Here is a 57671-nt window from a genome sequence, read left to right on the forward strand (position 1 = left end):
GGGCCTGCGCCCGATCGTCTTCAACGATCAGCACGCGGTAGGGCGAGTCCGATGGCGACGGGGCCAGATCGTTGTTGCCGGCGTCGGCCAGTGCGATCGGGCCGGGCAGCGGCGGCGGCGCGCTGTTGGCCGGCGTGGACGCATCGGCCGCGACAGGGGATGGGGTCGCCGCCATCGGTGGGTCCACGGCTGGAGGTGCCGTCTCGGGGGCCCAGCGTTGCCAATGGTCGGCCGGAGGGGTTTCAGCGCGTCCCGGGCGGGCGCCCGCGGGGGATTCGTTTGCGGCCATCGGTGCTCCTGGTGTTCGCGTCCATTATGCGACAAGCCCGGCGCTCAGCCGGTACCGGTGTGCCCTGGCGGTGCTGCCGATGCACCGCGCGCCAGCCAGCGCACGCCCTTCCACAGGGCGCGCCAGACCAGCCACACCAGCAGCGCACCGGCCAGGCTGCAGGCCAGCACCACGATCAGCGCGATCCACGGGTGTGCCAGGGCGAGGGCCAGGCCACCGATCACGACGGTGTCTTCGGCCGCAGAGGCGACCCAGTTGCTGGCCGGTTCCGGCGAGGTGTTGAGCAGGGCGCGGGTACCGGCCTTCAGGCCATGGCTGGCCAGGGCGACGCCGGCACCGGCGGCGAGCGCACCGGTGCCCAGCTGGCCATCCGGCGACAGCGTGGCCGCCGCAAGGAATGCGCCGGCCGGTACGCGCGCGAGCGTCTGCACCAGGTCCCACACCGAATCCACGCCAGGGATCTTGTCGGCGAAGAATTCGGCCACCGCCAGCGCCGCCGAGGTGCCCAGCACCCACCAGGATTCGGTGGCCTGCAGGGCGGGGGGGAGGTCGACCCAGCCAAGCAGCCCGGCCAGGCCGACACCGAACACGGTGAGGTAGACGCGGATACCGGCCAGCCAGGCCAGCAGGATGCCGATCACGAACAGGTGGGCTTCGGTCATGGCGGTGCTCCGGCGACGGAACTGTGCAGGGGGCCACACTATCGACGATGGCGTGCCTGAACGCCACAGACCGTAGCCGGCCACGGCGCAGGAAACCCACCCGTCCTGTCATACACTAGCCCGTCGTTTGCCAAAGGGGCCGTACCGGTGTCGCCCTTGCGATACCCCGGAAACCACCCATGACCAACCGTCCTCCCATGCGCGTGCAGGTCCGCCTGCCCGGCGCGCCGCAACCGCCTGCCGACCGTCGCCGCCTGCTGGTGATCGGCGGCATCTGGCTGCTCAGCCTGGTGCTGGCGGTGCTTGGCGGCTGCTGGATGGCCACCCCGCGCGATGCCCAGGGCCAGCGCCTGCAGGCCGCCGAAAAGCGTGCCGAGGCGCTGCAGGCACAGCTGACCGAGCTGCGCCAGAAGCAGGCCACGCTGGAAGCCTCCGACCGCATCAGCCGTGCCGCCAATACCGAGGTGCAGTCCTCGCTGGCAGAGCGCGATGAGGAAATCGCCGGGCTGCGCGCCGATGTTGCCTTCTATGAGCGGCTGGTCGGCTCGACCAGCCAGCGCAAGGGCCTGAACACCCATTCGATCGAGTTCAGCCCGGAAGCGGCCGGCACCTGGCAGTACACCGCCGTGCTGACCCAGAACCTCAACCGCGGGGCCATCAGCCAGGGGCAGATGCGCTTCACCGTGGAAGGCGTGAAGAACGGCAAGCTGGCCACGATCAGCTGGGATGATCTGCACCAGCGCAGCAAGGTGCCGGGACAGGACTACTCGTTCCGGTACTTCCAGCAGCTCACCGGCAGCGTGATGCTGCCGGCTGACTTCACCCCGCAACGCGTGCGGGTGACATTGGGGAGTGGTACGGGGGGTACCACCCAGGTATTCGACTGGAAACAGGCCGGTGCGCCGGCCAGCAAAGGGGAGTAGGCAGATGTTCGGAAGCAGCAAATCCAACCGTGAAGGCCAGCTGGTGGTGGATGCCCTGATCGGCAACCAGGTGGTGATCCGCGGGGATGTGGAATTCAGTGGTGGCCTGTATGTGGAAGGCCGCATCCACGGCAAGGTGATCGCCGCCGAAGGCGCCAGTGGTGCGACCCTGACGGTTGCCGAGCACGGCGTGATCGAAGGTGAGATCCGGGCCCAGGTGGTGGTCATCAGCGGCCGCCTGGACGGCGATGTACACGCCACCGAGAAGGTCGAGTTGACCCCGAGCGCACGGGTCAATGGCAACGTCCATTACCAGGTGGTGGAGATGAACGCGGGCGCGCAGCTGAACGGCCGCCTGATCCATGCCAGCGCCCCGATGGCAGCCTTGCCGGCTCCGGAAGGCGAAGACGCCCATGATGGCAAGGGCGATACCGCCGCGCGTCGCAAGCTGGCCGAGGCGATGGCTTGAAAGCCGTCGTCGGCACCCCCATGCTGGCAGCATGAGCACGCTAGTCTCCCTGCCCGGCGCCACCCCGGTTGCCGCGCCCGATTACCAATCGCTGGAGCGCCCGCTGAACTTCACTGAGTCGGCGGCCGCCAAGGTCAAATCCCTGATCCAGGAAGAGGGCAACCCCGACCTGGCCCTGCGTGTGTACATCGAGGGAGGCGGCTGTTCGGGCTTCCAGTACGGGTTCGAGTTCGACGAGAACCGTGCCGAGGATGACCTGGCGGTACAGACCAGCGGGGTGACCCTGCTGGTCGACCCGCTGAGCCTGCAGTACCTGATGGGCGCGGAGGTGGATTACACCGAGAGCCTGACCGGTGCCCAGTTCGTGATCCGCAACCCCAACGCAAAGACCACCTGCGGCTGCGGCAGCAGTTTCAGCATGTAACCAGGGCGCGGGGCCTGTGTCCCGCGCGACAAGGTGTGTGGAGCAAGCTCCGCACCCACAGGCGGTTTCCGCAAAGCCTGCGGCTTGCCACCTGCATCGATTGGCGGCACGCTTGGCGGATGCCCAATACTCCTTCGCCGCTTTCCGGTTTCGCCTTCGTTGGCGAACCGTTGGAGCGCGCCGATGCCCTGCGCGAAGATGCTGATGTACTGGCGCGCCTGTGGCCGGGCGCGCGCATCCTCGTCCTCGATCACGATGGCAGCGCCTTCACCGGCGATGACGACCAGCCGCTGGCGCTGACCGGCGCCGACGTCGGCGGTGGCCCGGGCGCCGCAGTTTTCCTGGGGCTGCGCGATGATCAGGCATGGTTCTCGGTTGAAGCCAGCAATGTCACCGTGAGCGCGCCACGCCGACTCGATCTGCGCCAGGCTGCGTTGTTGTGGCCGATGGCCGATGCCACCGCTTTCAGCTATGCCCGTGGCATGTCCTACTGGCACTCGCGCACCCGTTTCTGCGGCGTATGCGGCGGCGCGGTGGCGTTTGCCCGTGGCGGCTTCGTCGGCCGTTGTGCGCAGTGTTCCACCGAACACTATCCGCGCGTCGATCCGGCGGTGATCGTCGCCGTGGAAAACCAGGGCCGGCTGCTGCTTGGCCGGCAGTCGAACTGGGCCCCGCGCCGTTACTCGGTGCTGGCAGGCTTCGTCGAACCCGGCGAGACCTTCGAGCAGACCGTGGTGCGCGAAGTCCATGAGGAGAGCAAGGTGCGGGTGACCGCCTGCCAGTACCTCGGTTCGCAGCCGTGGCCGTTCCCCGGCGCGCTGATGGTCGGCTTCCGTGCACAGGCGCATGACGACCTGCCGGCCGTGGATGGCGAGCTGGAAGACGCGCGCTGGTTCAGTGCCGACGAGGTCGGCGCCGCGTTGGCGCGCGATGTGGAGGACGACGGCCAGGGCATCCGCCTGTCGCCACCGATCTCGATTTCGCGGGGCCTGATCGAACACTGGTACCGCCAGCAGCGAGGCTGAGTCGGCGTTTCGGCCGGGCCGGTCGTGGCAGCTGTATTGCCGCCACCTGAACACGGCCCGGGTTACAGTCCGGTTCACCCGCGAGGGCACCGCTGCGACAGGTAAGGTAGCGGCGCCGAGCGTTCTGTTTCGTAGGGAGACCTGCCATGTTCACCACTCTGGCCGCCGTGCTGGTGGCGCTGGCCCTGGGCCACGTTGCCCCGGCCGCTGCCGCCTCGATGCGCCGTTTCGACGGCTTCCGGCGCTGGCTGGGCTGGCTGGACGCGCGTGGTGGCAAGGCCTGGCAGGGACCGGCTGGAGTGGCGCTGGCGCTGCTGCCGCCGTTGCTGCTGATGGGGCTGCTGGCGTTGCTGCTGCGCGGAGTGCTGTTCGGCCTGCCGTCGCTGCTGCTGGGTGTGGCCGTGCTGGCCTGGTGCTGGGGGCCGCGTGACCTGGATCGGGATATCGAAGCGATCATTGATGCGGACGACGCCGCGACGCGGCAGGCAGCCGTGCGCAACCTGCAGGCCGCCGGTGGCAGCCTGCGCGAAGACGTGCCGTCGCTGGTCGAGGCGACCGTGCTCAATGCGCTGCGTCGCTGGTTCGCGGTGCTGTTCTGGTTCCTGCTGCTGGGCCCGGCCGGTGCGCTGGGCTACCGCTTGCTGGCGTTGATGGCGGAAAGCCCGATGCGTGCACGCGTGCCGGTGGAGCCGCTGGCGCTGGCGCAGCGCCTGCTGGGCTGGATCGAGTGGCCGGTAGCGCAACTGATGGCGTTCTCGATGGCGCTGGTCGGCAACTTCGATACGGCGTGGAAGGCCTGGCGCCAGGCCCATGGCGAACGCCTGGCCGGCTCCATCGGGTTCCTGGGCGCGGTGGCGCGGGCCAGCGTCAACGCCGAGCTGCGCGAGGACGCGCACGATTACACCGAGGCGGGGCTGTTGCCGGTGTGGCAGCGGCTGCCGGACCTGCGTGATGCGATGAGCCTGGTGTGGCGGATGCTGCTGCTGTGGCTGGCGATTCTCGCCCTGCTGGTGATTGCAGGCTGGGTGACGTAGTTGTTGTGCAGGGCTTGCAGCCCTGCACCTGCAGAGGCCAACGCCAAAGCCAAAGCGGCTCTGGGTTGCTGAGGGTTGGGCGGGGCGGTGTGGGGCTGCAGGACACGCCGTAAACCCCCAAACCGGCCCAGCCGCTGGCGGCTGTGCGTTCGGGCGCTTGCGAAGCAGTGCTTCGCAAGCAAAGCGCCCTCACCCCTGGGGGCTCGATGGCGCCATCCATGGCGCCAACGGTCCTGCGGCCCCACACCGCCCCACCCCCGACAGTTTCGCGGTGACGGTGGGTCAACTGCGACTGCCGGTGGGTGTCGACCTTGGTCGACACGGTAGATCCACGCCATGCGTGGATGCAGAGCGAAGCGATCCGCTTCCGCTTTTGATCTTCTCTTTCTTTTCCGTGGTGGACGTGCACGGAAACTGTCCGTGGCCGGGCGGGTGGGCTGCGCAGGGGCGTGAGCCGCATGGATGCGGCGACCGAGCTTACATGGACGTACTTGCAGCGACCCCTGCGCAGTCCACCCGCCCGGCCAATCCCATGATCGACAAACGCCGCCCACCACGAGGGGCTGCGCCGTTGGCTGGAAACTAGACCGGTGCCAGCGCCGTGAACGGTGCCCACGGCAGGTTACGCAGCAGCGCATACCCAGGCAGTACCCAGAGCCAGAACGTGGGATTGGCCAGCACCCGCATCAGCGGGTCCAGCAGGCGCGGACGGATGCCGGCGACGTTCAGCAGCATCAGCAGCAGGAAGGGCAGGCTGATGACCAGCAGCGGGTTCATCGCCATCGCGCCGGGCAGGTCGAAATGGACCAGCGAATACAGGCAGCGTGTGCTGCCACAGCCCGGGCAGTACAGGCCGGTCAGCGCGTACAGCGGGCAGCTCGGCAAGGGATTGCCGGCGACATACGGATTGACGTTGCGCAGCACCAGCGCGGCACCGGCGGCCAGGCCGGTGGCGGCCAGCAGCGGTGCCCAGCGGGCCAGTCGGGATCGGGTGGGCAGTGCGGACATGCAGCAACGGATCCGGCGCAGGCGCCGGATCCGTCCACACGGATCAGTAGCCGCTGTTGCTCATCGCACCCATGCCGCCGAGAGCGACGATCAGGATGCCGTACAGCACGCCGACCACGACGGCGGCAATGGCCGACCAGATGGCCCACTTCTTGGCCTTGGCCGAGGATTCCTGGGCACCGGCGATGTCGCCAGCGGCCAGCTTGCCGTTGACCTGGGCAGCGTAGACGATCGACACGATGCCGGCCGGCAGGCAGCAGAACAGGGTGCTCAGGATGGCCCAGACCAGATTGTTCGGGACCTGCGGATTGGCGGTATTCATGGGTTCAAGCTCCTTGATGGGTGGTGGTGGTGAATCATTGGTCGGAAAGAGCGCCCAGTACGGCCAAGCCGCCGAACAGCCCGAACCACAACAGCAACAGGACCGGCAGGGCCACGGCCGAAGCCACCGCCCACCAGCCCGCCTTGCGCGACGCGCTGTAGGCCCCCGGCAGGTCGCCGGCCGCGCGGCGGCCATCGACCTGGGAGGCATAGACGATCGACACCACGCCCAACGGCAGGCAGCAGAACAGCGTCGTCAGGATCGCCCAGACCAGATGGTTGGGGATGTAGACCGGACGGCTGAGCGGTGGCGGTTGATTCAAAGCAAGACTCCATTCCTTGGTGGCCGGCCTTGGTGCATTGGCCGAACCTCCCCCCTGTGGGTGCGTAATCTACCTCAACCTGCGCTGCATGTATGCGGTTACAGTCAGATACTGGAGTGTATGGCCATTGACCGGAAGCTTTTGACGGGCCCCTGTAGGGAAACAGAGGCCGTGTCTGCAGGGGGAATGGGGGCTGTTGCCTGGAAGGGTTACCGGCGGCCGCGCGGCCGATCAGGCGTGATCGCCACGCAGGGCCCGCACCTGGGCCTCCAGCACCGGGGCGCGGGTGGTGCGGCCATCCACCGCCGGTGCGGCCACCACCTCCACGGTGGCGCGGAAGCGGCGCGGTACGCGCATGCGGCCGAGGCGGCTGTCGCGCCGGCTCCACATGCTCGACCACATGCCGCGCAGCGCCATCGGCACCACCGGCACCGGCCGCCGCTCGAGGATCTTCTCAACGCCGGACTTGAACGGCGCCATCTCCCCGTCGCGGGTCAGCGCACCCTCGGGGAAGATGCAGACCAGTTCGCCTTCGGCCAGCGCAGCGTCGATCTCGTCGAACGCGCGCTGCATCAGTGCCGGGTCTTCGCGCGCACCGGCGATCGGGATTGCCTTGGCGGTCCGGAAGATCCAGCGCATTACCGGGATGTTGAAGATCCTGTAGTACATGACGAAGCGCACCGGGCGCGGAATCGTCGCCGACAGGATCAGCGCGTCCATGTAGCTGACGTGGTTGCAGACCAGCAGCGCGGCGCCTTCGTCCGGCACGTTGGCCTCGATGCCGTGCGGGCGCAGCCGGTACAGGGTGCGCACCATCAGCCAGCTGAGGAAGCGCATCAGGAATTCAGGGACGATGGTGAAGATGTAGATCGCCACCAGCGCGTTGGCGATGGCCAGCGCCAGGAACTGCTGCGGAATGGTCCAGTGCAGCAGCTTGTGCGCGGCCAGCGACAGCAACGCCGCAGCGACGATGAAGCCCGAGTTCTGGATGTTCAGTGCGGCGAACACGCGCGACATCTGCGCCTTCGGCGTGCGGCTCTGGATCAGCGCGAACAGCGGCACCACGAAGATGCCGGTGAACAGGCCGATGCCGATCAGGTCGATGACGATGCGGATGCTGCCGGGCTGCTGCAGGAAAGGACCAATGGTCAGCCCGTGCACGGTCGCTTCGCCGCTGCGGGCGAAGTACAGGTCGAGCAGGAAGGCGGTCATGCCGAACGCACCCAGCGGCACCAGGCCGATTTCCACCGTGCGTGCCGACAGCTTCTCGCACAGCAGCGAGCCGACGCCGGTGCCGACCGAGAACAGGGCCAGCGCAAAGATGTACAGGGTCGGCTCGCCGCCCAGGTTGGTCACCGCGTAGGCCGGTAGCTGCGAGGTCAGCACGGTGCCAACGAACCAGAACCAGGACACGCCCAGGATCGAGTTGCGCACGGCCTTCTGCTGGCGCGCCATGCGCAGTACCGCCAGCGATTCCGGCAACGGGTTCCAGTTGATCTTCAGGGTCGGGTCGCCTGCATCGACCCTGGGAATCAGGCGCGCGGCGATGTTGCCGCAGATCGCCAGGGCGATGATCGCGCACGCAGCCACCACCGTACCGTGGCTGCCGGCCACGGTGAACACCAGGCCGCCAACGATCATGCCGGAGAGAATCGACATTGAAGTGCCCATCTCGACCAGGCCGTTGCCGCCGGTCAGTTCCTCGGGCCTGAGCACCGACGGCAGCACCGAATACTTCACCGGGCCGAACAGGGTGGACTGCATGCCGGTACAGAACAGCGCGACCAGCAGCACCGGTAGGCTCTGGGTGAGGAAGCCGGTGGCCGCCAGCGACATGATCACGATCTCCATGGTGGTGGTGATCACGATCAGCCGCGATTTTTCCAGTTTGTCGGCGATCTGCCCGGCCAGCGCCGAGAACAGGAAATACGGCAGGATGAAGATGGCCGGTGCCAGGGTGGCGTACAACCCCAGTTCTTCCTCCGGCACGGCCATGAACAGCAACATGCTGATGATCGCCTGCCGGTACACGTTGTCGTTGAACGCACCGAGCGCCTGTACGACGAAGAACGGCAGGAAACGGCGCTGGCGCAGCAGGGCGAACTGGTTGTGACCGGACATGGAGCCTCCTTGACCGGCGCAGCCTAGCATTCCTGCCCATCCGCTGTGGGTGCTGTGGGTGCGGACCGTTGGTCCGCACACCTGCCAGCACCCTCAGACGATATCGTCGACCACGCCGCCGTCCACGCGCAGCGCTGCCCCGGAAGTCGCCGAGGCCTGTGGCGAGGCCAGGTACACCACCATGTTGGCCACTTCCTCGACCGTAGCGGTGCGCTGGATCACCGAAGACGGCCGGTGCGCCATCACGAACTCGCGGCCGATCTGTTCCAGCGGCTTGCCGCTGCGCTGGCGTTCATCCTCGAACATCGCGGCGAAGCCATCGGACAGGGTCGGGCCAGGCAGCACTGCGTTGACGGTGACGCCACTGCCGGCCACGCGCTTGGCCAGGCCGCGTGACAGTGACAGCTGCGCGGTCTTGCTGACCCCGTAATGGATCATGTCGGCCGGAATGTTGCGCGCCGATTCGGACGAGATGAACAGCACGCGGCCCCAGCCGGCATCGACCATCGCTGGCAGCAGCGCACGCGACAGGCGTACGCCGGACATCACGTTGGTCTGCCAGTAGCGCTCCCAGGTGGCGTCATCGGTCTCGAAGAAGTCCTGCGGGCCGAAGATGCCGGCGTTGTTGACCAGGATGTCGATCTTCGGCAGCCCAGCCAGCAGCGTATCGACACCGGCCGCATCGGAGAGGTCGGCGGCGACACCGAATACGTCGGCTCCCGGGACAGCCGCGAGCAGATGCTGGCGGGCGCGCTCGACGCTGTTGGTGCTGCGGCCATTAAGGACGACGCGTGCGCCTGCGGTGGCCAGGCCCAGGGCGATGGCCAGGCCGATGCCGGCGGTGGAGGCGGTCACCAGCGCGGTGCGGCCGCTGAGTTCGATTTTCATGGTGATGATCCGGAGCGGGAGCTGCCCAGTATCCGCGTGGCGGCGTGATCGAACTGCATCGCCAGGTGCAACGCGCCGTTGCACGCGGCGCAGCAGATCCACGCCCTGCGTGGATGGGATGCCCGCAGCGATGACGGATCAGGTCAGGTTGGTCACCGCCTCATTGGCCGCGGCACGCACCTTCGGCAGCATGCGCAGTACCAGCGCCATCTGGGTACGGATCAACTGCAGTTTCGGCGGCATCGCCTCGTCGATCTGCTCCAGCTCGGCGGCCACCGCGCGGTCGGCGTCGTTGTCATCGTCCGCGACCGGTTGCCGCGCGGTCAGCGCCGTCGCCAGCTGCTGAAGTGCCTTGCGCACGCGATCGCCCGCGGCCAGCGCCAGTGGATCGCCAGCGTAGCTGTCCACCTGGTCCCGGTGCGCACCCAGCGCCGACAGATGCCCCAGCAGCGTGTTGGACAGCGCCAGGAAGCGGAAGCCGGCATCCAGGTTGCGGCGTACGTGGCCGGGTTCGCGCAGCATGTTCGACAACGCGGTGGACAGCGCGGCGTCGGCGTTGTGCATGTCGCGGCGGGCGATGCGGTAGGCCAGGTCGTCGCGCATGCCGCTGCGGTACTGGCCCAGCACCGAATCCAGGTAGCGAGCCGCAGTGTCCAGCACGCGTGCCAGGACGAGATGCAGCTGCCGGCCCTGCCAGTCAGGCAGGATCAGGAATGCTGCCGCCGCTGCGATCGCGCAGCCCAGCAGCGTATCGACCATGCGCGGCACGATCAGCACGAAGCCATCGCCGATCAGGTTGAAGCAGGTCAGTGCCATCACGGTGATCGCGGCTGATGCCACCAGGTAGCGGTCGGTGCGGGTGAAGAAGAACAGCAGCGCAGAGAGCAGGGCGATCAGCAACTGCACGTGCAGCTGCGGGAACAGCTGCAGCAGTGCCCAGGTCAGCACCAGTCCGGCGACGGTGCCGACGATGCGCTGTGCCAGGCGCTGGCGGGTGGCACCGAAGTTGGGCCGGCACACGAACACGATGGTCAGCAGTACCCATGAACCGTTCTGTGCATTGAACAGCCGGATCGCTGCAAAGCCGGCGATCAGCGCCAGTGCCATGCGCAGGCCATGGCGGAACAGCACCGAGCCGGGCGTGAACTGCTGGCGGACGCGCACGCCCATCTCGCGCAGGGTATGCGGGTTGCTGTCGCGCAGGCGGGTGTCGACGTTGTCCAGGCTGGCTTCGGAACGTTCGGCATCCAGCAGGCGGCGCTCGATGCTGCGCAGGTTGTGAACCAGCAGGTCCAGCGAGCCGAGCAGGCGCTGCCACTGCGGGCGCTGCTGGTCACGCAGGTAGGCCAGCGCGTCTGCCAGGTCGCGCCCGGCCTGCTGGTTGCTTTCACCGTATACGAACGGACGACGCAGCCGGATCGCCTCGCCCAGGCGGGCACAGGCCTGGCCCTGCAGGTCGAGCAGGCGCTGGCAGCGGTAAAGCACATCGCTGTGGAAGAAGGCGTCCACCAGCGCGCCATACGGGTAGTGCGAGGAACTGGCGCGCTCGTGGAAATCCTGCGCCATGTAGTACAGGCGCAGGTACAGGCCGGAGTTCACCCCGGGCCGGCCGGAGCGGCCGAAGCGGGCCAGGATCGCTGTCTTGGCCTCGTTCAGTGCACCCACCACACGGCGGTTCTGTTCGGCCAGGTCGAGCTGGCGACGTTGCAGGTCGGCTTCGCGTACCGGCTCGAACAACGCAGCCTTCAGCTGCAGGTAGCGGCCCAGCTCAAGGTACAGCCGCGCCACGCGTTCGCGCACCGGCCGGTTGGCGAACAACGCGGCCCACAGGATCGACAACAGTCCGTACCAGACCGCACCGGCCAGCAGATGGCTGACCGCCTCCAGTGCGCTGTGCAGGTCGCTGGCACCATGTTGTTCCAGGCCGATCATCGTGTAGATCGCCAGCGTCACCGTGGCCTGGGCAATGGATGCGTAGCGCTCGCCGAGCGCGCCAAGCAGGGTCAGGCCGAAGGTGGAAAGTGCCAGCGCGCCGATGAAGATCCACGGCCACGGGAACAGCCAGATCACCGAAGCCGCCGCAATGCAGAAGCACAACAGGGACAACACCACGGCCTTGGTCCGGCCCCACCAGTTGTCGTCGGTTTCTGCGATGGCGCTTGCGATGATGCCAAGGAACACGCCGGGCAGGGCGGTCAGCGCCTCGAACTGCCAGCACACGGCCACGGCCGCGGTCAGCGCGATGAACACGCGCAGGCCGTAGCTGGCCTTTTCGTGGGCCCACAGTCGGCTGAGGCGGGATTGGCGGGCGGACATGCAGGCTCGGTGGAAGGGTCTTCCACCATTATTGCGGGCTGCGCGTGAAATATGGAGTGCGGACCAACGGTCCGCACCCACGGTGCTGCCGGACCCTACATGTCGAACCGCACGCTCACAGCGAACGTGCGTGGCAGGCCTGTGCCGGCGTTGGACCAGTACTTCCGGTTGGCCAGGTTCTCGACGCTGGCGCGCACGGTCACCGGATGACCGGAGGCGAGCAGGCGGTAGCCGATGCCTGCATTGACCAGCGTGTAATCGGGCAGCTTCAGGGTGTTGTCGGCGTCGTACCAGACATCGCCGTAGTAGCGCACCGCGGCGTATGTTTCCAGGCCATCCACCCACGGCAGCTGGTAGGTGGCGTGCACGACCCCGCTCCAGCGCGCCGCACCGGCGGTACGGTTGCCCTCCTGTGCAGCGCTGGCCGGGGACAGCCTGTCGTAGGTCGGGTCCAGCCAGGTGACGCCTCCGCCAACCGTGAGGACATCGCTGATGTGCAGGTCGGCACTGGCCTCGATGCCTTCGTACAGCGTGATGCCGTCCTGCACCAGGCGCTTGCCGGCCGGTGTGAGTTCATCGATGTTGGCGCCACGTTCCAGCCGGAACGCCGCCACGTTCGCGTTCCAGCGTGCGGCCTCGGCCTTCGCGCCGATCTCGTACTGCTTGCTGAGGGTCGGGTCGAGCACATCACCGGCGTTGACGTAGTTGTTGCCTACGCGGCTGCCCGCTTCCAGCGATTCGATGTAGCTGGCGTAGAGGGTGACCGCCTCGCTGGGCTTGAACATCACGGCATAGGTCGGTGTGACCGGATAGGTGTGGTAGCGGCCCTTGGTCTCGTAATCGTTGTAGCGCCAGCCCGCCAGCACCGACCAGCCGCTGCCGAGATCGACGGTATCGCTTGCGAACACGGCCTGCTGCACGGTCTCGTCGCCACGGGTCATCATCCGTGAACCGACGGCGTCATGGCGGATGTCATGGCGCTGGTACAGGTTGGCGCGGCCGATCAGGCTCCATTCGTAGGGACGGTCCCAGCCCAGCCCGGTCTGGTGACTGATGCCTGCCACCACCTGATGCTGCAGCGGACCGGTGCGGAAGCTGCCCTGCAGCATCGCCTGGGCCAGTCTCCACTCGCTCTTGCCACCCAGTTCATAGACGTTGACGTCATAGTCGCCATTGGGCGAATCGATGTAGGCGAAGATCTTGTTGACGTCATTCCACGAGGTGGTGACGCCGTAACTCAGGCTGGTTTTCCAGTCGCTGTTGATCTGCCAGTCCAAGCGGGTCGACAACAGGCTGGAACGAGTGTCGTAGTAGGTGCCGGGGACACTGTTGCCGGTATTCCCGGCGATCGGTCGCGGCAACGAGGTCAGTCCGCGGAAGTAGTACTGCGGCGATTCCTTGCGCAGGTCGCGTGACTGGAACACGCCGTCGAAGGTCCAGATCAGTGCGTCGCTCAGGCGCGCGTCCAGCGACAGTGCGCCCACCTTGCGATCGACGTGGCCACCATTGAAGGTCTCACCCTTTTCCTCGAAAGCATTGAAGCGATAACCGAACATCTGCTCGTTGCCGAAGCGGCCGCCGACGTCCATCCCGCCACTGACGATGCCCTGCTCGCGCCAGCCCAGCTGGGCGGAGAAGGTGGGCGTGTCGGTCGGCTTCTTGGTGATGTAGTTGACGATGCCACCGGGGGCACCGAAACCATAAAGGAATCCACCCGGGCCTTTCAGCAGATCGACCTGTTCCATCACTTCCAGCGGCCACTCGGTACCCCACGAGGAAACCTGCAGGCCATTGACGCGATAGCTGTCGAAGTTCAGGTCGATGCCACGGTTGCGGATCGGCGAACTCCAGCCACTGGCATAGGCGCTGACCTGGGTGGTGACCGAAGGGTCGAGCAGGAACGCTTCGCCCAGCGAGACCACCTGGCGCTGCTCGATCTGCTCGCGGCCCACGGCGGTGATCGCGAACGGGGTATCACGCAGCACGCGATCACCAAGGGCGCCGGTATCGGCGTGGGTGCGTTCGGCGGTGACCTTCACCGCATCCAGATCGGTGGCACTGCGGTTCCGATTGGTGCGCTCGGGTACGGACTGGGCATGCGCGGCACAGGCCAGTGACAGGGAAACGGCAAGCAGCGCCGGGCGGCAGAGTGGGTGCAGGAGCATGGTTCAGTCATCCTCGGCGAACGGCCACGCGCCATCCGCCCGCATGGGGGGAAAGGTTGATGGCTGGGATCACGCAGGCTTGCCGGAGAGGGCAGCGGGGCGCCGCGAAGGGGCGCAGGACCATGGCTGGAGGGGAATTGTTCTCTTTTCGTTACAGCACGTCAAACCGGGAGGCGTGCGGACCAACGGTCCGCACCCACCCTCCGCGCCGGTGGTAATGCCGGCCGCTGGCCGGCAGATTCGCAGTATCGAGAACTAGATCCACGCCATGCGTGGATGGGCTCTACTACGCCCGCTGCGCGCGCTTGAGCAGCTTCGCTTCGCGCCTGCGCGCGCGACGGGCGCGCCAGCGCTCGGCCAGGCAGGAGAAGATCACGTACAGTGCCGGCGTACTGAGCAGGGTCAGGCTCTGCGAGAACAGCAGGCCGCCGATCATCGCGATGCCCAGCGGGCGGCGCAGCTCGGACCCTTCACCCAGGCCGATCGCCAGCGGCACTGCGGCCAGGATCGCGACCATCGTGGTCATCATGATCGGGCGGAAGCGCACGATGCTGGCCTCGCGTGCGGCATCGCGCGGCGCCAGCCCATGCTCGCGCTGCGCCACCAGTGCGAAGTCGATCATCATGATCGCGTTCTTCTTGACGATGCCGATCAGCAGCACCAGCGCGATCATCGAGATCACCGACAGCTCGGTGTTGGTGCCGAACAGGGCCAGCAGCGCACCGACACCCGCCGCCGGCAGCGTGGACAGGATGGTGACCGGGTGGATCAGGCTCTCGTAGAGCATGCCCAGTACCAGATACACGGTCAGGATTGCGGCGAACACCAGGATCAGCATGTCGCTGGGATCTGAGTTGAAGCCGAAGCCCGCATCGTCGGCCAGGCGGATGTCGCCGGGCATGCGCATGCCGGCCACGGTGGCGTCGATGATCGCCTTGGCCTCGCCCATGCTCACGTTGGGAGCCAGGTTGTAGCTGAGGTCCATCGTCGTGTACTGGTTCTCGTGGGTGATCTGCGATGGGGCCAGGCCAGGCATCTGCGTGGCCACCGCGGTGATCGGCACCATGTCGCCGTTGCGTGCACGCACGTACACCTCATCCAGCGCCGCCGGGGTGGCTGTCTGCGAGGGCAGGGCATTGACCACCACGCTGTACTGGTTGATGTCCGAATAGATGGTGGAGATCTGGCGCTGGCCGAACGCACCATACAGCGCGCCGTCGATGGCGCCCACTGTGATGCCCAGGCGCGCGGCCTTTGCGCGGTCGATCTGGATGTTCTGGCGCAGGCCGGCATTGTCCACGTCGGTCCCGACGTCGCGCAGCTTCGGGTTCTTCTTCAGTTCCGCCTGCAGCTTGGGCAGCCATTCCTGCAGTGCGGCCAGGTCGTTGCCCTGCAGCGAAATGCGGTACTGCGCGCCCTGGCTGGAACCGCCGCCATCGTTGCTGGGCAGGTCCTGGATCGCGCGCAGGCGCAGCTGCAGGTCGGGATAGCGATCGGCCTTGGCGCTGAGGCGCGCCAACGCATGCGCGGTGGTTTCGCGGCGGCCGTCACTGCGAGATTTCAGCTCGATGTTGAACTGTGCACTGGAGCCCTGGCGGCCGCTGCCCAGGCGTACACCCACCGTCTTCACCGCCGGGTCGGCCATCAGCATGTCGGTGATGCGGCGCTGGCGCGCGACCATGTCCTCGAACGACACGGTGGCACTGGAGTTGGCGCGGCCCCAGATCAGGCCGGTGTCCTGCGGCGGGAACGCGCCCTTCTTCACCGCGCCGAACAGGAAGATGGTGACGCCGATCAGGATCAGCGGCGTCAGCGACAGCAGCAGCGCGTGGCGCAGCGAGAAGTCGAGGAATACGGTGTAGATGCGCAGCATGCGCTCGTGGCCGGCGTCCAGCCAGCGGCCGAAACGCGACGGCGGCGCGCTGTGGTCGTGCGCGCTGAGGAAGCGGCTGCACAGCGCCGGGGTCAATGTCAGCGAGACGATCATCGAGACCACGATGGCCGCCACCAGGGTGACGGTGAACTCGCGGAAGAACGCGCCCATCATGCCGCTGGCGAACAGCAGCGGGATGAACACCGCCACCAGCGAGGCGGTGATCGAGACGATGGTGAAGCCGATCTCGCGCGCACCGGTCAACGCCGCCTGCATGCGCGGCATGCCCTCGTCGAGGTGGCGCATGATGTTCTCGATCACCACGATCGCATCGTCGACCACGAAGCCGATCGCGATCACCAGCGCCAGCAGGCTCAGGTTGTTCAGGGTGAAGCCCATCACGTACATGACCAGCGCGGCGCCGGCCAGCGACAGCGGCACGGTCACCGCCGCGATCAGGGTGGGTGCCAGCCGGCGCAGGAACAGCGCCATGGTCAGCACCACCATCGCCAGGCTGATCAGCAGGGTGATCTGCACTTCATGCAGCGACGAACGGATGGTCGGCGTACGGTCGAAGTACGGCGTCATCGTGGTGCCCGGCTGCAGGTAGTCGCGCAGGGTCGGGATCTGCGCCTTGACCCGGTCCACGGTCTCCACGATGTTGGCGCCGGCGCGGGTGAATACGTACATCACCACTGCCGGTTTGTGGTCGAACCACGCCGCCTGGTAGGCATCCTGCTGGCCGTCGTAGACGTTGGCGATGTCCTTCAGGCGGATCACCCGGCCGTCGCCCTGGGTCTTGACCACCAGGTCGGCGAAGTCGGCGGCGCGTGCCACCGAGTCGTTGGCGATGATCGCCGTGGTGGTGTTGCCATCGCTGAGGAAGCCGGTGGGCGAGGTCACGTTGGCCGCGCGCACCGCGTTGCGCAGGTCATCGGCGGTCAGGCCCAGCGCGTTCATCAGGCGCAGGTTGACGTCCACGCGTACCGCTGGCGTCGACGCGCCAGCGATGTCGACCGAGGCGACGCCGCTGATCTGGCGGATGCGCTGCGCCAGCAGCGAGTCGGCCACGTTGTAGAGCTCGTCGGCCGACTGCGTCTGCGAGGTCAACGCGATGGCGATCACCGGGTCGTCGTTCGGGTTCGCCTTCTGGTACATCGGCGAGCCCATGCCCGAAGGCAGGTCGGCCTGCGCCGAGTTGATCGCGGTCTGTACGTCCAACGCGGCCGAATCGATGTTGTGGCCGCTCTGGAAGATCATGAACACCAGCGAGCTGCCTTCCGAGCTCGACGATCGCATGCGATCGATGCCTGGCAGCTGGCCGAGATGGCGTTCCAGCGGCGCGGTGACCGTCGAGGCCATGGTCGCCGCGTCGGCGCCGGACTGGCTGGCATGCACGAAGATCACGGGGATCTCGATGTTCGGCAGCGCCGATACGCCCAAGCGCAGGTAGCAGATCAGGCCGACCATGAACAAGCCGATGGCCAGCAGCGCGGTGCCGATCGGGCGGCGGATGAAGGGGCCGGACAGGTTCATCGTGCGGCCGCCCACGGCAGCGGGGCGTGGATCATGCCTGCGGCTCCTGCAGCGAACCCTCGCGCAGCGCACGCTGTTCGCGGCGGCGCGCCAGCCACTCGGAGAAGCGCTCCATGTACAGGTAGATCACCGGCGTGGTGTACAGCGTCACCAGCTGCGACAGCAGCAGGCCACCGACGATGGCGATACCCAGCGGGCGGCGCAGCTCCGAACCGATGCCGGTGCCCAGCGCCAGCGGCAGTGCGCCGAGCATGGCCGCGGCGGTGGTCATCATGATCGGGCGGAAGCGCAGCAGGCAGGCGCGGCGGATCGCCTCGTGCGCGTTGGCACCGGCGCGGCGCGCCTCGATCGCGAAGTCGACCATCATGATGCCGTTCTTCTTGACGATGCCGATCAGCAGCACGATGCCGACGATGCCATCCACCGACAGGCTCAGCCCGCACAGCATCAGCGCCAGCAGCGCGCCGACACCGGCCGGTGGCAGCGTGGAGATGATCGTGATCGGGTGGATGTAGCTCTCGTAGAGCACGCCCAACACGATGTAGATCACCACCAGCGAGGCCAGCAGCAGCCACACCACGTCGGTCTGGCTGCCGGTGAACTCGGCGGCCTTGCCGATGAACTCGGCATGCAGGTGGGTGGGCATGTCCAGGCTGTCCTTGGTCTCCTGGATCGCTCGCACCGCTTCGGACAGCGAATAGCCCGGCGCCACGTTGAACGACACGGTCACCGCCGGCAGCTGCTGCTGGTGGCTGACCACCAGCGGCGCACTGCTGACCTTGCCTTCGGCCAGTGCCGACAGCGGGATGATGTTGCCGGCGCCTACCGTGATGCCGGTGTTCTGCGCGCCGATGCCGGTGGCGGTGGACGAGTTGGAGGAGGTGACCTGGCCGAAGCTGGTGGCATTGGTGCCGGTCAATGCGCCGGCGCCGTTGGAGGCGACGGCCAGCTGTTCCATCAGCGCAGTGCTGGTGCGGAACTCCGGTGCCACTTCCAGCACCACGCGATACTGGTTGAGCTCGGTGAAGATGGTCGAAATCTGGCGCTGGCCGAACGCATCGTAGAGCGTGTCGTCGATGGTCTGCATCGGCACGCCCAGCACGCTGGCCTTGTCGCGGTCGATGTTCAGCTCCAGGGCGCGGCCCTGGTTGGACAGGTTGTTGTCGACGTCGGCCAGTTCCGGGCGCTTGCGCAGCGCTTCGGTCAGGCGCGTGGCCTGGGTCGCCACCGTCGCCGAATCCACGTCCGACAGCGAGTACTGGTACTCGGTGGCGGCCACGCGGGTATCCAGGGTCACGTCCTGCACCGGTTTCAGGTACAGCGCCACGCCCGGAATGCCGGCCACCGCCTTCTGCAGGCGCGGCAGGATCTCCTCCAGCCCATCGCGCTGGCTGCGCTCCTTCAGCACGATCGACAGCTGGCCCTGGTTGAGGGTGGGGTTCATGCTGCCGGCGCCGATGAAGGCCGACACGCCGGTCACGTCTGGATCCTGGCGCAGCGCTTCGGCCACCTGCCTGGTGCGCTGCTCCATCTGCGGGAAGGCGATGTTCTGGTCGGCCTGCACCACGCCGGTGATCAGGCCGGTGTCCTGTTCGGGAAGCAGGCCCTTGGGGATCAGCACGTACAGCAGCACGGTCAGCACCAGCGCGCCACCGGCCACGGCCAGGGTCAGCCGCTGGTGGCCAAGCACCCAGTCCAGGCTGTGCTCGTAGAGGCCGACGGTGCGCGTCCACAGGTTCTGCTTGCCGGCCGCCGCCGCGCGCTCATGCGCGTCCTCGCCCTCGGGCAGGGCATCGGGCTTGAGCAGGTAGGCGCACATCATCGGGGTCAGCGTCAGCGAGATCAGCATCGACAGCACCACGGCGATGCTCAGCACCCACGCGAACTCGTGGAACAGGCGGCCGGTGACGCCGGGCATCAGCAGCAGCGGCAGGAACACCGCCACCAGCGAGACCGTCAGCGACAGCACGGTGAAGCCGATCTGGCGTGCGCCGATCTCGGCCGCTTCCTTGCCACTCTTGCCCTGCTCGATGTAGCGCACGATGTTCTCGATCATCACGATCGCATCGTCGACCACGAAGCCGGTGGCCACCACCAGCGCCATCAGCGAGAGGTTGTCCAGCGACATGCCGGCGAAGGCCATCACCGCGAAGGTGCCGGCCAGCGACAACGGCACCGCCACCGAGGGAATGATCGTGGCCCACAACCGGCGCAGGAACACGAAGATCACCGCCACCACCAGCCCGATGGTCAGGATCAGGGTGAACTGCACTTCATGCACCGAGGCGCGGATGGTCTCGGTGCGGTCGTTGAAGATCTCCAGGTGCACGTCGGCTGGCAGCACGCCCTGCAGCTGCGGCAGGATGGCGCGGATGCGCTCGACGGTCTGCACGATGTTGGCACCGGGCTGGCGGCGCACTTCCAGCAGTACCGCCGGCTTGCCGTCGGCCCAGGCGGCAAGCTGGTCGTTCTCCACGCCATCGATCACCTCGGCCACGTCCGACAGCCGCACCGGGCGACCATTCTTGTAGCTGATGATGGTGTCGCGGTACTCGGCGGCGCTGGCCAGCTGGTCGTTGGTGCCGATGCTGTAGGACTGCGTCTTGCCGTTCAACGAGCCCTTGGGCGCATTGACGTTGGCCTGGGTCAGCGCGCTGCGCAGCTGCTCCAGGGTCAGGCCCATGTTCGACAGCTGCGCCGGATTGACCTGGATGCGCACGGCCGGGCGCACATTGCCGGCGATCGAGACCAGGCCCACGCCCTGCACCTGCGACAGGCGCTGGGCCAGGATGGAATCGGCGTAATTGTTGACGTCGCGCAGCGGGCGCGTGTCAGAGGTCAGTTTCAGGGTGACGATGGCCGCGTCGGCCGGGTTCACCCGGTTGTAGACCGGCTGGTAGGGCAGCGACGAGGGCAGGGTGGCCTGGCGGATCGCCGCCTGCACGTCCTGCGCGGCGATGTCGATGTCGCGGTCCATCGAGAACTGCAGGATGATCGTCGACAACCCGGCCGACGAGTCGGAGGTCATCAGCTCCAGCCCGGAAATCTGCCCGAACTGGCGCTCCAGCGGGGTGGTAACCAGCGAGGCCATGGTGGTGGCGTTCGCACCGGGGTACTGGGTGGTAACCACAAGGCTGGGCGCATCGATTTCCGGCAGCGCCGACACCGGCAGCTTGCGGTAACCGAGGATGCCCAGCAGCAACAGGCCCGCCATCAACAGCGAGGTGGCGATCGGGCGGCGGATGAAGATCGTCGAAAAGCCCACGGACTGATCCTTGCTGGCACTTCAATGTCGGCGCCGGCAGGTCCGCCGGCGCGAGGGAGATCAGTGGCCTGCGCTCAGCGCGGGCCACCACCGCGACGGCCACCGCCGCCCGCGTTCTTCTGTTCGGCGGCCTTCAGTTCGGCCTCGGTCGGTGCGGCCGGGGTCTCGCCCGGCTTCAGTGCGGTGACCTTGCTGCCCGGCTTCAGGCGGAACTGGCCTTCGCTGACCACCCGCTCGCCGCCTTTGAGGCCTTCGGCGATCTGCACTTGGCTGTCGCCCACTTCCACGCCGCTGCGCACGGTCTGCATCTTTACCGTGTTGTCGCCCTGCACGATGTAGACGTACTCGCCATCCGGGCCACGCAGTACCGCCTGGGTGGGGATCACCACGCCGCCGGCAATCGTGCGCAGCTGCATGCGCACGTTGACGAACTGGCCCGGCCAGAGGCCGTTGTCGGTGTTGTCGAACAGGGCGCGCGCCTTGAACGTGCCGCTGTCGGCACTGATCAGGTTGTCGACCACATCGAGCTTGCCGTCGCCGGACAGCACGTGCGAATCGGCGCGGTCCAGCGCCGCCACCGGTACCGTGCCGGCGGCCTGCGCCTGGCGCACATCGCCGAGCTGGCGCTCGGGCAGATTGAACAGCACGTGGATCGGATGGATCTGGGTCAGCGTGACCAGAGCCGTACCGGCGCTGACCACGTTGCCGGCGTCGACCGCACGGATGCCGGCGATGCCTGAGATCGGCGCGGTGACCCGGGTGTACTGCAGCTGCACCTGCGCCGAGCGCATGCTGGCCTCGTTGGCGGCCACGGCGCTTTCGTACTGTGCCACTTGGTTTCGCTGTGTATCCAGATCGGTCTTGGCGACGTACTGGCGATACTCCGGCGCGTTCGAGCGCTGGTAGTTGGAGCGCGCGGTGGCCAGCAGGGCCTCGTTCTGGCGCTTGGCTGCAGCGGCCTGGTCGTAGCTGGCCTGGGCGGTGCGCGGGTCGATCACCGCCAGCACATCACCCTGCTTCACTTCCTGGCCTTCACGGAAATTCAGGCTCATCAGCTGACCGCCGACCTGCGGGCTGACGGTGACGGTGTTCATCGCGGTCACCGTACCCAGCGCGCTGGCATACACCGGCACGTCCTGGCGCGTGGCCTCCACCACGGTCACCGGCACTGGACCGGCATTCGGATCTTCGCCGCCCTGGCGCGCGCCCGCAGCAGGTTTTCCAGCCTTGTCCTTGCCCCCGCCAATGACGCGCAGGCCGACCACGGCCAGCACCAGGATCGCCACGACCAGCAGCACGATCTTCCAAACACGTGACATTACGAGGACTCCGAGAGGGCTGGACCGGACGGGACGCCGGGACAATGCGCAAAGCATACCTGTGCCACATCACGTTTCCTGCATGACGGATGGGACGGGCGCTAAGACCGGATGCGGCACCGGAGGTTCCCGTGGCGCCGGTGTTGCCCTACATTCAGCTGGAACCCTCTTGCTGTGGAGATTGCGATGCGCCGTTCGCTGCTGCTGTCCGCCCTGCTGCTGGCCCTGCCGGCGCTTGCCCATGCCCAGGACGGGCAACGCCCCGAAGTGACCGCCGCCGCGCAGCGGCTGCAGGCCCAGGTGGTCGAATGGCGTCGTGACTTCCACCAGCACCCGGAGCTGTCCAACCGCGAGGCGCGCACCTCGGCCGAGGTTGCCAAGCGCCTGCGTGCGATGGGCCTGAAGCCGAAAACCGGCATCGCCCACCACGGCGTGGTGGCGATCATCGAAGGCGGCAAGCCAGGCCCGAGGATCGCGTTGCGCGCGGACATGGACGCGTTGCCGGTGACCGAGCAGACCGGTCTGCCGTTCGCCTCCAAGGCCACCGACCAGTACCGCGGGCAGACCGTGGGCGTGATGCATGCCTGTGGCCACGACGCGCATACCGCCACCCTGCTCGGCGTGGCCGAAGCGCTGGTATCAATGAAGAAGGACCTGCCGGGCCAGGTGATGCTGATCTTCCAGCCGGCCGAGGAAGGCGCGCCGCCGCCGGAAGAGGGCGGTGCCGCACTCATGCTGAAGGAAGGGCTGTTCGCCGATTTCAAGCCCGAAGCGGTGTTCGGCCTGCATGTGTTCTCCAGCGTGCAGGCCGGCCAGATCGCTGTGCGCGGCGGCCCATTGATGGCCGCCTCGGATCGCTTCGGGATCAAGGTGATCGGTCGCCAGACGCATGGCTCGGCACCGTGGAACGGTGTTGACCCGATCGTCGCCACCGCCGATCTGGTCGGCACCGCGCAGACCATCGTCAGCCGCCGCGCCAACCTGTCCAAGCAACCGGCGGTGCTGACCTTCGGCGCGATCAACGGCGGCATCCGCTACAACATCATTCCCGATGAAGTGGAGATGGTCGGCACCATCCGCACCTTTGACGAAGGCATGCGCCAGCAGATCTTTGCCGACCTGCGCAACGTGGCCGAGCACACGGCCGCCGCGCACGGTGCGAAGGCGGTGACCGACATCTACGAGTCGGAGGGCAACCCGGCCACGGTGAACGACCCGGCGCTGACCGCGAAGATGCTGCCGAGCCTGCAGGCGGTGGTGGGCAAGGACAACGTGTACGAGCCTCCGCTGCAGATGGGCGCGGAGGATTTCTCGCTGTACGCGAAGGAAGTGCCGGGCATGTTCTTCTTCGTCGGGTCCACCAGCGTGGGCATCGACCCAGCGACGGCGCCGGCCAACCATTCGCCGAAGTTCCTGCTGGATGAGAAGGCACTGGATGTGGGACTGCGGGCGTTGCTGCAGGTGAGCCTGGATTACCTGCACGGTGCCGGCACCCCGGCGGGGTGAGGGGTGTTGGCAGGGCTTGCAGCCCTGCACCCGCTTGGATCAACGGCAACGTCAACGTCAAAAGCGGGCATTCCGTGGGATGGCGGGGTGGGTCCGGTTGAGGGGGACGCCGTAAACCCGTCCATGGGGGCTTGGCCGCGGCATCCATGCCGCGGACACCCCCTTAACCGGACCCACCCCCCCTTCGACAGTTTCCCGCGGCTGTTGGTGCCCGCTGCTGTTGGTGGGTGCCGACCGTTGGTCGGCACGGCGGACGTCATGAACGTCTGAAGGATCGGGTTTTGATTTTGATTTTTCTGATCTTTCCCGTGGTGGTGGCTGCGTGCAGGGAACTGTCAGGGGCCGGGTGGGTAGGCGGGGCGGGGGTGTCCGCGGCATGGAGGCCGCGGCCAAGCCCCCAGGGACGGGTTTACGGCGTCCCCCGACCCGCCTACCCACCCGGCCAAGCCGATAGACCGCCTTCCACGACCCACCAACAAAATCACCACGGAGGGGCTTCGCCGTTGGCCGGCCCGGCCGAACGCCCGCCCTCCGCGCGATACAATGACCTCCATGAACACCCCACAGGATTCCAGCCTCGGTCGCGAGGTCAGTTACCCGTCGCAGTACGATCCCGGCCTGCTGTTTCCCATCCCGCGCAGCGGCGCCCGCGCCGAGATCGGCCTCGATGACGCCGCGCTGCCGTTCGTCGGCCATGACCGCTGGCATGCCTTCGAGCTGAGCTGGCTCGATCCGCGCGGCAAGCCGCAGGCGGCCGTCGCCACCGTGCAGGTGCCGTGCACCTCGCCGCAGTTGATCGAATCGAAGTCGTTCAAGCTGTACCTCAACTCCCTCAACAGCACCCGCGTCGACAGCGCCGAGGCACTGCGCGAGCGCCTGGTGGCGGATCTGTCGGCCTGCGCCGGTGTGCCGGTCCAGGTCGAGTTCGGCCTGCCGGGCCTGCGCGAGACGCCGCTCGGTGAATCCATCGACGGGCTGGACGTGGAGATCGACTGCTACGGCCCGCCGCAGGCGGACTTCCTCGCCGCCGATGCGGGCGAGGTGGTGGAGGAGACCCTGGTCTCGGCGCTGCTGAAGTCCAACTGCCCGGTCACCGGCCAGCCGGACTGGGCCACGGTCAGCCTGCGTTACCGCGGGCCGAAGATCGATCGCGCGGGCCTGCTGCGCTACTTGGTCAGCTACCGTGAACATGCCGAGTTCCACGAGCAGTGCGTTGAGCGGATCTTCAGCGAGGTATCTGCGCGCTGCCAGCCACAATGGCTGGAAGTGGAGGCCCGCTACACCCGCCGTGGTGGCCTGGACATCAACCCCTGGCGCGCCAGCCCCGGCATCACCGCCCCGGCTGCGACCTACCGCGAGCTGCGGCAGTAACCGGTAGTGCCGGCCGCTGGCCGGCAACCGCAAGGAACCCGCGTCCAGGGCAAGGGCAAAGCCGGCCAGCGGCCGGCACTACCGGACGTCCGTTCCCCCGATTGTTCAGCCGCCCCGGGGGGCGGCTTCACATCTGCACCATCCCCATTTAACAACCGCCATGGCACCGTGCCAATCACGTAGTCATGCAGACGGGAGTTGTGGATGAGTACCGAGAAGAAAGCCGATTTCTCCGGCGTCAGTGGCAGTGTCGACAGTACCGCCGAGCAGGTGCCGAAGGCGGACTTCTCCGGCGTCAGCGCTTCGGTGGACAGCACCGCGGACGTTGTCAGCGGCGGCACCTATACCGTGCAGAAGGGTGACTCGCTGTCGAAGATCGCCAAGCAGCATCTGGGCGACGCCAATGCCTGGAAGAAGATCTTCGAAGCCAACCGCGATGTGCTTGATGACCCGGACAAGATCTTCCCGGGCCAGACCCTGAAACTGCCGCCGAAGTAAGCCGGCCAGAACGCCGTCCGACAATCCCTGGGAGGAACCCCGAATGATCAAGACCACCCCGCTCCAGACCGCCCTGATCGCCGCCCTGCTGGGCAGCGTCGCCCTGGTCGGTTGCAAGAAGAAAGAAGAGTCGACCGACAACAACGCCGCTCCGGCAGCGACTGCTCCGGCCGAGCCGGCGGCACCGGCCCCGATGACCGGCGCGCCGCCGCCGATGGCCGAAGCCGCCGCCGTCAGCGTCTCGTCGGTCACGGTCGGCAAGACCGCAGCCGCCGACAAGTCGGTTGCGACGGCGGCTTTGTTCGCGCCGAAGGATGACATCATCGTCTCGGTCAAGACCGACGGTGCCGCCAACAACGTCACCGTTGGCGCGAAGCTGACCTACCAGGACGGCCAGGTGGCCGGTGAACAGAATGCCACGCTGAACACCAGCGGTGCCGAAACCACCAACGTCACGTTCAAGAATGCAAAGGGCTGGCCGGCCGGCAAGTACCGCGCCGAAGTCACCGTCGATGGCAAGGCGGCCGGAACGCCGCAGGAGTTCGAGGTCAAGTAAGTCCAGCCGACTCTCTCCCGGCAGGGCTCACGATGGACGCAGCCGCGAGGCTGCGTCCTTTTTTGTTGTGCGATGGTCGGCTTCATCCACGCATGGCGTGGATCCACTGATGCTGTGGGCGGGCTTCATCCAGGCGTGGATGGATCACAGCGTTGCCGCCATGCAGTACCGTCGCGTATGGCGTGGCTTTGCCCCGCGCGGCTGAAAACGCGACAATGCAGGGGTTTCCCCGCCGCGCGCCCACCCTGACGGCGACGGGGAAAGCGTGGGGCTCCGCCCCGCGCGCGACACGGTTGCACGTGGCCCGGCGCTGGCGCCGGCCTTCCCCTGAGCATTGCTACAGAGTCCAAGTCCCCCATGTCCAAGATCCTCTACACGCTGACCGACGAAGCACCGTTCCTGGCCACCCAGTCGCTGCTGCCGATCGTTGACGCCTACACCGCCACGGCCGGCATCGTGGTGGAAACCCGTGACATCTCGCTGTCCGGCCGCATCCTGTCGCAGTTCCCGGAACTGCTGTCCGATGCACAGAAGGTCAGCGACGACCTTGCCGAACTGGGCCAGCTGGCAACCACCCCGGACGCCAACATCATCAAGCTGCCGAACATTTCCGCCTCGGTGCCGCAGCTGAAGGCGGCCATCAAGGAACTGCAGGACCAGGGCTACCCGCTGCCGGATTACCCGGAAACCCCGGCCGACGACCAGCAGCGCGACTACAAGGCGCGCTACGACAAGGTCAAGGGCAGCGCGGTGAACCCGGTGCTGCGCGAAGGCAACTCCGACCGCCGTGCACCGCTGTCGGTGAAGAACTACGCGCGCAAGCACCCGCACCGTATGGGCGCCTGGGCGCCGGATTCGAAGTCGCATGTCGCGCACATGGCCGCCGGTGATTTCTACGGCAGCGAGAAGTCGGCCACCCTGGTCAATGCCGGTTCGTTGAAGATCACCTTCCACGGCAACGACGGCAGCACCGCTGTGCTGAAGGAAAAGACCGCGGTCAAGGCCGGCGAGATCGTCGACGCCGCGGTGATGAGCCGCAAGGCGCTGGCCGCGTTCATCGGTGAGCAGATCGCCGATGCCAAGGCCCAGGGCGTGCTGTTCTCGCTGCACCTGAAGGCGACCATGATGAAGGTCTCCGACCCGATCATGTTCGGCGTGGCGGTCAATGAGTTCTACAAGGACGTGCTGGCCAAGCATGCCGACGTGCTCAAGCAGGCCGGTTTCGACGCCAACAACGGCATCGGTGACCTGGCTGCGCGCCTGCCGTCGCTGCCGGAAGCCACCCGTGCCGCGATCGAAGCCGACCTGGCTGCCGAGTACGCACAGCGCCCGGGCGTGGCCATGGTCAACTCGGACAAGGGCATCACCAACCTGCACGTGCCGAGCGACGTCATCGTCGACGCCTCGATGCCGGCGATGATCCGCGACTCCGGCAAGATGTGGAACGCCGAAGGCAAGCTGCAGGACACCAAGGCGGTCATTCCGGACCGCTGCTATGCCGGCGTGTACCAGGCCGTCATCGACGACTGCAAGGCGCACGGCGCCTTCGACCCGGCCACCATGGGCTCGGTGCCCAACGTCGGCCTGATGGCACAGAAGGCCGAAGAGTACGGCTCGCACGACAAGACCTTCCAGATCGCTGCCGATGGCGTGGTCAAGGTCACCGACGACGCCGGCAACCTGGTGTTCGAGCACACTGTGGAAGCCGGTGACATCTGGCGCATGTGCCAGACCAAGGACGCGCCGATCCAGGACTGGGTCAAGCTGGCCGTCGAGCGTGCCCGCCTGAGCAGCACCCCGGCCGTGTTCTGGCTGGATGCCGCCCGCGCCCACGACGCGCAGGTCATCGCCAAGGTCGAGCAGTATCTGAAGGACCACGACACCAACGGCCTGGACATCCGCATCCTGCCGCCGGTGGAAGCCACCGCGTTCTCGCTGGACCGCATCCGCAAGGGCGAGGACACCATTTCGGTGACCGGCAACGTGCTGCGCGACTACCTGACCGATCTGTTCCCGATCATGGAGCTGGGCACCAGCGCCAAGATGCTGTCGATCGTGCCGCTGATGGCCGGTGGTGGCCTGTTCGAGACCGGCGCCGGTGGTTCGGCCCCGAAGCACGTGCAGCAGTTCGTCGAAGAGGACTACCTGCGCTGGGATTCGCTGGGTGAGTTCCTGGCCCTGGCTGCGTCGCTGGAACACCTGGGCAACCGCTATCACAACGCCGCCGCCCGCGTGCTGGCCAAGGCGCTGGACGAAGCCAACGGCCAGTTCCTGGACAACGACAAGTCGCCGTCGCGCAAGCTCGGCGGCATCGACAACCGTGGCAGCCACTTCTACATCGCCCTGTACTGGGCGCAGGCCCTGGCCGCGCAGGACGAGGATGCCGCGCTGAAGGCACGCTTCGCCCCGCTGGCCAAGGCGCTGACCGACAACGAGCAGAAGATCGTCGACGAGCTGATCGCAGTGCAGGGCAAGGCCGTGGACATCGGCGGCTACTACCGTCCGGACCTGGCCAAGGCCAGCAAGGCGATGCGCCCGAGCGCGACCTTCAACGCCGCGCTGGAGCAGCTGCGCGGCTGATCCGTCGCCGTTCGGCCGTGACCCCGGAACCCGCGCTTCGGCGCGGGTTTCTTTTTGGGCTCTGGGGTCAGATCCCTTTTGCCACGCAAAAGGGATCTGACCCCAGGCGATGAAACCGTGACTTCCGTCGGCTGTCGGAATGCCGTCAACGGGGCATGAAACTTGCCCGCGATAGCCGTCGCAGAACCGATCGGACACCGCCTGCAACCGCTCCCGATCTGAGCAGTCGATCACGACGGCTGCCGCTGGCGATGCCCTAGCCTTGGCGACGCGAGACCACCGGGGAGGTGGTCGCTCGGGGAACACAGATGGCACGCGTGCTGGTAGTGGGAACCGACATCCAGGGCGAGCAGGCCCTGCTGCAACGGCTGCGCCTGGCGTCGGCACTGCCGGACGGCCAGGTCCGCCGCAGCCAGGACCTGGACGACTGCGACCTGCTGGTCATCCGCGATACCCCGGCACTGCGCAACGCGGCCCAGCGCATGCGCCAGCAACGACCGCGCCTGCAATGCTGGATCGAGGACAACGGCGGCCAACTGCGCGACGGCGACGGACAGCAGGATGTGCTCGACGACGGTGCCATCGGCCGCGCGCTGCGTCGCATGCAGTTGGCACCGGAGCCCCTGGCCATGCCCGCACCCGCACTGATACGTCTGGCCGATGGCGCACACGCCATCACCCGCCTGCTGCGCGAGCGGTTGCCGCTGCGCCATGGCCAGGCACTGTTGAGTGATGCGGGCGAACCTTTGCTGTTGATGGATCTGGAGCACGACCAGGCCGTGCTGTTGCAGGAACCCGCGAGCGCGCTGGTGGAGCGCCTGGCCGATGCTTTCGAACGCCTGCAGCTGGATGCACTGACGCCAATGCGCCTGCAGGCGCTGGCTGGTGAGCGACCACGCCAGCCGCTGCGGCCGCTGTTGTGGCAATGGGCGCAACGCAGCCGCCACTGGCAGGCACTGGACGAACGCCTGCGCGGCGCTTCGGTGAAGCTGCTGCGCTGGCCGGATTTCCGCGTACTGGGGCACGACCACGATGGATTCCGCCTGTGCTCGTTGCTGCTCAAGCGCGCCTGTACGGTTGAAGAATGCGCGATGCTGCTTGAGCTGCCGGCGGCGGCCGTTCGCGATTTCATCCACGCGGCCTACCTGTGTGGCTACGCGCAGCTGCAGGCCGCCCCCGCGGCGGCGATGATGGCGACCGGTGGCACCCGCACCGACAACGGATTGCTTGCCCGCCTGTGGCGGCATCTACGCGGGAGTGAGCGCAATGCGTGAGCACAAGGTGGTGGTACTGGGCGGCATGGGCAGCGGCAAGTCGACGCTGGTGCGCAGCATCGCGGCCGGCGCGGTGATCGACACCGACGTCGCCAACAGTGATCGCCTCGGCGCCGACAAGGCCTCCACCACCGTCGCGCTGGACTATGCGGACATCGGCCTGCCCAACGGAGAACGCCTGCGTCTGTACGGAACGCCCGGCCAGCAGCGTTTCGATTTCCTGTGGCCGATCCTGCTGCAGGGTGCACGGGGCGCGGTGCTGTTGCTGGACGCACGTCGCGCCGGCATTGCCAGCGAGCTGCAGGACTACCTGCAGGTGCTGCAGCCGTTCGCATCATCCCTGGCACTGGTCGTGGCCGTCACCCACCTGGACCAGGCACCACAGGCGGCGCTGGATGACTGGGCCACGCACGCCTGCCTCGACGACCAGCCGCTGCCGTTGCTGGCCGTGGATGCCCGTGACCGCGAACAGGGACTGCTGCTGATGGATGTACTGATGAGCGAAATGGAAGCACACGCACTGGTGGCCGCGCATGGGTGACGGGCAGATGGCGGTACTGCCCGATGCGGGCCAGCGTGAGCGCCTGCAGCCGCTGCTGCAGGACCTGCAGCAGCGGGTGGAGGGCGTGCGCACGGTGGTGCTGGCCAGCGTCGATGGCTTTGCCCTGGTCAGCGCCGGTGCCGAAGGACGCGGCGAACGGCTGGCGGCGATGACCAGCGCGATGCTGGCGTTGGCCGCAGCGGTGGGGCGCGAACTGGTGCTGGGCGATCTGCAGACGCTGATGCTGGAAGCGATGGGCGGGAAGGTGCTGATGCTGGCGATCCAGGCCGAGGGACGTGCACCGCTGCTGCTGATGGCGGCCTGCGACCAGCGCAGCGTGATCGGCCAGGTGCTGTGGCAGAGCAGGGAATGTGGCCAGGCGATCCTGGCCGAACTCGGCGGATCGTGAGCCCGGCCGCAGGGGAACGAGGGGCTCGAACCAACATCGACAAGGGGTGCGACGTGGCTGGATTGAATGAATCGTTGAACGCACTGATGGGCATCGACGGCGCGCAGGCAGTGGCGCTGGTCGACTACGAAAGCGGCATGCTGCTGGGCGAAGCCGGTGCCGGCATGGACATGGAGGTGGCCGCTGCCGGCAACACCGAAGTGATCCGGGCGAAGATGAAGACCGCCGCCTCGTTGAACCTCAATGACAGCATCGAGGATATCCTGATCTCGCTGGGCAAGGCGTACCACATCATGCGACCGGTTGCGAAGAAGAAGGGACTGTTCTTCTACATCGTGCTGGACCGGACCAAGTCCAACCTTGCACTGGCCCGACGCAAGGTGCAGGACGTGGAGGCCGAACTGGCGATCTGAGCCCTCTGCTCCTGTAGCGCCGGGCCATGCTCGGCTGCTTTCAGCCGAAGCAGCCGAGCGCGTTCGGCGCTGCTTTCACTGCGGTGGAAGCAGCAGCGTGGTCACGAACGAAAGCGCTTCGCTGTCGCGCTTGGCGAAGTACGTGTGCGCCTTCTGGGGCAGCCACACTTCGTTGAAATGGCGGCGGAAATCCTCGTAGAACTCGTTGGGATACAGCTTGGCCTGCACCGTCCGGCCGTCCGGGTAGGCGTGGTCATACGTGGGCAGTGCGTCGGTGTTGACGCCGCGATGATCCCTCAGCCATTTGCAGAACAGGCGGCCTTCGGAGATGTCCGGCACCAGCGCCTGCGGGAGCGTATAGCCTGCCTGCTCCAGCGGTGCGATCAGGTTCAATGTCAGCTCGTTGAGCATCGAAAAATGGGTATACGGCACCTTCGCACGGTTCTGCATGTAGCGATCGATGTGTACGGGGAGCAACGCATTGGCGCGACCCTGCTGCCATTCCACCACCCACTGCGAGACCTTCACTGCGAACTTGCGCGACAGCCACTGGCCGAGGTTGATGGCCAGATAGGGATGGATCCAGGTGCCCTGCAGGGTCGGATTCCCGCCGGAGACCACGTGGATCAGTTCATGCTCGGCCAGACCGGTCTGGACGGTAAGCTCCTGCAGGAACTCCTCCGTCGATTTCAGCGCCCGGTAATCGGACCAGCGCTTGTTGACGGACTGGCAGAGGGCGGTTGCGCTGATGTAGCCATCGCGGGCACGCTGCGGGATCACGTTGCCTTCCTCCACGCGTGGGATAAAGGTCATTTGCTGCATGCGTCACCTCGTGCCGTGGTTGGGCCTGAAAGGGTGGGCAGCAGAGGGGCACCGGGTCTGTAGGAATCGTTGCGTTTGTTGCGGCGCGTAGCGGCGCTGTTCCTGTAGAGCCAAGCCGACGCTTGGCTGTTCTTCGGGCAGATTGCGGTGAACCAAGCCGAGCATGGGCTCGGCCCTACACAAGCCACCCCACGCCAGCGTATGGTGAAGCCGGTCCTCCCGGATGAGTCCTGCATGTCCGAGCCTGATATCGATGCCGAGCTGGCGTCGCGCATCGCTGGCGCCATCCACGCTGGCTTCGAGCAGTACCACGCCCGCTTTGCGGCGATCACCGCTCGTGCGCGGCAGCGTTTCGAGCAGCGCGACTGGGCGGCTGCGCGCCAGGATGCAGTCGAGCGCATCGCGCTGTACGACCTGTGCATTGCCGAACAGATGGATGCACTGCGGCGCCTTGCCGGCGAAGCAATCGGGGAGCGCGCATTGTGGCTGCAGGTGCATGCACGCTACAGCGCATTGCTGCGGGGGCTGATCGATGCCGAACTGTACAAGACCTTCTACAACACGCTGTCGCGGCGCTTGTTCTCCACCCGTGGCGTGGACCCGGCGCTGGAGTTCATCGCCTTTGACGTCGAGCCGTCCGATGCGATCACCCATCCGGTCGCGCGGCATACCTACGCGGTTTCACCGACGCGGCCGGTGGAGGCCCTGCAGCGCGTGTTGGCCGATTATCGCTTCGACATTCCGTATGCGCACCAGTTGCGCTGCGCGGCGGCCATCGCCGTGCGCCTGCAGGATGATCTGGCCCACTGGGGCGATACGCCGGTGCGCAGCATCGAGCTGCTGGACACCGTGTTCTATCGCGAGCGCCGTGCCTACCTGGTGGGCCGCGTGTTCGGCGAGCACCGCTTCTCACCCTGCGTGATCGCGCTGGTCAACGATGAGCGTGGACTGCGTGCCGACGCGGTGCTGACCCGGCGCCGCGACGTCGCCCATCTGTTCGGCGTGTCGCGCAGTTATTTCCAGGCCGACCTTGCCACGGTGGGCGATGCGGTGGTGTTCCTGCGCAGCCTGCTGCCGGGCAAGCCCATCGATGAGATCTACACCGTGCTGGGCCGTGCCAAGCAAGGCAAGACCGAGCGCTACCGCACCTTCTTCCGCCACTTCAACGAGCATCCGCAGGAGCGGCTGGTGCCCGCCGAAGGCACGCCGGGCATGGTCATGGCGGTGTTCACCCTGCCCAGCTATCCGCTGGTGTTCAAGCTGATCCGCGACCGCTTCGCCTGGCCCAAGGCGATGTCGCGGCGGCAGGTGGAAGAGAAGTACGCGCTGGTGTTCAACCTCGACCGTGTCGGCCGCCTGCTCGATGCGCAGCCGTATCGCCACCTGCGCTTCCCGCGCGATCGCTTCGCACCGGCCTTGCTGGAGGAGTTGCTGCAGCAATGCGCGCAGACCGTGCGGGTCGATGGCGACCATGTGGAAGTCGCACTGTGCTACGTGCAGCGCCGTTTCCGGCCATTGAATCTGTACCTGCGCGAGCAGGGTGGCGAGGCGGTGCGCGCAGCGGTACTCGACTATGCGCAGGCGATCACCGACATGGCGCGCAACAACATCTTCCCCGGCGACATGCTGCCGAAGAACTTCGGCGTATCGCGACATGGCCGGGCCGTGTTCTACGACTACGACGAGCTGTGCCTGGTCAGCGACTGCGTGTTCCGCGCATGGCCGCAGCCGCGTACGCCGGAGGAAGCCATGGCCGATGAACCCTGGTTCCATGTCGGTCCACGCGACGTGTTTCCCGAGCGCTTCGGCCCGTTCATGGGGCTGCCCGCCAGCGAACTGGCGGCGGTGAGGGAGCACTACCGGCACCTGTTCGATCCGGCGTGGTGGCAGGACCTGCAGGCGCGCTTCGCCGAGGGGAACTATCCGGATACGCCGCCCTACGCGGCGGCCCATCGCCTGGCCTGAACGGCGTGGCGTGAAGCACATGCCGGTCCGGTCAGGACTGCGGTACGCTCGGTGCTCACTTCATCACCACGGATCCGGCAATGATGCGTTCCCCCCTGTTCCTTGCGCTGGCCCTGGCGTTCTCCGCAGCTGCCCCGCTGCTGCCATCCGAGGCCGTCGCCCAGAACGCGCGCGCCGTGCGCGCCACCGCCGAGATGAGCATGGCGCTGTCGGGCAGTATCGATGTGGCGGCCGACGGCTCGGTCAGCGCGCTGGTTCTGGACCAGCAGGCGATGCTCGCACCGGGTATTGCATCGTTCGTGGAGGGCACCATCCGTGGATGGCAGTTCGAGCCGACGCTGCGCGATGGCAAGCCGGTGGCGGTCCACGCACCACTGCGGGTGCGCCTGCGTGGCAAGGAGCAGGACGACGGCAGCTACCAGGTCAGCATGACCAGTGTCGACTTCAGTGAGTATGACCCGAAGGCTACCGATTCGGTGACCCGGAAGAACATGCCGCCACCGCGCTACCCCGAGGATGTCTTCCGCAGTGGCGGGCAGGGTGATGTGCTGCTGCTGGTCAAGGTGGCCCGCGACGGGACCGTGGCCGACGTCATTGCCGAACAGGTGAACATGACCGTGGTCGCGCCGGAGCGGACCCTGGCCAAGATGCGCGACCTGCTCGCCAAGGCCAGCATCAGCGGCGCCCGAAAGTGGACCTTCGTCCCGCCCACGACCGGCGAGAACAGCACGCGCGACTTCTGGACCGTACGCGTGCCGGTGAACTTCGCCCTGAACAGCGACACCGGCAGCAACGGCAATGCCCAGCCGGAGCGCTATGGCCGCTGGCGTGCCTACATCCCCGGCCCACGCCAGGCCGCACCGTGGCGCATGCCGGATGCCGTCGAACAGGCGGGCAGTGATCTGCTGCCGGCCGGGGGCGTGTACATGGTCGATGGCACCCAGCGCGGCCTGCGCCTGCTGACACCGTTGGCGCAACGCTGAGCCCGGCGCGGTGAAGCGGTCGGCCAGGCCGGCCGCTTTTCAGTCCGCGTACGGGTAGACCACCACCCGGTTGCGGCCTTGTTCCTTGGCCATGTACAGGGCCTTGTCGGCCAGCCGCAGTGCCTGCTCGGCATCGACGTGGAAGCTGGGGAAGTGGGCCACGCCCAGTGACACGGTGATGGTGCCGACCGGCTCGAACGGATGATCGGCGATGTGCTGGCGCAGGCGCTCGCCGGCCTGGCGCGCCGAGTCGGTGCTGATGCCCGGCAACAGCAGCAGGAATTCCTCGCCGCCGGCACGGCAGAGGATGTCGCTGTCGCGCGAGTAGCGGCGCATCTGGTCGGCGATATGGACGATGGCCGCGTCGCCGACGTCATGGCCATGGTTGTCGTTGATCGATTTGAAGCGATCGATGTCCAGCGCCAGGATCGCGAACGGAATGCCCTGCACCTGCAGCGCATCCAGCGCCTGCTGCAGGCCGCGGCGATTGAGCAGGCCGGTCAGCGGATCGGTACGGTTGGCGCGGCTGAGCGTGCCGATGCGGTCCTGCAGCGCGTTGAAGCTGTGCAGCACGGCCTGCTTGAGCTGGGCCACCTCGAAGTACCAGGCGCGGATGCCGCTGACGTGGCTGATCGCGTTGCCGGTGTCCTCTCCACCCTGCACGTTTCGCGCCAGCTGCCACAGCGGCATCGAGATGCGACGGGCGAACCACCAGGTGACCAGCAGTGACAGCAGGCCGAGCGGGATCGCATTCCAGATCACCGCGGTCATCAACCGTGACAATGGCTGCAGCGTGGCCTCGGTCGGCCGCTGGGCGATGATGCCCCAGCCGGTGGCCGGCACCGGTGCATAGCCGGCCAGCATCGATACGCCCAGGTTGTTGCGGACCTGCTGCGCACCGCGTTCACCGCGCACGACTGCCTTCACCGCCGGGTTGCCGACCACGTAGTCGCCGACCCGCTTGCCATCGGCGTGGTACAGCAGGCGGCCATTGCGGTCCACCACGTACAGGTACGAGCCGTCGCGGTAGTAGTGCTTGCCCAGCAGCGTGTGCAGCGCACTGCGCTGGCGCAGGTAGAGGGTGCCGCTGACGTAGCCGCGATAGCGGCCCTGGCGATCGAAGATCGGGTGCGACAGCGAGACCAGCAGCTTGCCGGTGGTCGACTGGTAGGGATCGCTGATCATCGGCTGGCGTGCGGCCAGTGCGGCGTTGTTGCCGGCGCTGTGCAGGATCTCGCCCTGCAGCTGCAGGGTCTGCGGCGAGGTGGCGATCACCAGGCCGTCGGCGTCGACCACCAGCGAGGAGTTGAAGCTGTTGGTCTGCAGCTGCAGCCGGCTGGCTTCATCCTGGGCCTGTGCCGGATCGAGATCATTCTGGCCGAGCCGGGTGGCGGCGTAGGCCAGCTCCTGCTGCGCGGCCAGCAGGAAATTCTGGGTGGTCTCGGCCAGCTTGGTGGCATAGACGCGGTTGGCCTCCAGCGTGTTGCCGACCAACTGGTCGCGCTGCACGCGGTAACTGGCCAGCAGGGTATTGGCCAGGGCGATGATGGCGCTGAGCAGGGCCAGGGCGAGGATCAGCTTGCCCAGGTTGAGGCGGGGGGACAGCGTTCGCATGCGTCGACGGATCCGGCAGGAGGCTGGACCCGACCGGTTCTCCGGAAGGGGCGACAGCGGGAATCGGTGGCCACGCCCTTGGGGGCCGGGCAGGGTATGGGGCGAATTATCGCCAAAAGTCAGCGGCGGCAAAGTGAAACAGGTCGCCCTGCAGGCAAAAAAAAACCTGCCGCAGCGGGCGGCAGGTTCTCTTCAATGCAATGGCGTGGATCAGCGCTTCATCGAACCGAAGAACTCGTCGTTGGACTTGGTGTTCTTCATCTTGTCCAGCAGGAATTCCATCGCCGCCATCTCATCCATCGGATGCAGCAGCTTGCGCAGGATCCAGATCTTCTGCAGCAGTTCCGGTTCGATCAGCAGGTCTTCGCGGCGGGTACCGGAACGGTTGATGTCGATGGCCGGGAACACGCGCTTTTCAGCGATACGACGGCTCAGGTGCACTTCGCTGTTGCCGGTGCCCTTGAACTCTTCGTAGATCACCTCGTCCATCTTCGAGCCGGTGTCGACCAGCGCGGTGGCGATGATGGTCAGGCTGCCGCCTTCTTCCACGTTGCGCGCGGCACCGAAGAAGCGCTTCGGGCGGTGCAGGGCGTTGGCGTCCACACCACCGGTCAGCACCTTGCCCGAGCTCGGCACCACGTTGTTGTAGGCGCGGGCCAGGCGGGTGATCGAGTCGAGCAGGATCACCACATCCTTCTTGTGCTCGACCAGGCGCTTGGCGCGCTCGATGACCATTTCGGCCACCTGCACGTGGCGCGCGGCCGGCTCGTCGAAGGTCGAGCTGATGACCTCGCCGCGCACGGTGCGCTGCATTTCGGTCACTTCTTCCGGGCGCTCGTCGATCAGTAGCACGATCAGGTGCACGTCCGGATGGTTGGTGGTGATGGCGGTGGCGACCTGCTGCATCATCATCGTCTTGCCGGCCTTCGGCTGCGACACGATGAGCGAGCGCTGGCCCTTGCCCTGCGGCGCCATCAGATCGAGGATGCGGCCGGTGATGTCTTCCGACGAACCGTTGCCACGCTCAAGGGTGAAGCGGCGTCGCGGGAACAGTGCGGTCAGGTTCTCGAACAGCACCTTGTTCTTCGACGCTTCGATCGGCTCGCCGTTGATGGTGTCGACGATGTTCAGCGCGAAGTAGCGCTCGCCGTCCTTCGGGAAGCGGATGCGGCCGGAGATGTGGTCGCCGGTGCGCAGGTTGAAGCGGCGGATCTGGCTGGGCGAGATGTAGGTGTCGTCAGGGCCGGCCAGGTAGCTGGCTTCGGCCGCGCGCAGGAAACCGAAGCCATCCGGCAGGATTTCCAGCACACCATCGGCGGCGACGCCGTCACCGTGGCGGGTCAGCACCTTCAGCAGGGCGAAGATCACGTCCTGCTTGCGGGCACGGGCCACGCCTTCGGAGATCTGCAGCTGCTCGGCGATTTCCAGCAGCTTCTGTGCCGGCATGCGCTTGAGGTCGCTCAGCGAGTACACCGGGAAGCCCTCGGGCACGTTGGCGTGCGGGCGCGGCACGAACGGCTGCTGCTCACCGCCGTCATTGGACATGCCGTCGTCGCGGAAGCGATTGTTGCGGTCACGGTCGCGGCGGTTGCGGAAGCGGTCGCGTCGGTTGCCCTGACCTTGCCCCTGGCCCTGCTGGCCGTTCTGGTTGTACGGGTTCTGGCCCTGGTTCTGGCCACCCCCCTGGTGATTCTGCTGCCGCGGCTGGCCGGATTCGCGGCCCTCGCCACCCTCGCCACCGCCACTGCTGGCAGGGGCCTCGGCGGCGGGCGCGCTCGGCGCAGGTGCTGCGGCCGGCGCCGGTGCTTCGGGCGCGGCGGCCAGCGGCAGGGTCGGCTGCGCCGGAGCGGCGCTGGTTTCTGCGGCTGCCGGGGCGGCGGCCTTGCTCACGCGGGGCTTGCGCACGCGCTTTTCGGCGGGCGCATCAGCGCTGCCGGTTTCGGAAGTGTTATCGGACAAGAGCGTTATTCCTCGCTTGACGGTGCGAGCGCCCGGCTGGGGCGGCGAACGTTGGGAATGGGTCTGGAAGAAACTGCGTCCAGAGGGTGCGGCACGCGAACGCGGCCGGATATGCCGACACTATCATCGGCCTGCGGCGCCATGCAAGGGTCGCCGGGAACAGCATTCATCATGGGCGTGGTGCGCCCGCCGGCAGCCGCGCTCGGCGGCTGCCGGAGACCGGCAGGATCAGGCCAGGGCCTTGTCCAGCAGGCCGGCCAGCTGGGCCTTGCCCACTGCACCGATCTGCTCGCCGACCTTCTCGCCATCCTTGAACACGACCAGGTACGGAATCGAACGCACGTGGTACTTCGCGGCCAGCGCACGGTTGTGGTCAACGTTGACCTTGGCGATCTTGGCGCGGCCCTGGTAGGCATCGGCCAGCTCGTCCAGCGCCGGGGCGATCATCTTGCAGGGGCCACACCACTCGGCCCAGAAATCGACCAGCACCGGTTCCTTGGAATTCAGTACTGCGCTATCAAAGTCGGCGTCGCCGACATGTACAACCTTGTCGCTCATCTTGGTTTCTCGTCTTGGATTGCACCCGGCCATGCCGGAGGTGGGTGAACTGGGCCTTGCCCGGTGGCGCGACCCTCGTCGTTGCCTCGCGGCGCACTGCCGCGGTGCGTTCGGCGGGATGCCTGGACGCTCACGGCCGGCAGTGTACCCCTATCGCGGGGCAGGGACAGGCGCCGTCTGGAACCCAGCGTATCGTGATCGCTTCGATGCCCGGTATGTGTCGGATTTCACTGTCCTCCTGTACATGGGGCTGGCAGTGCGCGACACCAGCGCCCCAGACCGGGCCGTTCAAGTCCAGTGTGGCTGGGTGAAGGTGGCGTCTCTGGGAATCGTGAGACGCCGCATTCCGGTTTGCCTGCCCGAGTGCGTTAAACTGGGGCATTGCGCGGCGTGCGGACCGGTGGTCCCTGCCTGCCAACCCGCCGCAGGGGCCGCAGTTTGCGACGGTGCCCCCAGACGATGAAGTGCCAGCCGCCCCACGGGCCGGCGGCCATACCAAGACGGACTCATGAGCGACAAACCGCTGACCGATTTGACCTTCTCCTCCTTCGAGCTGCACCCGGCCCTGCAGGCCGGCCTTGAAGGAGCCGGATTCACCCGCTGCACCCCGATCCAGGCGCTGACCCTGCCGGTCGCGCTGCCCGGTGGTGATGTTGCCGGCCAGGCCCAGACCGGTACCGGCAAGACCCTGGCCTTCCTGGTCGCTGTCGTGAACCGCCTGCTGACCCGTCCGGCGCTGGCCGACCGCAAGCCGGAAGACCCCCGCGCCCTGATCCTCGCCCCGACCCGTGAGCTGGCCATCCAGATCCACAAGGATGCGGTGAAGTTCGGTTCCGACCTGGGCCTGCGTTTCGCCCTGGTCTACGGTGGCGTGGATTACGACAAGCAGCGCGAGCTGCTGCAGCAGGGCGTGGACGTGATCATCGCCACCCCGGGCCGCCTGATCGACTACGTCAAGCAGCACAAGGTGGTTTCGCTGCATGCCTGCGAGATCTGCGTGCTCGACGAAGCCGACCGCATGTTCGATCTGGGCTTCATCAAGGACATCCGCTTCCTGCTGCGCCGCATGCCGGAACGCACCATCCGCCAGACCCTGCTGTTCAGCGCCACCCTCAGCCATCGCGTGCTGGAGCTGGCCTACGAGCACATGAACGAGCCGCAGAAGCTGGTGGTCGAAGCCGAGACCATCACCGCTGCCCGCGTGCGCCAGCGCATCTACTTCCCGGCCGACGACGAGAAGATCCCGCTGCTGCTGGGCCTGCTGTCGCGCAGCGAAGGCGCGCGGACCATGGTGTTCGTCAACACCAAGGTGTTCGTCGAGCGCGTCGCCCGCTCGCTGGAGAAGGCCGGCTACCGTGTCGGCGTGCTGTCCGGCGATGTGCCGCAGAAGAAGCGCGAAAGCCTGCTCAACCGCTTCCAGAAGGGCCAGCTGGAAATTCTGGTGGCCACCGACGTCGCCGCCCGTGGCCTGCACATCGATGGCATCAAGTACGTCTACAACTACGACCTGCCGTTCGATGCCGAAGACTACGTGCACCGCATCGGCCGTACCGCGCGCCTGGGTGAAGAAGGTGATGCGATCAGCTTCGCCTGCGAACGCTACGCGATGGGCCTGCCGGACATCGAGGCCTACATCGAGCAGAAGATTCCCTCCGAGCCGGTCACCAAGGAACTGCTGACGCCGCTGCCGCGCCCGGAACGCCCGGCCCCGGCTGCAGGCGAGGAAGGCGAGGACAACGAAAGCGTCGGCCAGATCTTCCGTGAAGCGCGCGAAGCCCGCGCCGCCGAGGAAGAGCGTCGGGGTGGTGGCCGCAGTGGCGGTCGTTCCGGCAGTGGTGGTGGTCGTGGTGGCCGTGACGGCGAGCGCAGCGGCGAACGCCGTTCGCGCGGCCCGCGCAAGCCGCGCGTGGAAGGCGAGCAGGGCGCTGCCGCCCCGGTCGCCGGTGCTGAAGGCGCCGCCGCCACGGCCCCGCGTCCGCCGCGCCCGCCGCGCGCCGAAGGCGCACCGGAAGGTGCCGTGGAGGGTGAACACAAGCCACGCAAGCGCCGTCGTCGTCGCCATGGCCGTCCGGTCGAGGGTGCCGAGGGCGTGCAGGCCAACGCCGGCAACGGCGCGAGCCCGGTGACCCCGGTGCAGGTGGTGGCCAAGCCGGTGCGTACCGCCGCCGATACCGGCGATTCGTTCCTGACCCGCATCGGCCGCAAGATCCGCCGGATGCTGTCGGGCAACTGATCCTGTAGCACCCGACCGTTGGTCGGGTGGCTTCATGGGCGTGCCGGCCAGCGGCCGGCACTACCGATCCCGTGACCATCTCCACGCCGTCGCGCCGGTCCTGCATAATCGGGGCATGAGTGTCCTGCGCTTCGACAATGTCAGCAAACAGTACGCCGGTGGCCACGAGGCACTGACCGATGTCAGCTTCGAGGTCGCGCCGGGCGAGATGCTGTTCGTCACCGGCCATTCCGGTGCGGGCAAAAGTACGCTGCTCAAGTTGATCCACCTCGATGAGCGGCCCAGCCGTGGCGCGGTGGTGTTCGACGAGCGCAACCTGCTGAAGGTGCGCGGCGGCGACGTGCCGCGCCACCGACGCGCGGTGGGGGCGGTCTACCAGGACCACCGCCTGCTGATGGACCGCTCGATTGCCGAGAACGTGGCGCTGCCGCTGATCCTGCGTGGTACCCGCCGTGGCGACATCAACAAGCGCGTGCGTTCAGTGCTTGAGCGCATGGGCCTGGGCCATCGTGAGAAGGCACTGCCCTCGCAGTTGTCGGCCGGCGAGCAGCAGCGCGTCGGCATCGCCCGTGCCATCGTCGGCGAGCCCAAGCTGCTGGTGGCCGATGAGCCGACCGGCAATCTCGACCCGACCCTTGCAGCGGAGATCATGGCCCTGTTCGCCGAGCTGCCCTCGCGCGGCACCAGCGTGCTGGTGGTCAGCCACGACCTGCCGCTGCTGCGCCGCATGCGCAAGCGCGTATTGATCCTCGACCACGGCCGGCTGGTGGATGACATCTCGCCGCAGGACCTGGCGGAGTAACCGATGGCGAAGAACGAAAACAGCGAAGCCGCCGCCCCGTCGCGCGTGGGCGTCTGGTTCCAGCACCACGTGCACAGCGTGGTGTTCAGCCTGGGCCGCGCCTGCCGCAAGCCGTGGGCGACCCTGCTGACCGTGATGGTCATGGCGCTGGCCCTGGCGTTGCCGCTGGGGCTGTCGATCGCGCTGGACAACCTCAAGCAGTTCGCCGGCAGCGTGCAGCAGTCGCGCGACATCAACGTGTTCCTGAAGGGCAACATCGATGGTCCCGGTGCGCTTCGCCTGGCCGGCCAGCTGCGCGACCGCGATGACGTGGCCGAAGTGAATGTGCGCACACCCGAGCAGGGCCTGCAGGAACTGCGCGATGCCGGCCTCGGTGAGGCGATCGATGCGCTCAACGACAATCCGTTGCCCTCGCTGCTGGTGATCACCCCGGGCCAGGGCAAGGACGACGCACGCCTGGCACGCGCGCTGGAAAGCCTGCCCGAGGCCGATCTGGTGCAGCACGATGCGCTGTGGCGCCAGCGCCTGGACGCCTGGCTGGCGTTCGGTGCACGTCTGGTGCAGGTGCTGTCGGTGCTGCTCGGCGTGGGCGCCGCGCTGGTGGTCGGCAACACGGTGCGCCTTGACATCCAGGCCCGTCGCGAAGAGATCGGCGTGCTGCAGCTGCTCGGCGCGAGCGATGGCTTCATCCGCCGCCCGTTCCTGTACCTGGGCGCGTGGTACGGGCTGGGCGCCGGCGCAGTAGCGCTGGCCCTGATCGGCGCCGCCGGTGCCGCCCTGCGCGTGCCGCTGGCCGAACTCTCGCGCAGCTACGGCAGCCCGTTCGTGCTGCATGGCCTGGACCTGCTGCACGGCGGCCTGGTCCTGGTCGGCACGCTGCTGCTGGGCTGGCTGGGCGCCTGGCTGGTGACCGGCCACTTCCTCCGCCAGACCCGCCCGACCGACACCTGAGACCGGCATGCAACCGCAAGCGCTGAAGCACCTTGAAGGGCCCGCGACGCGGGTGATGGTGGTCGATGGTTCGAAGCTGGTCCGCAAGCTGATCGCCGATGTCCTGCAGCGTGACCTGCCGGGCGTGGAGGTGATCGGCTGCGACAGCATCGAGGATGCGCAGCAGGCGCTGGCGCAAGGCCCGGTGGACCTGGTGACGACCTCGCTGACCCTGCGCGATGGCGACGGCCTGGCGCTGGCGCGGATGGTGCGCGAAGCCGCCGGCCAGGCCTATGTGCCGGTGATCGTTGTGTCCGGCGATGCCCAGCAGCACCTGGAGCAGCGTCGCTTCACCGAGTACGTCACCGACTATTTCGACAAGGCGCTGGGCCATGAGGCACTGGCGACCTTCATCCGTGGCTATGTGCAGCCGCAGACCATCCCCGGCGCCACCATCCTCTACATCGAGGACAGCCGCGTGGTGGCCGAGGCCACCAAGCGCATGCTTGAGCGGCAGCAGCTGAACGTACTGCACGTGGTCAGCGCCGAAGAGGCATTCACCCTGCTCACTGCCGAGTCGCTGGGCCGCAGCCGCCACCGCATCGACCTGGTGCTGACCGATGTCACCCTGAAGGGCGAACTGAGCGGGCGCGACGTGGTGCAGCGCGTGCGCGTGGACTTCGGTTACGGCAAGCGCCGCCTGCCGGTGCTGGTGATGACCGGTGACGGCAACCCGCACAACCAGACCGGGCTGCTGCAGTCCGGTGCCAATGACCTGGTGCTCAAGCCGATCGAAGAGCGGCTGCTGGTCACCAAGGTGCTGTTCCAGCTGCGCCTGGCCCGATTGAACGATGGACCCCTGATTCGATGATGGATGAAGTAGCCGACACCCCGACGATCCAGCTGGAACCGAGCTGGAAGCAGCATGTCGGCGATTACCTGCTGCAGCCGCAGATGCGCGAGCTGTCCAGCTTCCTGCGCCAGCGCAAGGCCAGTGGCGCGGCGGTGTTCCCGCCCGGCCCGCAGATCTTCGCCGCGTTCGACGCCACGCCGTTCGAGCAGGTGAAGGTGGTGATCCTCGGGCAGGACCCGTACCACGGCCGCGGCCAGGCGCATGGCCTGAGTTTCTCGGTGCCGCCGGGCGTGCCGGTGCCGCCGTCGCTGCTGAACATCTACAAGGAGATCGAGAGCGATCTCGGCATCCCGCGCCCGGACCACGGCTGCCTGATTCCGTGGGCGCAACGTGGGGTGCTGCTGCTCAATGCCGTGCTGACGGTGGAAGAGGGCAAGGCTGGTGCCCACCAGGGACGTGGCTGGGAGGGCTTCACCGATCACGTGGTGGATGTGCTCAACCGCGAACGCGAAGGCCTGGTGTTCATGCTGTGGGGCGCCTATGCGCAGCAGAAGGGCAAGGTCATCGACACCCGTCGCCATCGCGTGCTGAAGTCGCCGCACCCGTCGCCGCTGTCGGCCCATCGTGGCTTCCTCGGCTGCCGGCATTTCTCGATGGCCAACGAGTACCTGCAGCGCCGCGGCCAGGCCCCGATCGACTGGTCGCTGCCGCCGCGTTCGGCGCTCTGAGCACCGTCGGGCTGCTGGGCCTGAACACCGGGCAACGTCTCCGGGCCTGAATGGGTCTGCAGAACGGCCCGTTCAGCTCCGCTTGACTGAAATCGGCCGGTTTCTGCCAGGTAATTGCTTGAATTCCAAGGGATTGTGAATCCCGAAAAGCATGCTCGCCACTGTCATCAAATCGCGCTACGGTAGGGCTCTGTTTGGGACCAGTGTTGCATCAATAGGATGCTGGAACTTTTTCCTCCTTTAGCAGTCCAAATCCCGGACTGCTAAGATGGGTGCCTATGAGCCAGAACACCTCTACTGCCCTTGTGGCAAACAATCTCCCGATTCCCAGTGCGCTCGGTTCGCTGGACGCCTACATCGGTGCCGTGCACCAGATCCCGGTGCTGTCGGTCGATGACGAACAGGACCTGGCCCGTCGCTTCCGCGACGGCAACGATCTGGACGCCGCCCGCGAGCTGGTGCATTCGCACCTGCGCTTCGTGGTCCACGTGGCCCGCGGCTACAACGGCTACGGCCTCGCGCTGGGCGACCTGATCCAGGAAGGCAACATCGGCCTGATGAAGGCGGTCAAGCGCTTCGACCCGGACATGGGCGTGCGCCTGGTCTCCTTCGCCGTGCACTGGATCCGTGCCGAAATGCACGAGTTCATCCTGAAGAACTGGCGCATCGTGAAGGTCGCCACCACCAAGGCGCAGCGCAAGCTGTTCTTCAACCTGCGCAAGTCGAAGACGCGCCTGGGCTGGATGAACGCGGCTGAAGTCAGCGCGGTGGCCAAGGACCTGAACGTGTCCGAGCGCGAGGTCATGGAAATGGAGTCGCGCCTGTCCGGTCGCGATATCGGTTTCGATGCGCCGACCGACGAGGACAACGAGCACGCCCCGCCGTCGCCGGCTGCGTTCCTGGTTGCCGATGACGAAGACCCGTCGATGGCCTACGAACGCGAGGACAGCGAAGACAACCAGATGCAGCTGCTGCGCGAAGGCCTGGCCGAACTGGATGCGCGTTCGCGCGACATCATCCGCCGTCGCTGGCTGGATGCCGACAGCAAGGTGACGCTGCAGGAGCTGGCCGACGAGTACGGCGTGTCCGCCGAGCGCATCCGCCAGGTCGAGGCGAACGCGCTGAAGAAGATGAAGGCGCTGTTCACCGCGTAAGGCGGGATGGCGTTGAAGCCAGGAAAAGGCCCGGCATTGCCGGGCCTTTTCTTTTTGGTGGCGTTCTCATCCACGCATGGCGTGGATCTACCAATGTCAGTAGAGCCACGCCATGCGTGGCTGTGGCGCGGTCGTCACTCTTCGCGTGCGATCGCGCGCCAGCCGATGTCGGTGCGGTGGAACGCGTTGGCCCAGCTCACCTTGGCGACGCCGGCATAGGCATTGGCCTGCGCGTCGCGCACGCTGTCGCCCAGTGCCGCTACGCACAGCACGCGGCCGCCGGCACTGACCACCTGGCCCTGCGCATCCAATGCGGTACCGGCATGGAACACCTTGGCGCTGGCCGGCACGTCGCCGAGGCCGGAAATCACATCACCGGTGATCGGCGATTCCGGATACGGCCGGGCAGCCATCACTACGCCCAGCGACGGGCGCGGGTCCCAGTGCGCTTCCACCTGGTCCAGCCGGCCGTCGATGGCCGCTTCGACCAGTTCGACCAGATCGGACTGCAGGCGCAGCATCACCGGCTGGGTTTCCGGATCGCCGAAGCGCACGTTGAATTCGATCACCTTCGGCGCGCCGCTGGCATCGATCATCAGGCCGGCGTAGAGGAAACCGGTGAACGGGATGCCGTCGGCGATCATGCCCTGCACGGTCGGGTTCACCACTTCGCGCATCACGCGTGCATGCACCTCCGGGGTGACCACCGGGGCCGGCGAGTACGCGCCCATGCCACCCGTGTTGGGGCCGGTGTCGCCGTCGCCGACGCGCTTGTGGTCCTGCGAGGTGGCCATCGGCAGCGCATGCACGCCGTCCACCATCGAAATGAAGCTGGCTTCCTCGCCATCGAGGAATTCCTCGATCACCACGCGGGCGCCGGCATCGCCGAACGCGTTGCCGGAGAGCATGTCACGCACCGCGTCTTCGGCCTCGGCCAACGTCATTGCGACGATCACACCCTTGCCGGCGGCGAGGCCATCGGCCTTGACCACGATCGGTGCACCCTTCTCGCGGATGTAGGCCAGGGCAGCGTCCACGTCGGTGTGCACGGCATAGAACGCGGTGGGGATGTTGTGGCGGGCCAGGAAGTCCTTGGCGTAGGCCTTGCTGCCTTCCAGCTGCGCGGCGGCGGCGGTCGGCCCGAAGATGCGCAGGCCGGCGGCGCGGAAGCGGTCGACCACGCCGGCCACCAGCGGTACTTCCGGGCCGACCACGGTCAACGCCACGCCTTCAGCCTGGGCCAGCGCCAGCAGCCCGTCGATATCGGTCACCTTCACCGCCACGTTGCGGCACTTGTCTTCGCTGGCGGTACCGGCGTTGCCGGGCGCCACGATCACGTCGGTGACACGGGAGGACTGGGCCAGCTTCCATGCCAGGGCGTGTTCGCGGCCGCCGGAGCCGATGACGAGGATCTTCATGGGACAGGGTTCTCGGAAACGGAAAAGAAAAGCCGGGCAGGGCCCGGCTTGGTGATGCGGATCAGTGGCGGAAGTGGCGCACGCCGGTGAACACCATGGCCAGGCCATGTTCGTCGGCGGCGGCGATCACTTCGGCATCGCGCATCGAACCGCCCGGCTGGATGACCGCCTTGATGCCAGCGGCAGCGGCGGCATCGATGCCATCGCGGAACGGGAAGAACGCATCGGAGGCCATCACCGAACCCTCGACCACCAGGTTCGCATCGGCGGCCTTGATGCCGGCGATGCGCGCCGAGTACACGCGGCTCATCTGGCCGGCGCCCACGCCGATGGTGCGATTGTCCTTGGCGTAGACGATCGCGTTGGACTTCACGAACTTGGCCACCTTCCAGGCAAACAGCAGGTCGGTGAACTGCTTGTCGGTCGGCGCCAGCTTGCTGACCACCTTCAGCTCGTCGCGGGTCATGCCGCGGTTGTCCGACGACTGCAGCAGCAGGCCCGAGCCGACGCGCTTGCTGTCGAAGTTGTTCAGGCCGTCGCCATGCGGGATGCGCAGCACGCGTACGTTGGCCTTCTTCTGCGCGTATTCCAGCGCGGCCGGCTCGTAGTCCGGGGCAATCAGCACTTCCACGAACTGGCGGTCCAGGATCACCTTGGCGGTGGCGGCGTCCAGCGGCTTGTTGAAGGCGATGATGCCGCCGAAGGCGCTGGTCGGGTCGGTGGCGTAGGCCAGCTCGTAGGCATCGCCGTTGCCGGCGCCGACGGCCACGCCGCACGGGTTGGCGTGCTTGACGATGACGCAGGCCGGCGCATCGAACTGGCGCACGCATTCCCACGCCGCATCGGCATCGGCCAGGTTGTTGTAGCTCAGCTCCTTGCCCTGCAGCTGCTGGAAGGTGGCCAGCGTGCCCGGCACCGGGTACAGGTCGCGGTAGAACGCGCCGCTCTGGTGCGGGTTCTCGCCGTAGCGCAGGTCCATCACCTTCACGAAGGTGGAGTTCATCTGCGCCGGGTATTCGGCACGGGCCGGCACGGCGGCGTCGGTGGCGGTGACCGCCGACAGGTAGTTGCTGATCGCCGCATCGTACTGGGCGACGCGGTTGAACGCGGCCACCGAGAACGCGAAGCGGGTGGCAGCCGTCAGCTGGCCGTTGTTGGCCTCCAGCGAGGCCAGCAGCTCGGGGTACTGCGACGGGTCGGTGGCCACTGCCACGCGGGCGAAGTTCTTGGCCGCCGAACGCAGCATGGCCGGGCCGCCGATGTCGATGTTCTCGACCGCGTCGGCCAGGGTGCACTCGGCCTTGGCGGTGACCGATTCGAACGGGTACAGGTTCAGCACCAGCAGGTCGATGGCGCCGATGCCGTGCTCGGCCATCACCGCGTCATCCAGGCCGGAGCGGCCCAGCAGGCCGCCGTGCACCATCGGGTGCAGGGTCTTGACCCGGCCGTCCATCATTTCCGGGAAACCGGTGACCTCGGCCACGTCCTTCACTGCCAGGCCCGCCTCGCGGATCGCCTTGGCGGTGCCGCCGGTGGACAGCAGCTCCACGCCGCGTGCCGCCAGCGCAGTGGCCAGCTCGACCAGACCGGTCTTGTCGGAAACGGAGAGGAGGGCCCGGCGGACGGGCAACAGATCAGCAGTCATGGGACAGAATCGGCAGCGGAGCGGGGCCGATATTGTAGGCGGTGGCGGCCGGTGGCGGGCGCTGGTGGTGGCAATCAACCCGCACCGATGGGCTGTGGCCGCCTTCAGCACCGTCTGGCCGGGGGCGGTCCGCAATCAATTCGATGGGGCACGCTGCCCCAATCGGGTAGGCTGTGCGGGAACTGCCAAGGATCAGCGGGTTCGGATCGTGTCGATCTATGCATTGAAAGGACGTTTTCAGGACCTCCTGCGTCCGGCCGTACGCGGCCTGTACCGCATGGGGATCACCGCCAATGCGGTGACCGTGGCCGCTGCCGTGGTCTCGCTGCTGGTGGCCGGCGCCGTCTGGTGCTGCGCGCCGGCCCAGCCATGGCTGTACCTGCTGCTGCCGCTGTGGATGCTGCTGCGCATGGCGCTCAACGCGGTGGACGGCATGCTGGCCCGCGAATTCGGCCAGCAGTCGCGGCTGGGTGCCTATCTGAACGAATTGTGCGATGTGATCGCCGATGCGGCGCTGTACCTGAGCCTGCTCAGCGTGCCGGGCGTGCGCCCGGAGGCGCTGTGGCTGTTGGCCTGGACCGCGGCGCTGAGCGAATACGCCGGCGTGCTGGGGCTGATGGTCGGCGCCAGCCGCCGCTATGACGGCCCGATGGGCAAAAGCGACCGCGCCTTCGTGATCGGTGCGCTGGGCCTGCTGCTGGCGTTTGAGTGGGTTGGCGCGATGACGATCACGGGGGTGGCCGCGGCCATGGCGGTGCTGTGCGTGCTGACGATGATCAACCGGGTCCGTCGCGGACTGCGGGAAACCGCAGTTTCGCCAAATTAATCAAGCAGATAGAAAAAGACAATCAGGAGATTGCATGCGTCAGGCGCAGGAGCGGGAATTCCACAGCTTCGACCAGGTACCGCTGTTCTACCGGTACTGGGCGGGCACCACAGCCACCCCGGCCACCCGGGCCATCGTGCTGCTGCACCGCGGGCACGAGCACTCCGGGCGCGTTACCCATCTGGTCGATGAGCTGGACCTGCCTGACACCGCCTTCTTCGCCTGGGATGCGCGCGGCAATGGCCGTTCGCCGGGCGCGCGTGGCGATGCACCGGGCTTTCCGGCGCTGGTGCGCGACCTGGACAGCTTCATCGCCCACATCGGCGCCGAGCATGGCATCGCGGTGGAAGACATCGTGGTGATCGCGCAGAGCGTGGGTGCCGTGGTCGCCGCCACCTGGGTGCACGACTACGCGCCGCGCCTGCGCGCGCTGGTGATGGCTTCGCCGGCGTTCAAGGTGAAGCTGTACGTGCCGTTCGCACGCCCGGGCCTGGCATTGATGCAGAAGCTGCGCGGCAACTTCTTCGTCAACAGCTACGTCAAGCCGCAATGGCTGACCCACGATCCGGCGCGGGTGGAAAGCTACCGCACCGATCCGCTGATCACCCGGCCGATCTCGGTGCGCGTGTTGCTGGGCCTGTATGAGGCGGCCGATCGCATCGTCGCCGATGCGCAGGCCATCAGCGTGCCGGTGCAGTTGCTGGTGTCCGGCTCGGACTTCGTCGTGCACCGTGGCCCGCAGGACCGCTTCTACGAGCGCCTGTCCAGCCCGATCAAGGAGCGCGTGCATCTGCCGGGCTTCTTCCACGACACGCTGGGCGAGCGTGATCGGGCACCGGCACTGGCACGTATCCGCAGCTTCATCCAGGCGCGATTCGCCGAACCGTTGCGCGAGTTGTCGCGGCGCGATGCGCACCGCCATGGGCCGACATTTGAGGAGTCTGAAATCCTGGCCTGGCCGCCCGAGCGCAACAGCCTGGCCGACCTGCGCTGGCGCGTGGTGCGCGGTGGCCTGCGCTTTGGCGGCAGACTGTCCGAAGGCATTGCACTGGGCCTGCAGACCGGTTTCGATTCGGGCAGCACGCTGGACTACATCTATCGCGACGAAGCACGTGGCAAGGGCCCGTTGGGGCGCCTGGTCGACCGCAACTACCTGGATGCGATCGGCTGGCGCGGCATCCGCATTCGCGGTCGGCACCTGCAGGAACTGCTGCGCGATGCCGCCCAACGCCTGCGCGGGCAGGGCATGCCGGTGCGCGTGCTGGACGTGGCCGCTGGCCATGGCCGTTATGTACTGGAAGCGCTGGGCCAGGGCGAGCAACGCGCCGAGCGCATCGTGCTGCGCGACTTCAGCGGTCTGAACGTGACCCAGGGCCAGGCGTTGATCGAGCGCCTCGGTACGTCCGACATCGCCCGTTTCGAACAGGGCGATGCGTTCGATCCGGTGCAGCTGGCGCAGGTCGATCCGGCGCCGACGCTGGCGGTGGTATCGGGCCTGTACGAACTGTTCCCCGACAACGACGCCGTGCTGCGCTCGCTGCAGGGCATCGCCGCAACGGTGCCGATGGGTGGCTACCTGGCCTACACCGGCCAGCCCTGGCACCCGCAGCTGGAGTTCATCGCCCGCGCGCTGACCAGTCATCGTGGTGGCGCTGCTTGGGTGATGCGCCGCCGCACCCAGCAGGAAATGGATGAACTGGTGCGCCTGGCCGGGTTCGAGAAAGTGGCGCAGCGCATCGATGACTTCGGCATCTTCACTGTGTCGCTGGCACGCCGGACCGCGTGATGGCGACGCTGGCTGCAACTCCGCTTGCCACGGCGGGGCGCCCCTGGCGGCGCGCGCTGCTGTGGCTGGCCCTGCTGGGCCCGTTCTTCTTTGCCAGCTACGGCTTCGCCAACTGGATGGCTGGCCGCCACGCCGAACTGCCGGTGATGGCGTTCGGCTGGGAAACGCAGATTCCGTTCGTGCCATGGACGATCGTGCCGTACTGGTCGATCGACCTGTTCTACGCGGTCTCGTTCTTCCTGTGCCGGCAGCGCCTCGAACTGGACCGGCACGCATTGCGGCTGTTCAGTGCACAGCTGATCGCCGTGAGCTGCTTCCTGCTGTGGCCGCTGCGCTTCAGTTTCGAGCGGCCGGAGATCGGCGGCGTGTTCGGTTGGCTGTTCGATGTGCTGCTGGGTTTCGACAAGCCGTTCAACCAGGCGCCATCGCTGCACATCGTGCTGCTGATCGTGCTGTGGGTGAAGTTCGCGCAGTACCTGCACGGTGCCTGGCGCTGGGTACTGCATGTGTGGGCGCTGCTGATCGGCGTCTCGGTGTTGACCACGTTCCAGCATCATTTCATCGACATCCCGACCGGGCTGCTGGCCGGCTGGCTGTGCGTGTGGCTGTGGCCGGAGCAGGGCACGCCACCGCTGCGGGCCTGGCGCATCGCGCGGCATGCCAAGCGGTGGCGATTGGCTGCGCTGTACCTGCTGGCGGCCGCCGTGCTGCTGGTGCCAGTGGTCCTGCTGCGGGGTACGGCGTTGTGGCTGCTGTGGCCGGTGGTGTCGCTGATGCTGGTGGCGCTGGCGTATGCCGGGCTGGGCACGGCGGTGTTCCAGAAGCGCGCCGAGGGTCGCCTGACCATGGCGGCACGCTGGCTGCTGGCACCGTACCTGGGCGCCGCCTGGGTCAACTCGCGGCTGTGGACACGGCGTGCGCCGCAGCCGGTGCCGGTGCTGGACGGCGTGTGGCTGGGCCGGATTCCCTGCACGGTATTGCCGGCACCTCTGGTGGGCGTGGTCGATGCCTGCGCCGAGCTGTCCTGCTGCGCGCCGGGTGCGGCGTATGGCAGCGTGCCGATGCTGGACCTGGTGGTGCCCACGCCGGAGCAGCTGCGCGAGGCCGCCGACGCCATCGAGCGTCTGCGGCCGCAGGGACCGCTGCTGGTGTGCTGTGCACTGGGCTATTCGCGCAGTGCCGCCAGCGTGGCGACGTGGCTGCTGCGCACGGGCCGTGCCGCGGAAGTCGGAGCGGCGGTCGCCATCGTGCGTGCGGCACGCCCCGGCATCGTGCTGGGCCCGGAGCATCTGCAAGCCATCACCGCAGCGGCTGGAGTGCGCGCATGAGTGCCGTTCCCGATCTGGCGACCATGCAACTGCTGCTGCGCCAGGGACGCTGGCCCGCGCTGCTGTCGCTGGGGCTGCTGCTGGTGGCGCTGCTGCTGCTGGGCATCGAAGCGGGGGTGGCGATGATCGCCGCCGGGCTGTTGCTGCTCAGTGTGGGCGCTGGGCTCGTGCAGGCCTACCATGCATGGCGGGTCGGGCTGGACGCGAGCCTGCTGCAGCTGTTGCGCGATGAAGGCCTGGAAGGCGAAGCCGCTGCACGCCGTACCGACCAGTTGCTGCAGGACAGTGGCCTGCGCCGCACACCGGCCGATGCGCCGCTGCGCGGCTGGGACGTGCGTTGGGCCGGCATGCGCCGGCTGCTGCTGCGCCAGTACCTGCTGACGGCAGTGCAGGCCGCACTACTGGTACTGGCCGTAGTGTGGCCGCAGACGTGAACGGGAGGGACCGATGTTCGCCGAACTGATTGCACGCGCCTGCAGTGGCGCGATCCACGTGGTGACGGGCGCCCGTGCGCTGTGGATCGGCTGTGCGCCGTCCAGCGAGCGCCGCGTGTACTACGGCAACCACGCCAGCCATGGCGACTTCGTGCTGATCTGGTCGTCGATGCCGCCCGCGCTGCGGCGACAGGTACGCCCGGTGGCCGCCGCCGAATACTGGCAGCGCGACGGCCTGCGCCGCTACCTGATCGATGCGGTGTTCAACGGTGTACTGGTAGAGCGTGAGGCCGGGCATCGCCAGCAGGACCCGTTGCAGGTGCTGCGCGATGCGGTCGACGAAGAGTGCTCGCTGATCCTGTTCCCGGAAGGCACGCGCAATGTGGGCGATGAGCCGCTGCTGCCGTTCAAGAGCGGCATCTACCACCTGGCGCGGCAACGGCCGGAGCTGGAGTTCGTGCCGGTGTGGATCGACAACCTGAAGCGGGTGATGCCGAAGGGCCGGTTCCTGCCGCTGCCGCTGCTGTGCACGGCTACGTTCGGCACGCCGCTGCGGCTGCAGGCCGACGAGGACAAGGCTGCATTCCTGGCCCGCAGCCGGCAGGCGCTGCTGGACCTGGCGCCGAATGGAGGGCGCGCATGAGCTATCTGATGGACGTGTCCGGTGACCTGGCCGCGCGCAGCGTGGGCCAGCAGACCGGTCTGCTGTTTGCCGGCGTCGGCGCGGTGCTGGTGCTGGCCACGCTGGTGGCCGAGACCCTGCGCTGGCGGCAGCGTGGGCAGCCCAGTGCAGTGATCGCCAACCTGGTGTCGCGCATCCGCGCCTGGTGGGTGATGGCGATCGTGGTCGGGCTGGCGCTGTTCTTCGGTCGCGCCGGGGTGATCGTACTGTTTGCGATCATCTCGCTGTTCGCGCTGCGCGAGTTCATCACTCTGGCACCGACCCGCTCGGGCGACTACTACGCGCTGCTGGCCGCGTTCTACATCGTGCTGCCGTGGCAGTACTACCTGGTGTGGATCGACTGGTACGGCATGTACACGCTGCTGATTCCGGTCTACGCATTCCTGTTCCTGCCGATCCTGTCGACCATCGGTGGTGACACCACGCACTACCTGGAGCGCACCGCGAAGGTGCAGTGGGGGCTGATGATCTGCGTGTTCTGCATCTCGCACGTGCCGCTGCTGCTGAACCTGCACGTGCCTGGCCATGACCCGTCGCGCAACGTGCTGCTGTTCGCCTTCCTGGTGATCGTGGTGCAGTCCTCGGACGTGCTGCAGTACATCTGGGGCAAGCTGCTGGGCAGGCACCTGGTCGCGCCGAAGCTGTCGCCGTCGAAGACGGTGGAGGGCTTCGTGGGCGGCGTGCTGAGTGCCAGTGCGCTGGGTGCGGCACTGTGGTGGATCACCCCGTTCACGCCGCTGCAGGCGTTCGGCCTGTCGCTGCTGATCAACCTGATGGGGTTCTGGGGAGGGCTGGTGATGTCGGCGATCAAGCGCGACCGTGGCATCAAGGACTGGGGCCACATGATCGAGGGCCATGGCGGCATGCTCGACCGGCTGGATTCGGTGTGCTTCGCCGCGCCCGTGTTCTTCCATGTGGTGCGGTATTACTGGAAGGCGGGCGGGGGCGGGTGATCCTACCGGGCCTTCATCCACGCATGGCGTGGATCTACTGACGGGCGGAGGCGGATGATTCTGCCGGGCTTCCATCCACGCATGGCGTGGATCCACCGGTAGTGCCGGCCGCTGGCCGGCAACTGCAACTTCCTGCCATCGTTCATGGGGTTGCCGGCCAGCGGCCGGCACTACCCACGCGCGCTTACGCGCTGATGCCGTATTCCTTCAGCTTCTTGCGCAGGGTGGCGCGGTGGATGCCCAGCATCGCCGCGGCGCGGCTCTGGTTGCCTTCGCAGTGGTTGAGCACTTCCACGAACAGCGGGATTTCCATCTCGCGCAGCACGATCTCGTAGACATCGTCCGCGTCGCAGCCATCAAGGTCACGCAGGTAGCGGCGCACGGACTGGGCGACGTGTTCACGCAGCGGTGGCCGGGGAGCGCCACGACTGTTGTCAGGACGAGAGAGGACAGCGTTCAAGGGGGTTCCCGATTCGGTTGGCCCGTGCGCGCGGAGCGCGCGGCCGGACGAGGTGGTGGCGGCCAGTCTAGCGCGAGCGTGCCCGACCTGCCACGGCTGGTCGCCTCTATCCTGCTCAGAGGAAGTCGAAGGTGAATGCGACGGTGGATGCGGCGGGTTCCTGCACGCGGAACGCAATGCGTGCACTCTGGCCAGGTTCCAGCACGGCCGCGCCGGGGTTCTCGCCGAGGTACTGCGCCGGTGCGAACACGCCGCTGCCGATCACCCGGCCATCGGCATCGGACAGCGACAGGCGCAGATCCGGCCAGGCCTGTGCCCAGCGCGCATCGTTGCGGATGCTGGCCTGCACCTGCAGTACGCCGGCCTGGCCCGGCACGGGGCGGATCTCGCGGCTGGTCATGGTGAACGCGGTGGGTTCATGCCAGGCCGGCAGGCTGCAGCGCAATACGCCGCACAGTGCGCCCAGCCAGGCGCGGTTGCCGGCGTCGGCGGCCAGTCGCGCACGATCGGCCAGAACACTCTGCAGGACCAGCAGCAGTGCCAGTCCGGCGACCAGCCCCCAGTGCCAGCGTGGCGTCGGCAGTGCGCGTGGCCGCGAGGTGCCCAGGAAACTGGGTGCATCTCCGGCCACGGCCTGCGGGACCGGAGCGGCAAGGACGGGTTCGATCACGGCCGCTTCGTCGGGGTTGACGATGTCATCGCACTGTCGCGTTTCCGCCATCGGTGGCAACGCCGCTTCGAGGGGGGCGCGGGCTTGGGCTGGCGGGATGTCATCCATCGCCGGGTCGGGCGTGCGTGAATCGGTCGCAGGTGCAGCCTCGCCTTCCGACGCGGGGCGCAGGAAGGTGGCCAACGGGCGGCGCGGCGGGTTCGGCTCGGACATGCTCAGGGTGCGGGCTCGGATCCAGCGGTCATTCAATCACGATCAGGCGCGGCGTATGCCGGTGATGCGCATCCAGTCGCCATCCTGGGTCGCATGCAGGTCGTCGAACCACGCGGCGTAGCGCTGCAGCAGTTCGCCTTCCTGGCCATGCAGGATGCCGGACAGGGCGATGCGGCCGCCGGCAGCGACGCGCGCGGCCAGCAGCTCGGCCAGCGCGTCCAGTGCCGAGGCGAGGATGTTGGCAACCACGATCGGGTAGGTGGCGACCGGTTCGTCCTGCGGCAGGTACACGTGCATGCGCGCCTGCTCGCCGTTGCGCTCGGCATTGTCGGCGGTGGCGACCAGCGCCTGCGGGTCGTTGTCCACGCCGATCGCTTCGGCGGCACCCAGCTTCAGCGCGGCCAGGGCGAGGATGCCCGAGCCACAGCCGAAGTCGAGCACGCGCTGTCCCTGCAACTGGCCGTCCACGGCCAGCTGGTCCAGCCAGCGCAGGCACAGGGCGGTGGTCGGGTGGGTGCCCGAGCCGAAGGCCAGGCCCGGGTCCAGCCGCACCACGGCGGCATCGGCGGCCTGCGCGGCGTCCGGCAGTTCATGGTTCCACGGCACGATCCAGGTACGGCTGCCGAAATCCATCGGCTGGAACTGGTCCAGCCAGGCGCGTTCCCAGTCTTCATCCTCGACGGCGCGGAAGCTGCCGTTGCTCCAGTCCAGTTCCGGATCGAACGATTCCAGCGCGGCCAGCAGCAACAGCGCATTGCTGTCGGCGGGGAACAGTGCGCTCAGCACCAGGGTGTCCCACAGCGGCGTTTCACCCACGCCGGGTTCGAGGATGGCCTGTTCGTTGCTGGTGTCGGCTTCGGCATCGAGCAGGGTCACGGCCAGTGCGCCGACGTCCTCCAGCGCATTTTCATAGCGGGGCTGGGTGGCTTCGGTGCAGCGCAGGGTCAGTTCCAGGAACGGCATGGCGGTGGGGGCAATCACGGGAAAGGGGGCCATGCTAGACCATCGGGGCGTCTCCGTATTGCCTGAGATGCCGCCCTGAGATGAACGGGGGCAGTTCAGACAGGCCTGCCGGGCCTTGCTAAACTCGGCACTTTCCTGTGCGCCGTGAACGCTCACCGCCGCCGATGGCCTTCGCCCCGACCCTGAAAACCTGGTTGCTCGTGCTGCCGGCGGTGGCCGTGCTGGGCGTGGCCGGGTACCGGGCCAGCGGCCATGCGGCGGGCGTGGCATCACCGTCGCCGGACCTGCCGACCGTCGTGGCCAGCCGCGACAGCGGAGCGGCGTTGCCGGTGGTGCCGGAAGCCCTGGCGCGCCGGCTGGCCACCGTCGAGCGCGGCAACACGCTGCCGTCGGGCCTGCCGCTGGACCTCCGCGCTGACATCGAAGATGCCAGCGATCTGTACGCCTACGCCCAGCGACTGCGCGTGCAGGCCGATACAGGTAACCATGAAGCGCGCTGGATGCTCAGCCGCGTGTATGACTATTGCGCGCAGTACGCACTCGATCCGGGTGGTTACCGCTTGGACAACAACGTGTTGAGCGG

At 67.2% G+C, this 57671-nt stretch carries 50 protein-coding genes (2 of these 50 running past the window's edge); 29 read left to right on the forward strand and 21 right to left on the reverse strand.

Going from position 1 to position 57671, the window contains the following annotated elements:
* Nucleotides 1-289 carry the beginning of an EAL domain-containing protein gene (locus AC5P7X_RS00285; protein WP_032954585.1) on the reverse strand. It extends 1601 nt beyond the left edge of the window, so the window shows 289 of its 1890 coding nt (coding positions 1-289); its start codon is at nt 287-289; its stop codon lies beyond the left edge, outside the window.
* Between the two features lie 44 nt (nt 290-333).
* On the reverse strand, nt 334-951 hold the full coding sequence (locus tag AC5P7X_RS00290) for a DUF4126 domain-containing protein (protein WP_005419792.1): 618 nt from the start codon (nt 949-951) through the stop codon (nt 334-336).
* Nucleotides 952-1130: 179 nt separating this feature from the next.
* On the opposite strand from AC5P7X_RS00290, the gene AC5P7X_RS00295 reads away from it, so the two are divergent.
* The 5 genes from AC5P7X_RS00295 (at nt 1131) to ampE (ending at nt 4826) form a co-directional block, all read left to right on the forward strand.
* Complete coding sequence (locus AC5P7X_RS00295) at nt 1131-1874, forward strand: DUF6776 family protein (protein WP_005419791.1); 744 nt, start codon at nt 1131-1133, stop codon at nt 1872-1874.
* A gap of 4 nt (nt 1875-1878) precedes the next feature.
* Entirely contained in the window at nt 1879-2343 is a 465-nt protein-coding gene (locus tag AC5P7X_RS00300; RefSeq protein WP_053497672.1) for a bactofilin family protein, read from the forward strand.
* Between the two features lie 31 nt (nt 2344-2374).
* A complete protein-coding gene (gene erpA, locus AC5P7X_RS00305; RefSeq protein WP_005419789.1) occupies nt 2375-2767 on the forward strand; it encodes an iron-sulfur cluster insertion protein ErpA in 393 nt (130 codons plus the stop codon).
* Nucleotides 2768-2886: 119 nt separating this feature from the next.
* Complete coding sequence (nudC, locus tag AC5P7X_RS00310) at nt 2887-3792, forward strand: NAD(+) diphosphatase (protein ID WP_495214310.1); 906 nt, start codon at nt 2887-2889, stop codon at nt 3790-3792.
* Between the two features lie 146 nt (nt 3793-3938).
* A complete protein-coding gene (gene ampE, locus AC5P7X_RS00315) occupies nt 3939-4826 on the forward strand; it encodes a regulatory signaling modulator protein AmpE (protein WP_329841857.1) in 888 nt (295 codons plus the stop codon).
* Nucleotides 4827-5408: 582 nt separating this feature from the next.
* On the opposite strand, the gene AC5P7X_RS00320 is transcribed toward ampE, so the two are convergent.
* The 10 genes from AC5P7X_RS00320 to AC5P7X_RS00365 form a co-directional block, all read right to left on the reverse strand.
* Nucleotides 5409-5834 carry a DUF2752 domain-containing protein gene (locus tag AC5P7X_RS00320; RefSeq protein WP_005419786.1) on the reverse strand — a complete coding sequence of 142 codons (426 nt, stop codon included), beginning with the start codon at nt 5832-5834 and terminating at the stop codon, nt 5409-5411.
* Nucleotides 5835-5877: 43 nt separating this feature from the next.
* Nucleotides 5878-6156 carry a CD225/dispanin family protein gene (locus AC5P7X_RS00325; protein WP_495214311.1) on the reverse strand — a complete coding sequence of 93 codons (279 nt, stop codon included), beginning with the start codon at nt 6154-6156 and terminating at the stop codon, nt 5878-5880.
* Nucleotides 6157-6190: 34 nt separating this feature from the next.
* Nucleotides 6191-6478, reverse strand: coding sequence for a CD225/dispanin family protein (locus tag AC5P7X_RS00330; RefSeq protein ID WP_005419784.1), 288 nt, complete (start codon nt 6476-6478; stop codon nt 6191-6193).
* Nucleotides 6479-6709: 231 nt separating this feature from the next.
* Entirely contained in the window at nt 6710-8599 is a 1890-nt protein-coding gene (locus AC5P7X_RS00335) for an MFS transporter (RefSeq protein ID WP_053500200.1), read from the reverse strand.
* 93 nt (nt 8600-8692) lie between these two features.
* Entirely contained in the window at nt 8693-9487 is a 795-nt protein-coding gene (locus tag AC5P7X_RS00340; RefSeq protein WP_053500202.1) for an SDR family NAD(P)-dependent oxidoreductase, read from the reverse strand.
* 138 nt (nt 9488-9625) lie between these two features.
* The gene (gene yccS, locus AC5P7X_RS00345) at nt 9626-11803 is read right to left on the reverse strand and encodes a YccS family putative transporter (protein WP_171957613.1); all 2178 of its coding nucleotides are present in this window, start codon (nt 11801-11803) and stop codon (nt 9626-9628) included.
* 95 nt (nt 11804-11898) lie between these two features.
* The gene (locus tag AC5P7X_RS00350) at nt 11899-13968 is read right to left on the reverse strand and encodes a TonB-dependent siderophore receptor (RefSeq protein ID WP_495214312.1); all 2070 of its coding nucleotides are present in this window, start codon (nt 13966-13968) and stop codon (nt 11899-11901) included.
* A 286-nt stretch (nt 13969-14254) separates the two neighbouring features.
* Complete coding sequence (locus AC5P7X_RS00355; protein WP_049403847.1) at nt 14255-17377, reverse strand: efflux RND transporter permease subunit; 3123 nt, start codon at nt 17375-17377, stop codon at nt 14255-14257.
* A 31-nt stretch (nt 17378-17408) separates the two neighbouring features.
* Complete coding sequence (locus tag AC5P7X_RS00360; protein WP_069140038.1) at nt 17409-20642, reverse strand: efflux RND transporter permease subunit; 3234 nt, start codon at nt 20640-20642, stop codon at nt 17409-17411.
* A 74-nt stretch (nt 20643-20716) separates the two neighbouring features.
* Nucleotides 20717-21961 (reverse strand): efflux RND transporter periplasmic adaptor subunit, encoded by a 1245-nt coding sequence (locus AC5P7X_RS00365; protein ID WP_005419777.1) that lies wholly within the window; start codon nt 21959-21961, stop codon nt 20717-20719.
* Nucleotides 21962-22147: 186 nt separating this feature from the next.
* Here AC5P7X_RS00365 and AC5P7X_RS00370 point away from each other — a divergent pair, with 186 nt between their 5' ends.
* The 9 genes from AC5P7X_RS00370 to AC5P7X_RS00410 all read left to right on the forward strand — a co-directional run bounded on the left by AC5P7X_RS00370 (nt 22148) and on the right by AC5P7X_RS00410 (nt 31109).
* Nucleotides 22148-23467 carry a M20 family metallopeptidase gene (locus tag AC5P7X_RS00370; RefSeq protein WP_206619937.1) on the forward strand — a complete coding sequence of 440 codons (1320 nt, stop codon included), beginning with the start codon at nt 22148-22150 and terminating at the stop codon, nt 23465-23467.
* Between the two features lie 552 nt (nt 23468-24019).
* A complete protein-coding gene (gene queF, locus AC5P7X_RS00375; RefSeq protein WP_495214313.1) occupies nt 24020-24838 on the forward strand; it encodes an NADPH-dependent 7-cyano-7-deazaguanine reductase QueF in 819 nt (272 codons plus the stop codon).
* A 204-nt stretch (nt 24839-25042) separates the two neighbouring features.
* Entirely contained in the window at nt 25043-25336 is a 294-nt protein-coding gene (locus tag AC5P7X_RS00380) for a LysM peptidoglycan-binding domain-containing protein (RefSeq protein ID WP_005419771.1), read from the forward strand.
* A gap of 43 nt (nt 25337-25379) precedes the next feature.
* Nucleotides 25380-25892, forward strand: coding sequence for a hypothetical protein (locus AC5P7X_RS00385; protein WP_005419769.1), 513 nt, complete (start codon nt 25380-25382; stop codon nt 25890-25892).
* A 357-nt stretch (nt 25893-26249) separates the two neighbouring features.
* A complete protein-coding gene (locus tag AC5P7X_RS00390) occupies nt 26250-28472 on the forward strand; it encodes an NADP-dependent isocitrate dehydrogenase (RefSeq protein ID WP_495214315.1) in 2223 nt (740 codons plus the stop codon).
* A gap of 308 nt (nt 28473-28780) precedes the next feature.
* Nucleotides 28781-29746: a hypothetical protein gene (locus AC5P7X_RS00395; RefSeq protein ID WP_329842929.1), complete on the forward strand. Its 966-nt coding sequence runs from the start codon at nt 28781-28783 to the stop codon at nt 29744-29746.
* Nucleotides 29739-30287, forward strand: coding sequence for a GTP-binding protein (locus AC5P7X_RS00400; RefSeq protein ID WP_329842928.1), 549 nt, complete (start codon nt 29739-29741; stop codon nt 30285-30287). The genes AC5P7X_RS00395 and AC5P7X_RS00400 overlap by 8 nt, the downstream gene beginning before the upstream one ends.
* Complete coding sequence (locus tag AC5P7X_RS00405) at nt 30280-30696, forward strand: roadblock/LC7 domain-containing protein (RefSeq protein ID WP_005419762.1); 417 nt, start codon at nt 30280-30282, stop codon at nt 30694-30696. The genes AC5P7X_RS00400 and AC5P7X_RS00405 overlap by 8 nt, the downstream gene beginning before the upstream one ends.
* Before the next feature lie 53 nt (nt 30697-30749).
* A complete protein-coding gene (locus AC5P7X_RS00410) occupies nt 30750-31109 on the forward strand; it encodes a hypothetical protein (protein WP_005419760.1) in 360 nt (119 codons plus the stop codon).
* 75 nt (nt 31110-31184) lie between these two features.
* On the opposite strand, the gene AC5P7X_RS00415 is transcribed toward AC5P7X_RS00410, so the two are convergent.
* Nucleotides 31185-31922 carry a KilA-N domain-containing protein gene (locus AC5P7X_RS00415; RefSeq protein WP_235642180.1) on the reverse strand — a complete coding sequence of 246 codons (738 nt, stop codon included), beginning with the start codon at nt 31920-31922 and terminating at the stop codon, nt 31185-31187.
* 243 nt (nt 31923-32165) lie between these two features.
* On the opposite strand from AC5P7X_RS00415, the gene aceK reads away from it, so the two are divergent.
* Nucleotides 32166-33896, forward strand: coding sequence for a bifunctional isocitrate dehydrogenase kinase/phosphatase (aceK, locus tag AC5P7X_RS00420; protein ID WP_005419759.1), 1731 nt, complete (start codon nt 32166-32168; stop codon nt 33894-33896).
* Nucleotides 33897-33976: 80 nt separating this feature from the next.
* Nucleotides 33977-34879 carry an energy transducer TonB gene (locus AC5P7X_RS00425; protein WP_495214316.1) on the forward strand — a complete coding sequence of 301 codons (903 nt, stop codon included), beginning with the start codon at nt 33977-33979 and terminating at the stop codon, nt 34877-34879.
* A gap of 39 nt (nt 34880-34918) precedes the next feature.
* Here AC5P7X_RS00425 and AC5P7X_RS00430 read toward each other — a convergent pair whose 3' ends face one another.
* From AC5P7X_RS00430 to trxA, 3 genes are all read right to left on the reverse strand, one after another.
* Nucleotides 34919-36493 (reverse strand): sensor domain-containing diguanylate cyclase, encoded by a 1575-nt coding sequence (locus tag AC5P7X_RS00430; protein ID WP_053498294.1) that lies wholly within the window; start codon nt 36491-36493, stop codon nt 34919-34921.
* 210 nt (nt 36494-36703) lie between these two features.
* Nucleotides 36704-38452: a transcription termination factor Rho gene (gene rho, locus AC5P7X_RS00435; protein WP_053498291.1), complete on the reverse strand. Its 1749-nt coding sequence runs from the start codon at nt 38450-38452 to the stop codon at nt 36704-36706.
* Between the two features lie 228 nt (nt 38453-38680).
* Nucleotides 38681-39010: a thioredoxin gene (gene trxA, locus AC5P7X_RS00440; protein WP_005411275.1), complete on the reverse strand. Its 330-nt coding sequence runs from the start codon at nt 39008-39010 to the stop codon at nt 38681-38683.
* 508 nt (nt 39011-39518) lie between these two features.
* Here trxA and rhlB point away from each other — a divergent pair.
* The 6 genes from rhlB (at nt 39519) to rpoH (ending at nt 45710) form a co-directional block, all read left to right on the forward strand.
* Nucleotides 39519-41243, forward strand: coding sequence for an ATP-dependent RNA helicase RhlB (rhlB, locus tag AC5P7X_RS00445; RefSeq protein WP_053498289.1), 1725 nt, complete (start codon nt 39519-39521; stop codon nt 41241-41243).
* 115 nt (nt 41244-41358) lie between these two features.
* Nucleotides 41359-42045, forward strand: a complete 687-nt coding sequence (gene ftsE / locus AC5P7X_RS00450; protein ID WP_005419728.1) for a cell division ATP-binding protein FtsE — start codon at nt 41359-41361, stop codon at nt 42043-42045.
* A 3-nt stretch (nt 42046-42048) separates the two neighbouring features.
* On the forward strand, nt 42049-42996 hold the full coding sequence (gene ftsX, locus AC5P7X_RS00455) for a permease-like cell division protein FtsX (protein ID WP_005419726.1): 948 nt from the start codon (nt 42049-42051) through the stop codon (nt 42994-42996).
* Between the two features lie 7 nt (nt 42997-43003).
* Nucleotides 43004-43846 carry a response regulator gene (locus AC5P7X_RS00460; RefSeq protein ID WP_005411271.1) on the forward strand — a complete coding sequence of 281 codons (843 nt, stop codon included), beginning with the start codon at nt 43004-43006 and terminating at the stop codon, nt 43844-43846.
* Nucleotides 43843-44556: a uracil-DNA glycosylase gene (ung, locus tag AC5P7X_RS00465; protein WP_005419723.1), complete on the forward strand. Its 714-nt coding sequence runs from the start codon at nt 43843-43845 to the stop codon at nt 44554-44556. Before AC5P7X_RS00460 ends, ung begins: the two co-directional genes overlap by 4 nt.
* 278 nt (nt 44557-44834) lie before the next feature.
* A complete protein-coding gene (gene rpoH / locus AC5P7X_RS00470; RefSeq protein ID WP_005411269.1) occupies nt 44835-45710 on the forward strand; it encodes an RNA polymerase sigma factor RpoH in 876 nt (291 codons plus the stop codon).
* A 134-nt stretch (nt 45711-45844) separates the two neighbouring features.
* Here rpoH and purD read toward each other — a convergent pair whose 3' ends face one another.
* Together purD and purH are read right to left on the reverse strand one after the other, a co-directional pair.
* On the reverse strand, nt 45845-47128 hold the full coding sequence (gene purD / locus AC5P7X_RS00475) for a phosphoribosylamine--glycine ligase (RefSeq protein WP_053498286.1): 1284 nt from the start codon (nt 47126-47128) through the stop codon (nt 45845-45847).
* 61 nt (nt 47129-47189) lie between these two features.
* Nucleotides 47190-48773, reverse strand: coding sequence for a bifunctional phosphoribosylaminoimidazolecarboxamide formyltransferase/IMP cyclohydrolase (purH, locus tag AC5P7X_RS00480; protein ID WP_053498284.1), 1584 nt, complete (start codon nt 48771-48773; stop codon nt 47190-47192).
* A 208-nt stretch (nt 48774-48981) separates the two neighbouring features.
* Here purH and AC5P7X_RS00485 point away from each other — a divergent pair, with 208 nt between their 5' ends.
* The 6 genes from AC5P7X_RS00485 to AC5P7X_RS00510 are packed head-to-tail and all read left to right on the forward strand — an operon-like array spanning nt 48982 to nt 54782.
* Nucleotides 48982-49599: a CDP-alcohol phosphatidyltransferase family protein gene (locus tag AC5P7X_RS00485; RefSeq protein WP_053498281.1), complete on the forward strand. Its 618-nt coding sequence runs from the start codon at nt 48982-48984 to the stop codon at nt 49597-49599.
* Nucleotides 49600-49633: 34 nt separating this feature from the next.
* Nucleotides 49634-51385, forward strand: coding sequence for a bifunctional alpha/beta hydrolase/class I SAM-dependent methyltransferase (locus AC5P7X_RS00490; RefSeq protein ID WP_495214317.1), 1752 nt, complete (start codon nt 49634-49636; stop codon nt 51383-51385).
* The gene (locus AC5P7X_RS00495; RefSeq protein ID WP_495214319.1) at nt 51385-52713 is read left to right on the forward strand and encodes a phosphatase PAP2/dual specificity phosphatase family protein; all 1329 of its coding nucleotides are present in this window, start codon (nt 51385-51387) and stop codon (nt 52711-52713) included. The genes AC5P7X_RS00490 and AC5P7X_RS00495 overlap by 1 nt, the downstream gene beginning before the upstream one ends.
* Nucleotides 52710-53147, forward strand: coding sequence for a hypothetical protein (locus AC5P7X_RS00500; RefSeq protein WP_053498275.1), 438 nt, complete (start codon nt 52710-52712; stop codon nt 53145-53147). The genes AC5P7X_RS00495 and AC5P7X_RS00500 overlap by 4 nt, the downstream gene beginning before the upstream one ends.
* A gap of 13 nt (nt 53148-53160) precedes the next feature.
* Nucleotides 53161-53790, forward strand: a complete 630-nt coding sequence (locus AC5P7X_RS00505) for a lysophospholipid acyltransferase family protein (protein ID WP_005419712.1) — start codon at nt 53161-53163, stop codon at nt 53788-53790.
* Nucleotides 53787-54782 (forward strand): phosphatidate cytidylyltransferase, encoded by a 996-nt coding sequence (locus tag AC5P7X_RS00510; RefSeq protein ID WP_005419709.1) that lies wholly within the window; start codon nt 53787-53789, stop codon nt 54780-54782. The genes AC5P7X_RS00505 and AC5P7X_RS00510 overlap by 4 nt, the downstream gene beginning before the upstream one ends.
* A gap of 184 nt (nt 54783-54966) precedes the next feature.
* On the opposite strand, the gene fis is transcribed toward AC5P7X_RS00510, so the two are convergent.
* The 3 genes from fis to prmA form a co-directional block, all read right to left on the reverse strand.
* Nucleotides 54967-55242, reverse strand: a complete 276-nt coding sequence (gene fis, locus AC5P7X_RS00515) for a DNA-binding transcriptional regulator Fis (RefSeq protein WP_005419706.1) — start codon at nt 55240-55242, stop codon at nt 54967-54969.
* Between the two features lie 115 nt (nt 55243-55357).
* The gene (locus AC5P7X_RS00520) at nt 55358-56125 is read right to left on the reverse strand and encodes a DUF3426 domain-containing protein (RefSeq protein ID WP_070489370.1); all 768 of its coding nucleotides are present in this window, start codon (nt 56123-56125) and stop codon (nt 55358-55360) included.
* A 42-nt stretch (nt 56126-56167) separates the two neighbouring features.
* A complete protein-coding gene (prmA, locus tag AC5P7X_RS00525) occupies nt 56168-57088 on the reverse strand; it encodes a 50S ribosomal protein L11 methyltransferase (RefSeq protein WP_329847296.1) in 921 nt (306 codons plus the stop codon).
* Nucleotides 57089-57252: 164 nt separating this feature from the next.
* On the opposite strand from prmA, the gene AC5P7X_RS00530 reads away from it, so the two are divergent.
* On the forward strand, nt 57253-57671 hold the 5' end (the start) of the coding sequence (locus tag AC5P7X_RS00530) for a hypothetical protein (protein WP_065178827.1). 547 nt of this gene lie beyond the right edge of the window; the window shows 419 of its 966 coding nt (coding positions 1-419); it begins with the start codon at nt 57253-57255; its stop codon lies beyond the right edge, outside the window.

It is taken from the genome of Stenotrophomonas sp. YJH_SMC_53 (assembly GCF_059369995.1).

Excerpts from the sequence above, each read along its gene's own strand:
- AC5P7X_RS00290 (WP_005419792.1), bottom strand. The coding sequence starts at position 951 with ATGACCGAAGCCCACCTGTTCGTGATCGGCATCCTGCTGGCCTGGCTG.
- AC5P7X_RS00295 (WP_005419791.1), top strand. The coding sequence starts at position 1,131 with ATGACCAACCGTCCTCCCATGCGCGTGCAGGTCCGCCTGCCCGGCGCG.
- AC5P7X_RS00300 (WP_053497672.1), top strand. The coding sequence starts at position 1,879 with ATGTTCGGAAGCAGCAAATCCAACCGTGAAGGCCAGCTGGTGGTGGAT.
- erpA (WP_005419789.1), top strand. The coding sequence starts at position 2,375 with ATGAGCACGCTAGTCTCCCTGCCCGGCGCCACCCCGGTTGCCGCGCCC.
- nudC (WP_495214310.1), top strand. The coding sequence starts at position 2,887 with ATGCCCAATACTCCTTCGCCGCTTTCCGGTTTCGCCTTCGTTGGCGAA.
- ampE (WP_329841857.1), top strand. The coding sequence starts at position 3,939 with ATGTTCACCACTCTGGCCGCCGTGCTGGTGGCGCTGGCCCTGGGCCAC.
- AC5P7X_RS00320 (WP_005419786.1), bottom strand. The coding sequence starts at position 5,834 with ATGTCCGCACTGCCCACCCGATCCCGACTGGCCCGCTGGGCACCGCTG.
- AC5P7X_RS00325 (WP_495214311.1), bottom strand. The coding sequence starts at position 6,156 with ATGAATACCGCCAATCCGCAGGTCCCGAACAATCTGGTCTGGGCCATC.
- AC5P7X_RS00335 (WP_053500200.1), bottom strand. The coding sequence starts at position 8,599 with ATGTCCGGTCACAACCAGTTCGCCCTGCTGCGCCAGCGCCGTTTCCTG.
- AC5P7X_RS00340 (WP_053500202.1), bottom strand. The coding sequence starts at position 9,487 with ATGAAAATCGAACTCAGCGGCCGCACCGCGCTGGTGACCGCCTCCACC.
- yccS (WP_171957613.1), bottom strand. The coding sequence starts at position 11,803 with ATGTCCGCCCGCCAATCCCGCCTCAGCCGACTGTGGGCCCACGAAAAG.
- AC5P7X_RS00350 (WP_495214312.1), bottom strand. The coding sequence starts at position 13,968 with ATGCTCCTGCACCCACTCTGCCGCCCGGCGCTGCTTGCCGTTTCCCTG.
- AC5P7X_RS00355 (WP_049403847.1), bottom strand. The coding sequence starts at position 17,377 with ATGAACCTGTCCGGCCCCTTCATCCGCCGCCCGATCGGCACCGCGCTG.
- AC5P7X_RS00365 (WP_005419777.1), bottom strand. The coding sequence starts at position 21,961 with ATGTCACGTGTTTGGAAGATCGTGCTGCTGGTCGTGGCGATCCTGGTG.
- AC5P7X_RS00370 (WP_206619937.1), top strand. The coding sequence starts at position 22,148 with ATGCGCCGTTCGCTGCTGCTGTCCGCCCTGCTGCTGGCCCTGCCGGCG.
- queF (WP_495214313.1), top strand. The coding sequence starts at position 24,020 with ATGAACACCCCACAGGATTCCAGCCTCGGTCGCGAGGTCAGTTACCCG.
- AC5P7X_RS00380 (WP_005419771.1), top strand. The coding sequence starts at position 25,043 with ATGAGTACCGAGAAGAAAGCCGATTTCTCCGGCGTCAGTGGCAGTGTC.
- AC5P7X_RS00385 (WP_005419769.1), top strand. The coding sequence starts at position 25,380 with ATGATCAAGACCACCCCGCTCCAGACCGCCCTGATCGCCGCCCTGCTG.
- AC5P7X_RS00390 (WP_495214315.1), top strand. The coding sequence starts at position 26,250 with ATGTCCAAGATCCTCTACACGCTGACCGACGAAGCACCGTTCCTGGCC.
- AC5P7X_RS00395 (WP_329842929.1), top strand. The coding sequence starts at position 28,781 with ATGGCACGCGTGCTGGTAGTGGGAACCGACATCCAGGGCGAGCAGGCC.
- AC5P7X_RS00400 (WP_329842928.1), top strand. The coding sequence starts at position 29,739 with ATGCGTGAGCACAAGGTGGTGGTACTGGGCGGCATGGGCAGCGGCAAG.
- AC5P7X_RS00405 (WP_005419762.1), top strand. The coding sequence starts at position 30,280 with ATGGGTGACGGGCAGATGGCGGTACTGCCCGATGCGGGCCAGCGTGAG.
- AC5P7X_RS00415 (WP_235642180.1), bottom strand. The coding sequence starts at position 31,922 with ATGACCTTTATCCCACGCGTGGAGGAAGGCAACGTGATCCCGCAGCGT.
- aceK (WP_005419759.1), top strand. The coding sequence starts at position 32,166 with ATGTCCGAGCCTGATATCGATGCCGAGCTGGCGTCGCGCATCGCTGGC.
- AC5P7X_RS00425 (WP_495214316.1), top strand. The coding sequence starts at position 33,977 with ATGATGCGTTCCCCCCTGTTCCTTGCGCTGGCCCTGGCGTTCTCCGCA.
- AC5P7X_RS00430 (WP_053498294.1), bottom strand. The coding sequence starts at position 36,493 with ATGCGAACGCTGTCCCCCCGCCTCAACCTGGGCAAGCTGATCCTCGCC.
- trxA (WP_005411275.1), bottom strand. The coding sequence starts at position 39,010 with ATGAGCGACAAGGTTGTACATGTCGGCGACGCCGACTTTGATAGCGCA.
- rhlB (WP_053498289.1), top strand. The coding sequence starts at position 39,519 with ATGAGCGACAAACCGCTGACCGATTTGACCTTCTCCTCCTTCGAGCTG.
- ftsE (WP_005419728.1), top strand. The coding sequence starts at position 41,359 with ATGAGTGTCCTGCGCTTCGACAATGTCAGCAAACAGTACGCCGGTGGC.
- ftsX (WP_005419726.1), top strand. The coding sequence starts at position 42,049 with ATGGCGAAGAACGAAAACAGCGAAGCCGCCGCCCCGTCGCGCGTGGGC.
- AC5P7X_RS00460 (WP_005411271.1), top strand. The coding sequence starts at position 43,004 with ATGCAACCGCAAGCGCTGAAGCACCTTGAAGGGCCCGCGACGCGGGTG.
- ung (WP_005419723.1), top strand. The coding sequence starts at position 43,843 with ATGATGGATGAAGTAGCCGACACCCCGACGATCCAGCTGGAACCGAGC.
- rpoH (WP_005411269.1), top strand. The coding sequence starts at position 44,835 with ATGAGCCAGAACACCTCTACTGCCCTTGTGGCAAACAATCTCCCGATT.
- purD (WP_053498286.1), bottom strand. The coding sequence starts at position 47,128 with ATGAAGATCCTCGTCATCGGCTCCGGCGGCCGCGAACACGCCCTGGCA.
- purH (WP_053498284.1), bottom strand. The coding sequence starts at position 48,773 with ATGACTGCTGATCTGTTGCCCGTCCGCCGGGCCCTCCTCTCCGTTTCC.
- AC5P7X_RS00490 (WP_495214317.1), top strand. The coding sequence starts at position 49,634 with ATGCGTCAGGCGCAGGAGCGGGAATTCCACAGCTTCGACCAGGTACCG.
- AC5P7X_RS00495 (WP_495214319.1), top strand. The coding sequence starts at position 51,385 with ATGGCGACGCTGGCTGCAACTCCGCTTGCCACGGCGGGGCGCCCCTGG.
- AC5P7X_RS00500 (WP_053498275.1), top strand. The coding sequence starts at position 52,710 with ATGAGTGCCGTTCCCGATCTGGCGACCATGCAACTGCTGCTGCGCCAG.
- AC5P7X_RS00505 (WP_005419712.1), top strand. The coding sequence starts at position 53,161 with ATGTTCGCCGAACTGATTGCACGCGCCTGCAGTGGCGCGATCCACGTG.
- AC5P7X_RS00510 (WP_005419709.1), top strand. The coding sequence starts at position 53,787 with ATGAGCTATCTGATGGACGTGTCCGGTGACCTGGCCGCGCGCAGCGTG.
- AC5P7X_RS00520 (WP_070489370.1), bottom strand. The coding sequence starts at position 56,125 with ATGTCCGAGCCGAACCCGCCGCGCCGCCCGTTGGCCACCTTCCTGCGC.
- prmA (WP_329847296.1), bottom strand. The coding sequence starts at position 57,088 with ATGCCGTTCCTGGAACTGACCCTGCGCTGCACCGAAGCCACCCAGCCC.